The organism is Lactobacillus crispatus (assembly GCF_018987235.1).
GTDB lineage: Bacteria > Bacillota > Bacilli > Lactobacillales > Lactobacillaceae > Lactobacillus > Lactobacillus crispatus.
Map to the genome: position 1 here is coordinate 115,343 of NZ_CP072197.1, position 57,671 is coordinate 173,013.

The window sequence follows — 57,671 nt, forward strand, 5'->3', positions numbered from 1 at the left end:
AGACTAGTGATGGCTTGTATTTGCCTGCTAAAAAATCTTTGGTAACTAAGGTCATAGCCTACCAAAATCCTAAGGGTTATCATCAAGTACATTACACACAAGTTAAACCATACGGTAAGGTGGGTTATAACTTGTACCGTGGCTATGAGGGGATTAAGACTTGGAAAGTAATGCATAGAGTTGGTACTTGGGCAGGTACGAATTACTATAACCAAGCTACTTATAACGCAGTAAAGAACTTCCAACGTAGTCACCACTTGCCAGCAACTGGTAATGTTAACTTAGCAACTTGGAGAAAAATGGGCTTTTCTAAGAAGTCATGGTACAGCATTGATAGCTATGTTGCTCCACTTAAGGCTTATGCTTGGCAAGGACGCAAGGCACATATTGAAGCAATGATTAATCAAGCTTACAAATATATGGGCAAGCCATGGTTAGCAGGTTGTTCAACTAGTCCAAGCTACGGCGTTGATTGTTCTGGTTTAGTAATGCAAGGACTTTATGCAGGTGGAATTAGTCCAGTTCCAACTAGTTCAATCGGTCATGCTCATCCAGGTAACGAATGGAATTCACGCAATCTTTGGGCCGACAAGCATTTAAAGCGTGTTCCATATTCACAAAGAAAGCGTGGCGACTTAGTGTTCTATTACCAACCAGGTACACATACTATTTGGCATGTTGCGATTTACTTAGGCAATAACAGCGTAATTGAAAGCTGGCCACCACGTGTGATGGTTCAACCAATTGTTAATTCACAAAGAAATGTGATCGCTGGTATTAAGCGACCATTTATTTAAGGAAAAAGATGAAAAAATATCTAATTGTTTTATTGGCAAGCTTGGGCCTAGGCTTATTGTTGTTGACTAGCCAAACAGTCCAAGCTGTTGATAATGATGACGCTGCAGCAACTAATCAAACGGCTCCTAAGTATACTGGCCTGAAAAAAGTGGGTAAACATTATGTCTATTTTGACCAAGCAGGTAAGCAACGTTTTAAAAATACTAAGACTAAAAAGGCATACTATTGGATTAATAAAAGTGGCAAGGTTGTCGGTATTAGGAACTACGCTAAGGTAATCAGCCAACTTCCTGAAATGCCAACTGGCTGTGAAATTACTGCCGTGACCATGATGATTAATTTTGCCGGTAAAAAGGTAACTAAACAGCAGGCAGCCAAGATTATGCCGCGCAGCTCTAATTCTAACAAAGGCTTTATCGGTTCGCCCTACAAGAAATATCCGCTCGGCTATTGGGTTGCGCCTAATGGAGTGAAGCCTGTAGTGAAGCACTATATTGGTAGAGCAAAGAATATGACCAATTGTGGCTTGCCCGCAATTAAGGATAAGTTGATTAATTCGCACTTGGTGGTCGCTTGGGTAGGGATGTTTGACGGTATCTCTAATCATGCCATTACCTTGACTGGTTACCATGGCAAAACGATCTATTATAACGATCCTTGGACTGGAACCAAGCGGAAGATCAAGCAAGAAATTTTTGCGACGCACTGGGCCTTAGATGCCCATCGGGCGTTGAGCTATTAATTTTATGTAAATATATTTACTTTTTAGTCATGTTGATCAAGCCACTTCCGCAACATTTCAACATATTCATCTGTTTTTTCTACAAAAGACATGTGGCCGCAACCTTCAAATAGTTGCCACTCACTGCCAGCAAGATGGTCTTGCATCGTTTTAGCCACATAAGGCGTACATAAATCATCAGTCCCACTCGTAATTAGAGTTGGGACTTTTATTTTGCCTAGCTTTTCCGTGTATTCATAATCGTGCAAGTTGCCCTCTGGCGTATATTCATTTGGTCCCCATGCGGTTTCATAAGCAATTTTGCCGCCGCGCTTAGGGCGCATCACGCATTCAGGCCAGGTATTAGTCATGTCAATTGCATGTTGATTCATGAAGTGTTCGTTAGCTCTTGAGTAATCAGGATCAGTAAAATTGCCAGTTAATTCGGCGCGGTGAATTGCTGCTTGTTCTTCGATTGGCAGATACTTGATTAGGCGGTGTAATTCTTTACTCCATAAGGATGCCGATGACAAGGTAGAAGACAAGATCAAGCTTTGAATGCCAGTTGGATGATAATCGCACATGTAGATCAGCGCCAGCATCCCGCCCCAGCTTTGACCTAATAGGTGTATTTGATGCAAAGCCAAGTGTTCCCGCAAGGCCATAAGTTCCTTAGCCCATGTTTCTTTAGTATAAAGTTCAGGATGATCATCGGGGATGCTGCTTTTGCCGCAACCAAGCTGGTCATACATAATGATTCGGCGATCGTCAATTTCAGCTAATTTGTCCAAAACTTCAAAATAATTATGACTTGAGCCAGGACCACCGTGGAGCAAGACGAGTGGCGTTTTTTTGCTTCTTTGACCAACAATGCGGTAATAAGTTTCATAGCCCATGAAGGGCATTTTTCCTTCGATGATTTTCATTTTTTCACCTATTTAAACAAAAATAATGAGATATTAACCAAAATCAGCAGGGTAAAGAAAATGACCCAATCTTTAGCCGTTAAAGGAATGACGACAATTGTTGAGCGTTTTTGCCCTTCAACATAGCCGTGCGATTCCATCCCTTGAGCCAGATTATCAGCTGAGTTTAAGGCCACTAGAATCGCTTTGAAATAAAGGACCGGTGACCAAAAGCTGAGATAAATTCCCCGCATCATCGCGCTAGTTCGGATCTGTTTAACTGCCATCTTCATCTGCGGAATAATGTTGATCGCCGCCAGTACGCCGTAGGCAAATTTACTGAGGAAGTGCAGGTTCTGCTCTAATGATCGGGCAAAGTCTGTAGCGGTGTTATTACGTGTCACGCAGGCAATCGTCAAGGTATAAACATAGACACGCGTTGACAAATTCCAAGCATAATAAGCATTTGGTGTTGGTGAAAACCAAAAGAGCGTTGCAAAGATTGTAAAAGCAGCAATAAAGGGCAAGATAATGATCAAGATTAACTCTTTGATTTTGATTCGAGTAATAATTAAATAAACTAGCGCGAAGGTGATTACTAACAAATTAGTAACTAAGCTAGCTTTTAAAGATATTTCCAGGGAAATAATAAATGCTAAAAGAAATTTTAAACTAGGATTCATAAGCTTATCTTTCTACATATTTTAAGCGCTGATCCGCAAAAATCAGGTGGTAATCGCAAAATTCAGCTAGCTCGTCTATCTGATGGCTAATGATAAAAAACGTCTGGTGGAGCTTTTGCTGGCTTTCTCGCATTAATTCTAAAACGAGTTTGACCGAGTTATGGTCAAGTCCACTGAGCGGTTCATCAATTAATAAAACCTGATGCTTAGTCATTAGCATTAATAGAATCTGTAATTTCTTCTGTTGGCCACCTGAGAGAGAATAAACAACTTGGTCTAAGTGTTTGGCTAAACCCAATTTATCTAGCCATTCATTGACCTTTTCTTCAGTAAAAAATAAATTTCTATCCTTTTTACTTAATTCTAGTTCATCTTTGACAGTCACAGCTAAAAATTGGTCGCTTGCTTTTTGAAAAATTTGAGCTACTTGTGTTAAATATTTTCTAGCTGAGATTTGAGCGATTTCCTTATTTAAATAAGCAAAATTACCAGTATACGGAATCATTTTGGTCATTACTTTAAATAAAGACGTCTTGCCAACACCATTAGCACCAGTAATTAGGGTAGTGCCAGAATGCAAATTTAGCTCATTTTGCTTAAGCAAAAGCTTGTTTTGTCTAATTTGGACTTGTTTTAAAGTGAAAATAGGCTCACTATTAGGTAAGACAAAATGATAATGTCGCTCATGCAATTTTTTATTTTGTTCAAATAAGGCTATTTTTTTGCTAGCATTTAATTCAATAACTTCTTGATTATTTGTAAACTCAAAAAGATGGTCGCAGACAGGTTCATAATCGTCTAAAACGTGGTCACTTAAAATAATAGTTTTTCCGTTGTGAGCTAAAATCGCTAATTTTTTAATCAAAAAAGCACGTGTCTTAGGATCACAACTGGCAAACGGTTCATCTAAGAGCAATAAATCTACATCCATAGCTATTAAGACAGCTAAAGCAACTCGTTGTTGCTGACCGCCTGATAGAGTATTAATCTTTTGATCGAGAAGGTCTGCAATTTGGGTGAAAGCTGTTGCCTGATCTAGTCGTGTTTGATACTCACCTTCATCTAACTGTAAATTTTCTAAAGCAAAGACAATTTCTTCACGTGGAGTTGGCATTGTAAACTGTTCAGCCGCGTTTTGGAACATCATTGCCGCCTTTTGTCCGTGCAGGTCCACCATACCTGTTAGTCGCCCTGCATATTTGGGATACAAACCAGCGATAATTTTGAGTAAGGTAGATTTACCGCAGCCGGTCGGTCCAATTAACAGAGAAAAACCATGGGGAATTTCAATATTTAGATGATTGATAATAGGTTCTTTTTCATAAGAAAAAGTAAGATTGTTAACGGTTACTTTCATAAGCTTGATTGTACAAGATGCTTTGGGGACTGTCTACAGGTAAAGTTTGTTATAAGTAGAACAAATCATAAATAATACTTAATACTAAATAAAGTTTTGATTTATAATGTAATTATAGTGTTACCATATTTTATTTAATTTAAGGAAGGTGGACATATGGCAGCTGTTGCTTTGGACCAATATCTGGCAAGTGTATTAAAGTCAAATTCAACAGATAAGAATGAAATAAAGTTGGAAGCTGGTAATCCAGATTTTGATTACTATCTACCTTGAAAATCATAATACTGGTATTCATCGCTATCGGATGGATGTTTCAACGATTTTATATATTGCTAAGGGTACTGTGACAATTAAGAGTGGTGAAAAGATCATTCAAATGAAGTCTGGGAATGTTTTGCTACTGACTGAAGGTTGCAAGTATGAGATTTTAAGTCAAAAACCTGATACGGTACTGATAAAGTTGAAGTTTAAGCGTGGATTTCTATATCGCAAGTATTTTAAAGATTTTAGCTGTAAGGGAGAACGTGAGGTTAAAGTTATTGAGCAAATCGTTGATAGCTTAGAAAATGAACATGTTCTTTGGCTAAAAAATAATCAAATTACTCGTGCTTCTCAAGTGATGCAACATATTATTGGCGGTTATTTGAATAATGATTTGTTTACTAAAGCTTTAATTCAGGCTGAGTTGACCACTATGTTGATTATTTCAATTAGAACTCAGCGCATGGCAACACCGACTAGTTTGGATAAAACTAAGTTTGAAAAGAAGACCTTAGATAATTACATCGATCTTCATTTTGCCGATGTCTCTTTATCTGACGCTGCAAAATACTTTGGCTTCAATCCTAATTATTTCTCTAATATGGTTAAGGCTAAGACTGGCAAGAGTTTTGTGGATCACGTGGATGATCGAAGAATGCAAGAAGCGCGTGAATTGCTGGCTCAGCCTGATATTTCACTTAGAGAGATTATTGGTCGAGTCGGATATTCGAGTAAGTCTTTCTTTTATAAGAAATTTAATCAATACTACCACATAACACCAGCAGCGATGCGGGCAGAATTGTTTAGACAAGCAAATATAAATTTGAAGTAAAAAAATAATCTGGACGAAAGTTCCAGATTATTTTTTACATATTTTCTAAGCGTTTAATGCGGTCTGCTGTTGGTGGGTGAGTATCGAACAAGTGCGTCAAACCGTGATTGTGAAATGGATTTTCAATATATAAACCGGCACTACTTCTGTCAGCAACTTTCATTGGCTGACTATTTTCAATTTTGCGCAAAGCAGAAATTAGCCCTTGCGGGTTACGCGTTAATTTAACTGAAGATGCATCAGCTAGGTATTCACGGTTACGCGATAAAGCCATTTGGGCTAGGGATGCAGAAAGTGGGCCTAAGATCAACACAAAGACCAAAGCAACCACTTTAAAAATCATGGCTAAAGCATTGCTGTCACGGTCGTCATCGTCATCACTACGCACGCCGCCCCAGAACCAAATGTTGGATGCCATATTAGAGATAAAAGAAATGACGCCAACTAATACTACGGCAATCGTTGATAATAGGATATCGTAGTTTTTCACGTGTGATAATTCATGTCCTAAGACGCCTTCGAGTTCTTCTCGATCAAGTAGTTCCAAGATTCCTTGAGTAACTGCTACTGCACTATGTTCAGGGTCTCGCCCAGTCGCAAAGGCATTGGGGCTGGGGTCAGGAATAATATAGACCCGGGGCATTGGGACCTGAGCTACCATGGCCATATCTTCTACAATATGCCACAATTCGGGATTATCAGCCTCATGGATTTCTTGCGCATGATTCAAGCTCATAATCATATTGGCTGGATTCTGCCACATAATAAACAAGTAGATCAAACTACCGATCAAGGCAATGATAATTCCGCTAGTGGGATTGTTGATCCAAAGATAACCGATTCCCGCACCAACTAAACCTAAGATCACCAAAAAGATGAACATAATTAACGCTGTTTTGCGCTTATTACGGGCAATTTGTTGGTAAAGCATGGTTAAACTTCCTTAAAATTAAAACTTAACTTGAGGCACACTCTTTTCTTCACTAGGAGTTTCTAAGTAGTTAATCTTAGTAAAGTGGTGCCACTTGGCAACAATGTTGGATGGGAAAGTAAGCAATTTTTGATCATATGTTGCTACAGTTGAGTTGTAAAGCTGACGCGAGTAAGCAATCTTGTTTTCTGTGTTAGTCAATTCTTCTTGTAGTTTCAAGAAGTTTTGGTTAGCTTTCAAGTCTGGGTAGGCTTCAGCCAAGGCAAAAATTGACTTCAAAGAATCGGTAATTTGGTTAGAAAGCTTCATTGCTTCTTCATGGTTGCCTTGAGGCACGTTAACCAATTGATTACGCAAGTTGACTACTTCCTCAAAAGTTGATTTTTCATGCTTGGCATAGCCCTTGGTGGTTTCAACCAAGTTAGGAATTAAGTCATTCCGACGCTTAAGTTGAACGTCAATTTGACTCCAAGCTTCTTCGGCGTAGACTTTTGCTCTTTGCAAACCGTTATAAGTTACGATATAAATAGCCACGATTAAAACAATAATGGCGATAATGATCCAAATTAATGGTGACATAGTTTTTTCCTCCATAAATATTTATTTAATTTTATCGTTTTCGAATTTCTTGGGCAATGAAAAAGAATGCCAAAGCGACATTCTTAACAAAAAATATTAAATTCTGAAGATTAATAGTAATAATCCGACTGCAGTTAAAATAATCAAACCAGCAAACTGCATAATGGTCCATTGAATGAAAAATTTCTTCTTGCTTACGCTGCCGTGTTGATTGAAAGTCTTAAGAACTAACATATTGGCCATTGAGCCAATAGCTGAACCAAAACCACCAATGTTTGAACCCAAGAATAATGCTTGAGCATAAGTAGTAAATTTACCAACTAAAATGGTTGATGGTACGTTACTCATTACCTGACTGGAGATAATTGAAGCGAAGTAAGTTGAAATTTCGGAATAAACAGTACCATGGATTAGATTTACAATAACAGGGATTTGTTGGATATCGCTGATGAAGATGAAGAAACCAGTAAAGGTAAGAAGTAAGGCGTAGTCAATTTTAAGCATAATCCGAGGATTAATTGCGAGGGCTAATGCGATTGATGCCAACATTGGCCAAATAATATCAATGGTTCTGAAAACACCAAAGAAGAAGAAAATAAAGACAGCAGTAGTTATCAGCGTCGGGCGCCAGCTGATCTTGATTGGCTCAGCTTTTTGCACCGGAATTTCTTCTTTAGGAATAAACAGAAAGACTAATCCCATGATTAGCATTGAAACTACTAGATAAGGTACAGACCATTCGAAAAATTTTAATGGGCTGACATCAAAGCGGCTGACTAAGAAAATATTGTGGGGGTTGCCCCAAGGCGTAAACGCTGCTCCGATGTTTGCGCCCATTCCGATTAAGGTAACAGGTAAAATCTGCGGCAATTTATAACGTTTAGCAATATTTAAATACAATGGGATCAAGGTTAATGCAGTAATGTCATTACCTAAAAACATCCCTGAAATAACAGCCAACAACGAAAACAGCGTGTTCAGCTTACGTGTGTTGTCGGCAATGCTTGTAAGCTTGTATGCCAAAACGTCCAGAACGTGCAAGTAGGCATAGATCTGGATAATCGTTAACATCGCGGCAACGGACCATAATGTATGGAAATTAATATCCGCAAACCGCGGTCTGGCAAAAAAAAGACTGACTACTGTAATGATCACAGTAATCTGTAAAATTCTATCTTTAGCAATATTCTTTAAGACGGTCATAAAAGGTCCCCCTTACGTATTACAATCGTCTAAAAACCCTATGTACCATTTTGAGCCTTTTTGTGATTGCATGCAATGATAAATTAAAAAAATATCAAGATTAGCGGCATTTTCGAGCATATTTTTAGTTAGTTGGAACTAGTCGTGCTATACTTAAATAAGTAAGTTAATAAAATTTAGATTGAAACGAGGAAACAAAATGACAGAGAATGCAATTTCAATCAATATTAAACCAGATGCTGCAGAAATTATTAAAAGCAAGATGGATGCAGATCACCAAATTGTTATCTTGGCTTTAGATGATGGTTCAACCAAGTATTCTAAAAAAGGCGGCACTTGTACTATTGGCGACAGCTTCCAGTTTGTAATCCTTGCTGAAAAAGATCCTAAGTATAATATTTCAATCGAAAATAATGCTGGTCTTGACTTGTATACTGCTCAGCCGGAAACAACTTTCTTTGAACCAGGTCTAGTGGTAAATGCGCGCAACTCAACTTTGAGTTTATCTTCAGACAGCGGCATTATTGATGGTGGGATGACCGTTACCCAATATGAACCTGAAGCAATTACTGCTGATGATCTAAAAAACGGCGGTCAATGTTAAAAAATAAAATTAATCATAGGGACGAGGGAATGACCTCGTCCTTTTTTAGTATAGAATTAAGAAAGTGATTTCAATGTAAGGGGGGAAGAACAATGACTTTTGTCAAAGAAATAAAAGCAGGTAGTCGTGAATTTTGCCAAAATTGGCTGCGGTATCTGCTACTTTTTATGGGATTAAGTTTATTTAATCAATTTATTGTTATTCCACTTTTTCGCTATATTACAACCTTTGTTTTGCAGGCTAGTGCTATTCCGTTCGTATCTTATCAAAATGTAGTGACGATCATTACGACGCATACGGTTGCCTTTTTAATTTTGATAATTGAGTTGCTGCTTTTATTAGTAATCTTGTATGCGCAATTAGCTTATTTACTTCATGGCGTTTGGGATATTAAGCATCAAGTTTTTACGTGGAAAAATAGTTTTATTCAAACTTGGCAAAATATCAAAAAAATTCGTTTAGGCACGTTTTTTATTTTGATGCTCTATTTTTTATTGGTAGTACCGTTAGCCGATGTCATCTTTAGAACACCACTTTTAAGCAAAGTGCAGATTTCAGAATTTATCTTGGATTATCTGACGAGAACGCCAATCTTGTTAGCCGTTTTGATTGCGTTTTATTTAGCCGCTTTGATCCTTGGTGCAAGGCTAGTATTTGCTTTACCCATCATCGTTTTTGACCACTTAAAGTCAGCGCAAGCAGTGAAAAGAAGTTGGCGATTAACGGCGCACTACCGTTGGCGGACGATTTGCCGGAGGATTATTATTTTAGCCGTTTTATCTGCAGCAGTCATGACAATTTTCTATTTAGCAATGTATTGCCTGCAGCTATTAGTTGATTTATTACCTGGGAAATGTCCGTTAATTTTAGCCATTGTCAATCTTTCGCTTGTTCAAATTATTAGTGAAGTAGCGTTAGTCTATGTTAGTGTACTGGGCTTATCTATTATTTTGAAAGCTTTAAGGCAAGAAAAGATAAGTCAAACAGGTAAAACTAAAAAGATAATTCTAAGTACATTAGTTGTGTTTGTACTAGTAATGATTAATGCAATATCCACCAATTATTTATATTTGACTAGTGTAAATGCTAAAGCGCCAGTAATTATTTCTCATCGCGGCGTTGATGATAAAAATGGCGTACAAAACACGTTACAGTCATTAAGAAAAACGGCTAAAGAAAAGCCAGACTACGTTGAAATTGATGTTCATGAAACTAAGGATAAAAAATTTATCGTAATTCATGATGAGAATTTATTGAAGCTAACGGGAGTTAATAAAGCCCCGAATGATTTAACTTTACGGCAATTAGAAAAGTTAACTGCCAAAGAAGACGGCTATCATGCTAAGTTAGTTAGCTTTGATCAATATCTTGAGGAAGCCAAAAGACTGCATCAAAAATTGCTAATTGAAATTAAAACGACGGCTAAAGATTCGAAGAAAATGCTGCAGCGCTTTAATCAAAAATATGGCAAAACGATTCTTAAAAATGCGTATCAAGTACAATCACTCGACTATCGCGTGGTTGAAGGACTGCACTTAATTAATCCACGTTTGGTTGTCTTTTACATTCAACCTTATAATTTTACTTATCCGCAAAGTGTTGCTAGTGGATATTCAATGGAATATTCTACCTTGAATTCAGACTTTATTTGGCAAGCCCATTTGCAGGATCGTCCTGTTTATGCCTGGACAGTTAATGACGAAAAATTAATGAAGAAGATGATGTATCAACAAGTTGATGGCTTAATTACTGATCGAGTTGATTTAGCTAAAAAGGCAATTAAAAGTTTCCAAAAGGATGCTAGTTATGCTACGCGAATCTTAAATTATATTGTTGTCCTGCATCTGTCGAAAAATTTTGAGTCTGCATGAAGACTTGATCTGAAGGGCTGAACATGGTAAACTATACTAGATTTTCGAAAATCTGAAAGGAAGTATAGCATATGCGTAAAGGTGAAAATTACAACACTGGTTGTGAACCAAACCAAAGACCTAAGAACAAGAGAAACGCAAAGAAGCGTGTTGCTCACGTAGCAGCAGTTGTTGCTTTCTTGAACAAGGCCGCAAAAGACGAAAACAAGTAGTCTTTAATAATATTGAAATAAAAGCTAGGAGCTGACGCTTCTAGCTTTTTTTGTGCTTACTGAAAAAATTAATTTAGCACATGGACATAAAAAGATTTTTGAATATAATTTAACTTAGGTTTTTATAGATAATATATAGGATATAGATAGTTAGATATATGAATAAGAATAATAAATACAATATTTTGATCTATTTAGATCTCGTTGCAGCAATACTTTTTCCAGTAATTGCTGTTTTTCAAGTGGAAGAATATTCGGCAAATATAGTCAATGGCTTATTTTTAATTCTAATTTTAGCTATTATGACGGGATTATTGTTGCCTAATATAATGGTTAGCTGGCTGATAATTTTGTTAACGACGATTGCAGCGGGCTTTTTAGTGCTGGGATATGTTGTAATTCCTACAGAAGCAAAGTGGTTTTTAGTGGTAGCTTTTCCGATAGAGGCAGGGCTTTTAACGGTGTTGCGCTATTATGTCCTAGATTGGCGTTTTATTAGTAAAAATCGGCAAGATATTCGCAATTACCTTAAACGCTACAATGGCACTCTAAAAATGCATACATGTTACACTGCTAATAAAATTTATTCAAAAGTAATTAGTAATATTAAAGAACGGCCACAATTACATTTATGGATGCATGTATCAATGTTGCGTTGGGCTAACCACGAACAGTTTGCTCAACTTCATCCAGAAGAGCACGCGCAGTATTTAGAAAAATTAGCTGATATCTTAAAAAAGAGAAGATTAGCAGCTGAGGAACTCTTTTATTTAGGAGATGCCACTTTTTTTATTATTTCGCCTGAATTAAGAGATGACATTATCAAGCAGATTAATCAGGAGACAATTGCGGAATTAAAAAAAGTGCAAGATGATCTTCCCGGAGGCTTGAAATGGACGAGTCAGCGAATTGATGAAACAAACGTGGATCGTTTTACAGATCCAAATGTGATTGTAAAACATTTGGACCGCGAATTGGAAACTGACTTAATTGTTGAATATTTAAAGGCTGAAGCAAATGACTAATTGGTTTTATTTCTTAGCTTTAAGCATTTCAGGCATCTTTTTACTTGCTTTCATAGTTATGTTTATTTGTGCGTTTGTCATTTACTTTAATGTTGAAAATACGGTAATCAATAAAAAAGGAAAAAAGACGAAAAATGAGTGAAGCATTACAAATTTTAACGTTAATCTCGATTTGGCTTTCTTTGTTGATGTCTCTAGTTACCTTAAGTGGTGCAGTTTTCTTTTGGTTAAAGCACAGCAAGCTCTTAGTTAAAATCACGCCACTTAAGCGTTACCCAAAAGTTACGTTAGTTGTACCAGCTCATAATGAAGAATTAGTTATTAGTAAAACTACGCAGGCAATTTTAAATTTGAATTATCCGGCTGATAAGTTACAAATTTTAATCTATGCTGATAATTGTACTGATGATACTGCTAAAATTGCCCGGGAAATAATCAAGCAATATCCTGAACGGAAAATCAATGTTCAAGTAATTGAACGAACAGGTAGTGGTGGCAAAGCTGGTGTATTAAATGATGCTTTGAAGATTGCCCAAGGAGAATACCTTGGTGTATATGATGCAGATGCCATGCCAGAAGAAAATGCTTTGTATTTTTTAATTAAAAAGATTTTGGAAAATCCGGTGAGATATAAGGCTGCTTTTGGTCGCAATAAGACGAGAAATGCGCGGCAGAATTTTTTAACTAAGTGTATCAATCAGGAAATTGTTGTTACCCAGCGAATTCAACACTGCGGTATCTGGCAATTATTTAAGATTGGTCGTATTCCAGGGACTAACTTTATTATTAATACTGATTATGTCAGATCAATTGGCGGCTGGCGCAATGGCGCTTTGACCGAAGATACTGATATTTCTTTTAAAATTATGGGCTCAGGTAGTTTGATTGCCTTAGCCTATAATTCTGAAGCCTTCCAGCAAGAACCGGAAAGCTTAAAAGATTATTATTTCCAGCGCTTGCGTTGGGCTAAAGGTAACTATGAAGTAGTGATCAATAATTTTTGCCATCTTTTTGATAAAAGCAACTGGCGGGTTAAATTAGAGACTGTCTATTATTCCTGCACTTTTTTCTGGTTTAATTTGGCGATTGTTTTATCAGATCTGATCTTTTTTTCTAATTTGATTGCCTTAATCGTCCATCTTTGGAATCCTGCAGTAGTAATACCATTTACAATTTCGCGGAGTAATATTTTATTAGCTCAAATTCTGCTCTTTAATTGGCTATTGATGGTTTTGCTTTATATTTTGCAAATTAACCTAGCGATGACTACGCAATATGGGCAGGCAACTGACGAACAGATTTGGCTAGCCTTAGCATCATATTTTACTTATTCGCAATTGTTCATCATTGTATCAATTCATGCGGTTACTTCAGTAATGCTAGATCGCGTTTTTCATCGTGATAGTACTAAATGGGTTAAGACTAAGAGATTTGCGGATTAGGTGATGAGATGAAAAAAAGATGGATGCTACTAGGATTTTTACTCGTAACGATTGCATTTACCGGTATTATGATCTATATCAGAGCAGATAATAATTCAGCGGTGCGTAATTTTTTTCTACATTCTTGGCATAAAAATTATGTAGTTGAAGAAAAGAATCTTGCCTATATTAATACCACGCCTAAGCAGGAACAAGTGACGGTTTTATCTGAAGGCCAAGGATATGGGATGTTTATTGCGGCGCATGATCCAGCAGTTAAAGAAAGCAACTTTGCTAAGCTAGTGCAGTATTATTTAAAACACCGGGATCGTAATACGCAATTGATGGCTTGGCGGCAAACAAAGAAAAATGGAAAATGGAGCAGTGAACGCAATAGCGCTACTGATGGGGACTTATTTATTGCTAAAGCTTTGTTTTTAGCGGCTAAAAGATGGAAAAACCCAGCATATCAGCGGCAAGGGCAAAAATTAATTGCCGATATTTTGCGTTATGAATATAATCCGACAACGCACGCTTTAACGGTGGGCAATTGGGCCGATTCTAAGTCGAAGTATTATAATTTAATGCGGACTTCAGATGTATTGCCGACAATGTTTGATCAATTTTATCGTGAAAGCAATGATTCGCGGTGGCTCTTAATTAAAAAAACAATGCTCAAGCGGCTCAATCAGTTGAGTCACCAGCATAAGAGTGGCCTAGTTCCAGACTTTGCCTGGCTGACATCAAAAGATGCTAAGCCAGTTAAAGGAAGGGTTACCACTGATCGATATGATGGTGATTATTATGCCAATGCTTGCCGGGTGCCAATGGATTTAGCATTTAGTAAGGATAAATTAGCAAAGAATACTGTACATCGCTTGCTTAAATTTTTTAGCAAGCAAAATACAATTACAGCAGGCTATACTTTAAAAGGCAAGCCAGTCAATAATTATCAATCAGCTAGCTTTAGCGCGCCAATTTATATTGCGGTGAATGAAAATCGCAATCAAGGCTATGATAATTTGTTTGCTTCGCAGCAATATATTTTTGCTAAAAAATTACCTAAAAATAATTACTATGATGCAGCACTAACGACGATGGCAACGATACTGACACCGGCGCATAGATTTTAAGAGGCAAAGGCCTCTTTTTATTTGCATTGAAAATCAATCTTTGATAACATAGTAAAAATTTTAAGGAAAATGAGGAGGACAAAAAATGGGATTAAATGCATACATTCAAGGATTTAATAGTTTAGAGTCAATCGATCGTGCACCAGGTTACTTCAAGTACCACCACCACTCAGTAGCTGATCACTGTTTCAGAACAGCTGAACTCGCACAAATGATGGGTGATATCGAAGAAGTTCACGGTAATAAGAAGATCAATTGGAAGGCTTTATATGAAAAGAGCTTGAATCACGATTATACTGAACGTTTCATCGGTGATATTAAGACACCTGTTAAATACGCTACTCCTCAACTTAGAAAGATGATTGGTGACGTTGAAGAAACAATGACCACTAAGTTCATTAAGGATGAGATTCCAGAAGAATTTCAAGAAATTTATACTAAACGTCTCTCAGAAGGCAAAGATGATACTTTAGAGGGTAAAATTTTATCAATCTGTGATAAATTAGATTTGTTATATGAAGCTTATGGAGAAATCGAATTAGGTAATCCTAACCCGGTTTATATGCAAATGTTCAAGGAAAGTCTTGAAACGATCAAGAAGTTCGACGATTTAGTTTGCGTACAATACTTTATTAAGAAAATTTTGCCAGATCTTTTTAAAGGTGATTTCGCGGGAAAGGATAAGATGCAACGAATAGCTTTTAGCATTCTATTGTTAGGGGATGATTAGGTGAAATTTCAATGTAGTTCATGCGGGCTGCGCATGGACTCTTTGCATTTTAAGCAAGAGGGGTTAATGAATCCTAAGTTGACCAGTATTTGCGATATTTGTATCACGCGCAACCTGAATCCAGAAGATTACGCAAATGATGCGGTCGCAGCTTTTGCTCAAAGCTTGCTTTACACGTTTGTCGGTGCAAAGAAACAAGATCAATCAGGTTTTATTGTGAAAAATAAAAAGGACCGTAAAAAATACGAGGCCTTTTTACAAGATTATGATGGCAATGAAATCGCCCGCCAACAGATTAAAAGGTCTGATTTGAATTTGGCGGTAATTAAAAGCGAAGATGGCAAGCTTAATTATGTGCCTAACCAAGGCGTAACTTTTGAGCAAAATTTAAAGGGAATGGGTTTGGAGATCAATTTCCAGTTAAACGAAGTTGATTTTATTGATCGTGAACGCATTCGGGCCAAGTATAAATACCGCTGCCAATATTGCGGCAGACGTGGCCACAGCGTAGATCATAAGGATCCCGTTTCTCTTAGTCACAACAACAGCTTAGATAATTTAACTTTAGCTTGTGCGGAATGCAACCGAATTAAGTCGGATATGCCTTATAAGTTGTTTATTCAACTGAATGATCAAATTTCTGAGATCAATAAAAAGCTAGTTAAGTATGAAGATGCGCTGGGTACTTTGAGAGAAGAATTTGAGCATCGTCGGCGCTATTTAGCGGCTCAAGTACACCTTAAGGGTGTGGTCAATGATCCTGAGCTAAATGCGATTAGAAAGCAAAATAAGAGCTTACAGGATGCTATTGATAGTTTACAAAGTGATTATGATGATTTGCGTCAAACGCGCAAGACGTATTTTGATACGGGCTGGAAATTAGCTCGGATTAAGGCTCAGAAAGATATTGTTTAAAAATCAAAAGTCCGCTGTTCATTTCTGAATAGCGGGCTTATTTTGATAATTATCTAATTCTGTCTTCTGGATCAAACAAATACTTGTTCCACTTATTATCTGCGTCAACTGTTGGGTGGAATAATAAGAAGGCTAAAAGTAAATCTCCCACGTAAGGAACAATGCCTAACCACCACCAGCCACCGTTAAAGCCTGCATCGTGCAAGCGGCGAACAGTGTGTCCTAATTGAGCTAAAAATGACCAAATAAGGATAACCAGTAAAAGTATTAAAAAGCATAAAAAGAAAATACCGATTGCTTGCGGCATTTGATGCCAGCCAGGAATAATCGTGAAAAAAGCAGAAAAAGCATAGATGAAAAGAGTGCCGATTCCTAAAGTAACTTGATTAATTGCTGTTCCTACCCAGAATGATGTTCTAGTTGATCTAGCATTCCACTTGAAGCAATCAAAGAAGTGTTCTTTTAGAATTTGACCAATAGTTGGCACAGGAACTGTTTCTTTATGGCCGGCAGGGTAGTCTTGATTACTAAAGAAATATTTGCCCCACTTAACTTGGCGTTGAACAGATGGCTGCAATTCAAGATAAAATAAAAACATTGCGCCATAACCAGTGAAGGCAGCCCAGTACCAATAGCCGCTGTAGCCAACATCGTGCAAACGTCGGATCGTTTGTCCTAATGCAGCTAAAAATAGCCACAGATAAACAATAGCCGCAACAATACCATCGACTATTCTAATACCGGGGTTGATGTTTTGGTTAAAAGCATAGAAACCAAGAATGATGCATAAGATGCCGATAACAAGATTAATCAAAGTGCTCCACCAGAAAGATTTACGCGTAGTTCTTGCTTTCCAGTTGAAGGGATGCAAGTAGGTTTCGTTTAAAATTTGCGCAAAATTTTCTGCAGGCGGCAGTGGCAGACTTTCGTCATAAGGCTTGATAAAATAATATACTCTATCATTCATTTTACTTCCTCCAAAAATTAATTTGTTATAAATTATACGCTAAAAAAGCCGTGAAGCAATTAAACTTCGCGGCTTTTTTGATATTAGAATTCATTATTTCTAAAGTTGCTCAAGAACTTTTGCGTCTTTTCATTCTTAGGATGGTCGAATAATTCTTCAGGTGAACCTTGTTCAGTAATGATACCGTCACTGATGAACAATACACGGTCTGAAATGCTCTTGGCAAAGCCCATTTCGTGGGTAACGATCACCATCGTCAAACCGGTTGTAGCAAGCTTTTGCATAACGTCTAATACTTCGCCAACCATTTCTGGGTCAAGGGCACTAGTTGGTTCGTCGAACAATAAAACTTCTGGATTCATTGAAATCGCACGGGCAATAGCTACACGCTGTTGTTGACCACCAGATAATTGTTGTGGTTTAGCCTTGATAAATGGATCCATACCAACCTTTTCTAGGTTTTTCATGGCAATCTTGCGTGCTTCGTCTTTTGAACGCTTCAAGACTAATTCTTGACCGACCATACAGTTTTCTAAGACGTTTTTGTTTTCAAATAAGTCAAATTGCTGGAAAACCATACCGACCTTTGATCTAAAGGTGTTACGGTTGTAGCCGGGATGCAAGATATTTTCACCGTGAAAATCGATCTCGCCGCCAGTTGGTTCTTCAAGCAGGTTGATACAACGCAAAGTAGTTGATTTACCACCACCAGAAGGACCAATGATCGTTACGATTTCGCCTTTATTGATGTCAAAGGAAATATCCTTTAATACTTGGTGATTTCCATAAGACTTTTGCATGTGCTTTAAGCTTAAAATTACTTCGTTTGATTCAGTCATTAATTATTTGCCTCCGCATCTTTTGGAGTACCAACTTGGACTTGGTTAGCCATCAAGTTGTAATTCTTATTACCTTCAAGTCTCTTTTCGATAAAGTTGAAGATTCTAGTAATAGTAAAGGTTAAGATCAAGTAAATTGCAGAAATCATTAAGTAAGTTGGGAAGAACTTGAATGATTGACTAGCAATAGTTGTACCAACAAAGAACAATTCAGAAACTGAGATGATACTCAATACTGAAGTATCCTTGATGTTAACGATAAATTCGTTGGTGATTGATGGTAAACAGTTTCTAATAGCTTGAGGCAAGATGATATGCCACATTCTTTGGTTGTGGGTCATACCAAGTGCACTAGCTGCTTCGAATTGACCTTCTGGAGTTGAAATAATACCACCACGGATAACCTCAGCTAAGTAAGCACCAGTGTTAATTGACACAATAATCAAAGCAGCTACAGTTCTATTTAAATTCAAGTGCCAGAATTGGGCAATACCATAGTAGATTACGGCTGCTTGAACCATCATTGGTGTACCACGGAAGATTTCTACATAAACAGATAATAACCACTTAACTACGTTCAAAGTCCAACGCTTGCCGCGAGTAGTTGGAGTAGGAATGGTACGAATAATTCCTACAAGCAAGCCGATAAAGAAACCAACAATGGTACCAACTAAAGCTAAAAGCAAGGTCATGCCAATACCTGACATAATCATGCCACCATATTGCTTCCAAGTAGTAACTAGCCAGTTTTCTTTCTTAGTTTCGTTACCAGCCTTAGGTTGTTCCTTGATGGCTTGTGACATTAATTGATCACGCTTTTTATTAGAAATAGTTCTTAAAGTAGCGTTAACTTCATTTAAAAGCTTGGTATTACCCTTTTTAACCCCGATACTAGTTACGGAATCGTCATGGTCAACTTTGAAGCCAGCCATTTTGTTTAAGTTAACTGCAATAATGTTAGGGTTAACGTTGTGGTAACTTTCAAATTCAATATCTTCAGCAACATAACCATCAATGGTGCCAGAAGCTAAACTTTGACGCATGGCTGAAAAGTCACGCATAGCTGGTTCTCTTTTAGCACCTTTTAATTGCTTGATTAAATCGTAGTGCAAAGTTCCTTGTTGTGCGGTTAACTTGGCACCTTTGAAATCAGTCAACTTCTTAGCATTAGAATATTTACTTGCCTTATTAGTAATTACGACGAAAGTACTTTTACGATAAGGTTCTGAGAAATTAATTGCCTTGCGTCTTTCGGCAGTAGGAGACATACCAGCAATAATTAAGTCAATTTTACCTGAAGTTAAAGCTGGTAAAAGGCCATCCCATTGAGTCTTTTCTACGATTACTTTTTTGTGTAGTCGTTTACCGATGATCTTGGCAATTTGAACATCATAACCATTAGCATAGGAGTTAGAACCATCAATTGGAACAGCTCCATTAGCTTTGGTTGGCTGAGTCCAGTTGTATGGAGGATAGTTTGCCTCCATACCTATTTTTAACGTGCCAGAATCTTTCTTAGCAGCTTGAGTCTGATTGTTACTAAGAGAAAAACCGATAAATAAACTGAGTAGGACAGACATTATTACAGCCATCCATCTAAATCTTGACTTCAATTATAAAACCTCCAAAAATAGTTTTAACATAAAGCCAACACAATAAAGAGTAAACAAAAACCTCGCTCTTCCAAAGAATTGCGAGGGTCATAATCATCAGTGTTTAAACCAAATCTTATAGCGCTCCCTGGGGACTAACCAGGACAGTCTATAGAATATTCTTCTATAGCCCAACAGATTAACACGCGAATATTAAATCTATTTCGGCGGCAACCCTAAGTTAACTATCATTGTTTTCGCGAACTCAAACTTAACTTGTGATTGTCGCAACCTCTATTGCATTGGAAAAATATTTAACTAATGAAGAATACTAGAAGAAAAAGTTAAATTTGTCAAGCCCAACCATTATTAGTTTCATAATTTCTCTTTTTCCCGGATTTAAAATTGAAGTGCAACACCAAGTGTTAAACAAAAAGGCCATGAAGACCTAAACTTGAAGTGACGAAAAATCAAGAAAGGAAGATCTTCATGACCAATTCAAATTCTAGCATTTCTAAGCACTATCATCAATTAACCAGCGTACAACGTGGACAAATTCAAGCAATGCTGGATTCCGGCATAACTTCCCGTACTGTTATCGCTCAAGAAGTCGGCTGCCATAAGTCGACAATCAGTCGCGAAATCAAACGCGGAAGCGTCCTGCAAAGAGACAGCAGCTATTTATTGTATGAGCACTATTACGCTGATACTGCACAGCTTTATTATGAGAAGCGTCGCAAAAACTGCTATCAGCGCAATCCATTGAAGCATTATGCTGTCTTTTTGAGAATGCTCTCCAGACGCTTCAAAGCTAAATTTGATGCCACCAGCATCGATGAATTCGTTGGTGAATTCAAAAGGACTATGCCAGGCTACCCTTGTCCCAGCACACCAACTGTCTATCGCTATATTGATCAGGGCTTGCTGGACATAAGCAATATTGATCTGCCTATGAAGCTCAAAAGACGCAGGAACAAGCGTCATCACGGCCAGAGCGGTCATGCTTTGCACAAGAAGAATCTTGGCAATTCCATTGAACAGCGTCCTAAAGAGATTGAAGACAGAAAAACGCCGCTGCACTGGGAAGGAGATCTGGTTAAAGGCGTCAGACGCAAGAATCAGCCTGCTTTAATGACTTTGACCGAAAGAACCACACGCTTTGAAGTAGTTATCAAGATTCCTGACTATCGGGCAAGCACATGCCAAAGGCTGCTTCAAAATGAGATTGACAGACATCCTGCCTGGTTTAAATCGATCACGTTTGACAATGGCTCTGAGTTTGCGGATATGACCAAGATCAAAGGCTGCCAGATCTACTTCGCCCACCCATATTCTCCATGGGAAAGAGGCACCAATGAGAACTGCAATGGACTTCTGCGTCAATTCTTCCCTAAAGGCAAAAGCATGAAAGATAAGTCAGCTGCTTATGTTCAACAGGCAACTGATGCCATTAACCGCAAACATCGTCGAATCCTTCAATATCACACAGCAGAAGAACTCTTCAAGCAATATATTTCCTCATAGCCTAACTGTTGCACTTAATTTGACAATTCAGGAATTTCTCTTTTTCATATCAGAAACATAAGGATTTCCTGCTACATAAAAACGTAATTTTTTGTTAGCCCAAACGGGATCAGATTGATTGATACCAACACGCGCTGCAGCAATTATTTCCTGGGGAATTTTTTTATGACGATCATCAAGATCAATGGCGAAAGGGGAGTCTGATAAAAAGTGCAAATTCCAATTTTTATCATGAATACCAAAAGCTTGCATCATTTTTGCGGGACCATTAGTCAAAAGAACGCCATCTTTACCATGACGGTTCTTGATCATGGTCTCAATTCCTAAAGTGGGATCGATTGCACGGATTAAAACCCCCTGTGGTTCATTCTGAACCCTAGTGGCAACATCAAAGAAGAAATATTGACGTTGCGCGTAGATATAGATCGTTCCGCCTTTGCCGTAAAGTCCTTCATTCGCTGGGCTACGACGACCGCCATAAGAATGTGCAGCGCGATCCTTTTTACCCATATATGCTTCTGCTTCCACGATATAGCCGCCTAATTTTTCTTGACCATTATCAAAAGTAAGCATTCGCCCAATTAGGTCTTTTGCAATATAATCGGTAGTGTTAGTAGAAAAATAAGTTGAATAATTCATTTTTGACCTTTCTAGAAAAGAGATAAAAAATAATGACAGAAATTAAATTAGTTCGAATTTATGACCATGAGCAACCTGCTGGTTATCGGATTTTAGTTGACCGTTTATGGCCACGGGGAATGAGCAAAGTTAAGGCCGATTTAGCTGAATGGGATAAACAAATTGGCCCTAGTAAGGAATTGCGTCAGTGGTTTAATCATGAAGATGAAAAATTCCCTGAGTTTAAGCAAAAGTATATTGAAGAACTTAATCATAATGATTATACAGCGGAATTTTTGCAAGATGTAAAGAAGCATTTGACTAAAGAAGATGTTCTTTTCTTATTTGGTGCCAAAAATAAAGAGCACAACCAAGCAGTTGTACTCAAAGAATATGTATTAAATACGCTAAACAGTTAAATATGTTTGTGACCGTGTTTTTTAACTTTCCAAAAGTGGAAGAGAATTGTCAAAATTAAGATCGCAAAGACAATAATTGCAAAAACGGTGTTTGGCAACTCAAATCTCAATGGTGGCAGAGCTAGCAGCAATTTTAAAGCGATGATTCCTATCAATAAGTAAGCCATTGGCTGCAATTCTGGAATAATATCCATTAATTTAATGATAATTTCGGCAACTCCTCTCATACAGAGAATACCGATCATGCCACCGATTAAAACAACAACGGGGTTATCAGACACGGCTAAAGCAGCTAAAACAGAATCAATTGAAAAGACGATATCCATTGATTCAATTGAAATAACCGTACGCCAGAAAAGAGATAGTACATGTCTCTTTTTCTTTTTGCCTTTGTGGTGAGCTGCTTCGCGCTCTTCTTTTTCTTTCTCATGTTCGGCAGCTTGTTTAGGGTGGCGTTGATCATAGAAGAATTTAAAGGCTAGGTAAAAAAGATAAATACTACCAGCTAATTTAATCTCCCAAAAGTTGATCAGATAAGTCCCGATTCCGATAACAATAAAGCGGAATAAATAAGCACCCCACAAGCCATAAACCAAGGACTTGCGTTGTTCAGCTTTATTAGGTAGCACCTGTGTCTGTGCGGCCAAAACGACAGCATTGTCGACTGATAACAAGCATTCCATCAAGATTAAAGTCAGAATGATCATCCAGTCTTTGCCACTGGTTAGGACATGTAACCAGTTATTGCCGTCAAAAAAGGGTGCATATAGTTTAAGAATTGACATGTAACTGCTTCTTTTCTAATTTAATTAATCTGATTTTTTCTTTTTGTCCCAGACGATAAGTCCCAACTTTATTGTTGGATAAAATAACTCTTTGGTCAGGAATAAAAATCAAAACAGGGTTTAATGCTACGGCGTGTGCAACTGAGCGAGAAGATGTGGCTTCGGCTAGTGAATTGGCGACGTCACCATAAGTTAACGTCACACCATAAGGAATATGCTGGACAACGGCTAATACCTTTCGTTGAAATTCAGTGCCGAATTCCGAAATATCAATAGGAACATCAAAATTCTTTCTGATACCAGCAAAATATTCCTTTAATTGTTTGATATAAGGTGCCATCTTTTTAGGGTCCCGCACCAACATGCGGTGAGGGTAGAAGCTAAAAATAGGTGAAACAGTTTTAAGTCCGACGTAAGTTAGGCCGGCTTCTGAAGCTGTTAAAAAGTAGGTCCATGGCTCAATTGTAACGTAATCATAGTAAAAAAACTCTGTCATGTGTAACACCTTTATTAAAAATAATTAGTCTAAGAATAACAAACTAGGAAAGTTAATTCAAATTCTGGAATGCTGTTAATGCATCCCCAATTATTTGCGTGACACCAGGGGTAGGAATTTCTGTCTTGTTGATAGAGTAAATTTTGGCGTCTTCTTTGCGATAAGCCAAGAGCTGGGCAAAAGGATAAACTACAAAACTCGTTCCACAAATGATGATCAAGTCTGATTTTTGCATTATTTCAACGGACTGGTTTAATACTTTCGGATCAATGCTTTCGCCGTATAACACAATACCGGGGCGAATAATTCCGCCACAATCTTTGTGTAAATAGCTTTTAGCATATTCTTCATAAGAAACACGTTGATGACATTTAGTACAATAAATATTATATAAATTGCCATGAAATTCTGTTACATGTTGATTGCCAGCCTTAGTATCCAAAGTATCGATATTTTGGGTAATTAAATTACCTTTTTCATTACAAAAATGGGCGATTTTTTCATGGATTAAGTTTGGTTTAGCAGTAGGAAAGTACATGTTGTTCATGACAAATTCATGGAAAAATTCAGGTCGATTGAATAGCGTACTATCGCTCAGAATAGTTTCAGGACTTTCTTGCACGCCATCATAGATTCCGTTTTTAGAGCGGTAGTCAGGGATACCTGAGTGGGTAGAAACACCAGCTCCAGTTAAGAATACAATATGTTGGGCATTATTAATATCTGTTTGTAATTCTGCTAAATCCATCATATAATGTCACCCTCCGTGAAAGTCACTACTTTAATTATAAATCATTGTTTTGTTATAATGAGTAAAATAACTAAATTGAGGGGATTTTTATGAAATATATGACGTATTTTTATGTAGCAATTGATATTTTATTAGTAGTTTATGCTTGTTATAGTTGGTATTGGCAAGCTAAAGTTGATTTTCGTGGTCGCTATCGTATCTCCTCAGTTGTTTGGGCGCTAATTTTTATCTGGCTGGGCTTTACATGGAATTACATTGAAAAAGGTGATCCAGGCCTGAGCGTCTTCTTGGCTCTTTTTATCTTAATTAGTATTGTCGATGGTTTTTCAGGATTTAGTAAAAAGCGGATGGTCGTTTCAGGCTACTTCAAGCGTACAGTTAAGTATGATGATTTAGCCAGCGTTACTTTAATCCAGATCCCCAACCAAGAGAAGCCATTAGTGATGGCGATTTTTCGAACTAGCGATGGTAAGGCTTATATGATGCGCTTTAATAATGAAGTTAATAGCGTAATTAAGCAATTACAAGAATATGCTGGTCGAGAAATTCCTGTCGAAGTTCAATCAATGATGTAATTACAAAATTGGAGAAAGCATTCGCGAGAATGCCTGCAAAGTCCGCAATGCGCGACTTTGCTTTTTTATTTCTTCCTTAGTTAGTAAATGCGAGTGTTTCATATCTTCTTCAAAAGCTGCCACCATTTTCTGGTTGAACTTTTTATCATAAAAAACGGCATTATCTTCAAAGTTTAAGTTGTAAGAACGGAAATCTTGATTCATTGAACCAACTGAAGAAAAATGGTCGTCGACAATCGTCGTTTTGGCATGTAAAAAGCCATCTTCGTAGATATAAATTTTGACACCCAAGCGAGTTAATTCGTTGGCATACCACTGTGTGGCGCGATAAATAAAGGGGTGGTCTGGCTTACATGGGATCATAATTCGTACGTCAACACCCGATGAGGCAATTGTTTGCCACGTAGCAAAAACGGCATCATCAGGGATTAAGTATGGTGTTTGAATCCATAACCGTTTGCGTGCCAAAAGCATTAGCCGCATCATACCGTTACGCATATATGGTGCATAACGATCAGGCCCATCTGAAATGATTTGCGTTGCAACGTCGCCTTCGTGGATGTTTTTTTCATCAAGATCAGGAAATAGAGTGGAATTGAAACGGATGAGCTGTTGATTATTAGTGATAGAGGCGTTCCAGTCCATGACGAAACGCTCTTGCAAAAGCAGAGAGGCAGAACCAACAATTCTTACCTGACTATCACGCCAATGACCAAACTTCTTTTTTTTGCCTAAATATTGATCACCAATATTAAAACCGCCAGTCCAAGAAATTCGCCCGTCGATGACAACAATCTTGCGGTGCAAGTGGTAGTTAATGCGGTAACGGGTGATCATGTTGCGTGAAGTGACAAAAGGCAAAACTTCCCCGCCAGCTGCCCGCAATTGATCGAACCATGCTTTAGTAGCTCCCATTGAACCCCAGGCATCATAAATTACGCGTACTTTAACTCCTTGTTTTGCTTTTTTAATCAATAGTTGCAAAACACGATTGCCGATATTGTCGCTATAAAAAGTGTAGAACTCAACATTGATTGTTTCCTTAGCTCGTACCATGTCCTTGAGCATGTCATGAAAGAAGGTTTCACCTTCGGTATAGAGCTTGACCTGATTATTTTTAGTTAGGGGAGCTTCTTGTTGGTGGTTAAAAAAGTTAATTGCTATATTACCAGCCTTTGAAGTGTCAGAAGGACTAGTATTTTTAGGTGCTTTAGCAATCGATTTTTGAACATTTCTCAAGCCAATGTGTTTTTGCTTATTGATGGCAAAAATATTTTCCTGGGAAATACCCCGACCAAAGAAGGCATAAAGAGTGATCCCGACTACTGGTAATACTAACAGGATGATTAACCAAGCCCAAGTGGTTGAAACGGATCTTCTACGGTGGAAGACAACGTAGAAGGCTAAGATTGTGTTGGTAATGATAATGATTCTAACAAAGTCATGCCACCAGATCATAAACTCCTCCAAAATTAAACTACTTTTTTAATTTAAGAAACTTGTCAATAATATCGATTACAAACGGATTGTCATGCATCCAACTATGTTCGGCGTCATCTTTACCGCGTACTTCTACTTCTTGATAAAAATGTGCTTTTGGGGCAACGATATAGCGAATGCTTTTTGCGGAAACAACAGAGATGAATTTATCAGTATTTGTGTTATCTAAAACGTTGCCATAAATATTCAAGACCGAGATATCAGGATTGAATTTGCGCCGATTAAAAAACAAATAAAGGTAGTGCGGGTTCATGACACTAGGCCGACCACTTTCGGTCAAATAGTTGACGTTTGGGATATCGCCCAAGTAAGTGACCCCGTCAAAAGGACCAGCGATAAAGGCACATTTTTTTAAATGTGGGAACGTTTTGCTGCGGTAGTGCTTCATTTCCGTGCGAATAATACATGGACAGGCTAATGAATGAGCGACTGCAATATAGTTTTTAAAACCATATCTTTTAGCTAAAAAGGGCAGGACGAAGTTGAGATAATAGTCGATGCCATAGATACCGACTATTCGCTGGCGAAAAGCAACCTGCACGATAGGATGCTTGTCACTAGTCCAAGTTCCTTCTAATTTGAAATTTCCTAATAAATCAACGGTTACCTTTAAAAACTTGGGATTGCCCTTGTCATGAGTAGCGTGTTTCACCATCACGCGAGTGGTATAATCACCGCCGCGAAAGCCATGGAAATAAATAATGGGTACTTGTTTTAGATCGCTTTTTTCAATGTTTGCCTTATTTTCAATATGGCGCTTGTGTAATTTGAGGAAAATTCGCGTGGGAGCGAAGGTGGCCATCAGCCCCAAAGAAATCATGTTAAACATGCTAGGTTCTTCTTGGAGGTCATGTTTATGATCTTTTTCAACTTCTTCAGCATATTTTTTTGTGTTGAAAAACATTTTTACCACCTTCTCTTTCTTTTTTCCTATAATAAAAGTTATGCAATAAGTATATTTTACCATTGGGTAAAGATTTTGGAATTTTAGAGGTAGAAATGAAGTTTTATGCAGTCAAAAAAGGACGTACTCCGGGAATATATCGGACTTGGGATGCAGCCAAAGAACAAATTGATGGCTTCTCTGGCGCTGAATATAAATCATTTGAACAAATTACCGATGCCACAGATTACTTAGATTGGAATGCCCAAACTCAGAGCGATATCTTGCAAAAAGGTGAAGATAATTTACAAAACGCCGTAAAAAGGGTGCAACAAAAGAGCCAGGAAATAAAAAAAGCACCGCGAAAAAAGGCGAAGCAGTATAACCGTGTTAATAGCAGTCCTGCTGACTTCTTTGCGGTGACTTATACTGATGGTGGCACGCGCAATACTGGTGTTTATAAGGGCGGTCACGTTAAAAAGACCGATAAAGCAGCCTGGGCTTATTTAATTGAATGGGATGACCAGAAAGTTCATGGCTCCGGTGGTGAATATGGTGCTACTAACAATAAGATGGAGCAGACAGCATTGATTAATGCACTAAAAAAGCTGCTTGAGCTTGGTTTTAACGATAAACATCTATTATTTGTTCTTGATTCGCAGTATGTGTTGAATGCGATTAATAAGCATTGGCTACAAGGCTGGAAAAAACGTGGTTGGAGACGTTCTTCTGGACCATTGGCTAATGTGGCGGAATGGCAGGAATTAGATCGGTTATTAAAGGAATTTCCTGATAGTACGTTTGAATGGACGAAAGGTCACGCTAATAATCGCGGTAATGAATTTGTCGATCATGAATTGAACCGTTATATGGATCAAAAAATGTAAGAAAAAAAGGCTACACTGTAGCCTTTTTTAATTTAAAATAACGCCGCCGAACAAACCACTAAAGAACTTAACGATTTGATCCCACAAATTTTGTAACCAGTTGCGGTTTTCTTGGGTATTAAATTTATTGAAGATATTTTTAGCTCCATTTTGAATCTGACTGGATAATTTCGAAGCTTGTTGCTTGAAGTTACCGTCCTTCAATGCCCCTGAATCACGAATTTCAATTAGAAGATTGACAATTTGATTTTTTTGATTGTTGTTGATGGTGTCACCTAAGTGGTTAATATTAATTTGATTGTTGACAATGTCGCGAATTTGACTGTCGGTAATGTTTTGCCCTTGTTTAGCCATCTCATTCTTGGCACCGGCAACCGCATTGTTCAATTGAGCATCTGAATAACCTTTTTTGTTTTTATTATCTTGGGTAATCCCAGACAAGGTATTCATTTCATCTTGAGCGGCATTAACTTGCTTTTGATTTAATGCATTGCCATTTTTAGCATAGGCAGCATAAACTCCAGCTAATGCCCCTGAACCATCAATTGGAATAGCGCTAGTAACATAAATGTTGGCATCGCTGATGCCGGCGGTCAGGGCTGCGTTTTTGTACTGGTTGGCAGTAATAGTCGTGATATTATTTTTACCATCGTAGTCTAAAATTTTAACGTTGATTCCGCTGCCTGAGCTGGTCTTTTGGATCATCGCACTGGACCAAACACCGGATGAAGTGGTGAAATTATCACCAGAGGGATTTAAATATTTAACCAGATCTGAGCCGGTAACAGTAATTGTTTGATAATTACCACCGTTTAGTGGGGCAGTTAAGGTCTTTAATGTGCCTTGCTTTTGCGCATCAGTTAATGATGTACCTAAGGTAACTACAGGTGTATCATCATCTGCTAATACTGGCTTAGTAAATGAGATCATCGCGACCACGCTTAATAACATTGCTGTGAGTAGTGTGATAAATTTCTTCATTTTTTCTTCTTTTCTTCTTTTCTTCCTTTTTGATCGAATATTTATTCTTGTAATACGGAACATTATACTAAATATTTTTCAAAAGTGAATTAAACAACACGTAAAACTTTCTTAATTTCGACCTTATTATTGAAGATGGTATAATAAAGAGCAACAAAGGGGGACAATATGTTACAAGTGCCTAAGTTAACCATCATCATGCCTGTTTATAACACGGCGCAATACTTGCCACGTGCTTTTGATGCTCTGCTTAATCAAGTTGACAAGAGCTTCAAATTGCTTGTAGTAGATGATGGCTCAACAGATAATTCGGTTGAGGTAGCCGAAAGCTATGCCAATCGTTTTCCATATTTTAAAATAATTAAAAAGAAAAATGGCGGCCCATCCGATGCACGTAATGTTGGGATGCAGTATCTCGACACACCATATGTTACCTTTCATGATGGTGATGATTGGGTGGATCCAGGCTACACGTCCTTTTTTATTCATGCTTTTGAAAGGCATCCAGATGTCAGCTTAGTATCGTGTGGCTATTGGATGGATTATCCTGACAAAAAGCAACGCGTTGTTGGTCGACCAGAAGGTGGCTATTTAACGCGCGGTGAAACTTATTTGAAGTTGACTAATGTCTTTAGCTCACCAATGAAAGGATATAGCTGGAACAAGGCCTATAAAACTGCCATTATTAAGAAATATCATTTGAAGTTTGATAAGGATATTTCACTACTGGAAGATCAGATCTTTAACGTTAAATATATTTCTGTGGCTAAAGGCGTCTATTACACGCAAAAGCCGTATTACCACTACTGGCAGAGAAAGGGCAGCATTATTCACCAGCCTAATATTAAAAAAGTTGCGGATAATTTCCGGGGAAATTACCGGGTTTGGAGCAAAATTATCAGTACAATGATGAAAGACCGCGAGGAAGAAAAGATGCGTAAGAAGTTAGAGCGACAGCAGGCCTTGCGTGATAGTGAATAGGGGAAAACATGAAAGAAAAAGTTAATGGAGTCGAAATTTATTATCATAAGTTAGGTAAAGGTGAGCCTTTGCTTTTACTACATGGACATCACTTAGATGGCGGTATGTTTGATAAAATTGTGGCTCCGCTTTCCCTTTATTACACTGTCTATGTGCTTGATATGCGAGGCCATGGTTTAAGTGAAGGCGACATCGCTGAACACTACAAGACTGAAGTAGAAGACGTTTATACCTTTATTAAACAGATTGGCATTGAAGGCTGCTATTGCTTCGGTTTTGATGCAGGTGGTCTGGTGGCAATGATGCTAGCTAGAAAACATCCAACGATCTTTAAGAAGATGATTGTAGCTGGCGTTTTCGTTAATGGTGCAGGCATTAGACCATATCACTACTTAACGGAAGGCTTTCATCGCTTTTTGAGACTTGATCGTGACAGCCGCGTAGAGTTGACTGAGTCCTTTATTTCAGTAGATGACTTGAAGAAGATTACTACGCCAACTCTTTGTGTAGTAGGTGAAAAAGACTGGGTTAAGGTTGAGCATGTACGTTGGTATAGCCAATTTATGCCTAATGCGCGGTTGGTGATTATGCCACGGCAGACGCATGATAGTTATGCAGTGCGCAGTTTAAAACTGCTGGATTTGATTAAAGGATTTTGTAGGTAGAATACGCGTGGTGCTAGTTAAATCTTTCTAGACAATAAGCCAAATTATAAGCTAAAATTGCAATTTCCAACCGGCTTTGAAAGCCTATCAGACTACGTGCTCGATTGTTCTCGGCATTGTAATAGGTCAGAAGCGAAAAGTCGCTTTCAATTGTTCTGCGAATAGCCATCAATTGATGATCATTGTGCTTTTTAGCTCCTGTCATATTTTTACGATATGGTGTCCAAAGTTCATAACCCATTTGTTTTAGCTGTTGATGCAGTTCTTTGCCTAAATAGCCTTCGTCGCCAAGAAGATAGTAATTAGATGGATGTGCATTTTCCATCAGTTCAACTGTCTCCTTGGCATCATGAACTGATGCTTTTGTTACGACATAATCAAGAATGTAACCGTCATCGCTAACAATGGCATGAACTTTGAAACCATAGAAGTAAATTTTCTTGGTGGCCTTATAACCAATGTTGGCATAACCGCGAAAAATTTTAGCACGATAGTTGCGAATTGGTTGGCAAACAGGTACCGGAAAGCTGTCAATGATCAAGAAATGTCCATTCAGGTCAACCTTTTTATTCATTTCTTGCCGTATCTGATAAATCAATTGCAATAGCTGACGTGAACGCCGATTAAAACGTGAGTGTGATAAACAATTGAAACATTCACAGAATCTTCTTTGTGATTCAATTCCTGTCTTAGCTTGCCAGATAAGTAAAGCCAAAATCAGACTGTCCGTAGTTTTAATTTGATCAATATTTCGCCGATGAGTAAACTCAGCCGGTGCATACAAACGATACCAGTGCCGACAAATTATCACTAAATCTTTAAAACTAACTTGTAAATGGTGGCTAAAACGCTTAAGCTTAAGGCAGTTCAATCAGATCAGACTCTTTTCTATTATTACTATTTACAAGTCGAGTCTAACAAGATTGGACTTTTTTATTAACTAAAACGATTTAACTAGCACCACGCGTAGGTAGAATATATGAGGCATCTGGAAAAGATGTCTTTTTTTATAAATTTGATAAGGGGTGTAATTAAGATGACAATCGGTGAAGCGTTAAAAGAAGAACAAAAACGATTGGGATTAACATCTGAGGCAATGGCTGCGGGTGTGATTACTAAAGGAACATATTCTAAAGTCGTAAATGGAAAGCAGCGCTTGAGCAGTGACTTATTGGTTGAAATTCTTTTTAAGCATGATATTGATGTTAGTGATTTTTTTGAAATGATAAAGAGTACATATATGTCGAAAGAAAAGTTTGAAGAGGAAATATTAACTAAAAAATTCAAATTGGCTTTAGATAATCATGAAATTCAAAAAGCAAAAAAGATTGCATTAAAGTTAAGAAACACAAGTAATAATCCATATTTGCTTTGGCAATTTCAAATAGCACTTGCGTATTTGGAACATACTGAAAATGAATTGACAATTGAATTTAAAAATAAAATTGTTAATGAAATTAATCAAACTGATAATTGGACTGAAAACATAGATGTGCTCAGATTATTTACTAATTCTATGCAAATTTTATCGGTTGAACGAGTTGATGTAGAGATGAGAGTGTTTTTTCACAGAGTATCACGATCTAATAATATTTCAGAAAGTATGCAAGAAAGATATGCAATAGTTTGTGATAACTATCTTCATTTTTTGTTTGATAGATGTATTCGATGCGGTGAAAATTATAATAATTCTCATGAAAATGTGAAGTCAGCAATAAATTATTTGTGTGATTTAGATTCTACTGCTCACTTAATGATCTATAAAGTTACTGGAACGTATTATAAATATGTTTTTGATAAAAAGTTTGATGATGCAAAAAAATAAGGCAAGAATTATTATCGTTAGGCTGTACTGCTGGCGTAAAAAACTGGCCTATATAAAATAATAGCCAATTAATATGTTTCTTATATGAAACATATTAATTGGCTATTTACGTATCATGATAAAGTTGTGATACAAATATGAAATATATGAGGAGATGATGAGATGGACTGGTTTCAGTTTCCATTTATCGGATGATTTAATCTGATAATGATATCAAATACAACGATTGTGTTGTATGGCTACATAACTTAAATGAGACGTTCTGATATTATTAAGCTCTATAATATGGGTTTGATTACTGTTAAAGGAGTAATTTTTATGGGTGGAATCAATTGTGGACAATCAAATAATAGATCTCCTCATAATGGGAGAGCTGGATTTTCAATGCATTATGCTTTTGTTATGAAAGATGTATTTACATTAAACAAGATTTATTCAGAAGTTAATATTTTTCTAGAAGATCTCGTAGTAAATGAATTACATAACTCTCAGAAAGCACTGGAAAATCGTAACTCTGTAATCAAAGCTCTAAAAACTTTAAATCAGGAATTGAATACAACAAAAACTGATATTAAAAAGGCAGAATTAACATTAGAGCCGTATTTTGCTCAGAGAGAATTAAAAGAAGGTTTTATTAGACCATTTCGTGAAAACAACACAATTAATGAATCACACAAAATGTTCAGTCTCTTGGTTATGAGTTTGCTTCAGATGTAGCAGAGGAAGAGATCAGAAAGGGAATGTTTCAGCTGGCTATTAGGGATGCAAAAAATAATGTTACTGCATTAATGACTAATTTAACAGCCAAGCTTAGTGCACTATTTAGTTTAGTGAGTTCTTATTGTTTATTAGAATATACTTCACATACTAGTTTAACAGGCGCTAACTTGACTTTTAAAGATCTAGGAATTGATTCAGAGAAGGATATGAAAAAGGAAGCATAGTTTTGCAAATAAAAGTACCGGATTATGGGCTACCTAATTTTCTTACCGTTAGGGATGTTATAAATGGAAGCTTTAGACCTGTAGCTACAAAATATATAGGCGAAAATAAAAATGTTTCTGAAGATGCACATTCAGAATATTTGGAAGTTCAAGATGCTGATTTGTCGTGTAAGCATGTTGTAACCTTGATGAATAGAAATACGTCTTATTATGTTCATAGACCTATAGATATGCATCCTTGCTGGTGGAATTTAAATAAAGTCTCGTCAGATGTAGATTGGTATAATAGCGACGATAATCGATATGTGAAATTTGTTGATTGGAATAATGAAGTCCATTTTTTTCCAGCTGCGATATCAATTGTTATGCCTAAAGAAAAAGGTCTTAGTTGGGTTACATATTCTGGCTATTCACACGATAAAAAACTAGAAAAAGCATATCTAAAAGCAATATATGAGCTTATTGAAAGAGACGACTTTGCAGCTTGGTGGCATAAATCATTAAATATATACCTTGTTGATGATTGGGACTCTCCTTTGATTTCAGAAATGATGGCTTATATTCAAGAGGGTAAAAAAAGACGATGTCAGCTGTTTCAAATCCCTAATGAATGGGGGCTATATACAATTATGTGTATTATTGAGTCATCCATTTTCCCGCAAATCTCTATTGGATTAGGAACTAATTCTATAAAAGAGAGTGCAATTATTCATGCTATTGATGAATGTGTGGGATCGTATAAGGGATTGCTGTTTGAAGCGTTTCATGGACGAATTAACTATTCTGAACTAAATAGTAGAGCTGTTGCAAAACATATTATAAAAACAAAAGTAAGTACTACTTTTTCTAATTCAATTTCAAATTTAAATCTAGAAGAATTAATGAAAAATACAGAAACATTTTTTGCAATAATTAATTCGCAATGTGGGTACACAGTTAAGGCATTTAGTACAAAATTACAGCCAGAAACTTTGGTGGATACTACTCCGTTAACTTCTAGATTACTATTGCGTACAAACAGACCATTAATTAAAGGATGCATGCCATTTTGGTAATAAAAAGGCAGGTGGGGAGTATATGAAAAGATTAAAGACAGCAGTATTAAGTGATTTCTTAAATGATCTACCATTAGGGGCATTTATCACTTATGCGTATTGGTATATTTATCATCAAACTCATAATCAAGGAATAGTCTCAATGTTGGGAACTATTGCAATGATTGCACTACTATTTGCAATTTTGGGTGGCTACATTTCAGATAAGTATAGCAAAATTAAATTAATGCGCTTTTTGATTTTGATAAGGTTCATTTTCATTGCTTTAGGAACAATCTTTCTGGTGTTTAAGCCTAAGATGGGAGTTGCTGTAGTTTGTTTTGTAGTAATAGCTAGCTCAGTAATTAATATTATTTACAATCCTTTGACCGAGGCTTTTGCGCCTGCTTTGATTGATAATGACAAAGAATTAATTGAGGCAAATTCTTGGGTTTCATTGGCAAATAATATTGCTACAATCATCTCTTCAGGGCTTGCAACAATCTTTGTAACAATCAATAGACCATTAATTTCGCTGGTCATTCTTTTAGTAGCAGTAATAATATCTTATATTCTTTTGGGATTTATTAAGCCAGATACTGCACCAGTTCATGCTGATAAAATCAAAGTTAAAGAAATATTTGATAATTTTATAGGTGGAATGAAATTAGTGGAGCATAACAAACTAATTATGTTGATGATTCCAATTGCACTTGTAGTTAACTTCTGTTTCTACGTGATTTGGCTATTGACGCCTAAGTTTGCAATTACGGTTTTTAGTCAGTATTGGTTTGTCTATAATGGGATTGATATTGCTTATACAGTTGGTGGAATTATCGGTGCCCTGATCTTTTCAAAAATTAGAGATAATATTAATTCTGCAATTATTTGCCCAGCTTGCCTTTCGTTACAAGCCCTTTGTTTGGCAGTAGTTGGTATCAGTTCTTTATTAACACGTTCGTTAGTATCTGCGACTATTTGTATTGTGTGCTGGTTGGCATATGGAATTTTTAATAGCATTTTTTCAATAATATATTTTTCTGTTGTTCAAATGTCGTCTTCTAAGGACAATACAGGATTAATGATCGGTGCAGTTATGACTATTTTTTCTGTCATTAATCCAATTGCAACAGCTATGAGTGATCCATTAGGAAATATGATACAATTACCACTTTTAATTTTTATTCTGGGAGTGGTCATGGTATTAGTATCTGTTATGACTTTTATGCCAATTTATCAAAGAATTTTTAAGAAATATGACAAATTATATTCAAAATGAAGTTGTAGACTTACTTAATCTAGATAAGAAAAAATTATCAAAGTATGATAAATTATGGGGCCAACTTTGTTCACAAAATCAAGATAATAATGAATTACTTAGTATCATTGAAAGAACTAGTCCGATTTTAAATTTAAACAATGAATTTGACTTACATTTACCATATTCGGCTACTAATTTAAAAAGCTGCAGGAAATTTAGCAATAAAAAAATTAATATTTCTGACTTTACGTGGCTATTAAGTAATTCTTTTTTAAGCAATGAAGGTGGACATAGAATATATGGATCGGCTGGTGCATTATATCCTGTTGAGCCTCTCATAATTTGTATAAAAGACAACATGGTAGTGGGATTGCCTCAAGGAGTATACGGCATAGATTACTTGAATAAAGCTTTGAAGAAGGTAAATACTAAAGTAGATTTTAAAAAGTTGAGTCATAGTATTTCACCATATACTGGTCAATTGATCAGTTCAATATTTATTTGCTATATATTTTCTATGACTAGAACTGTTGTTAAGTATAATTATCGTGGTCTTAGACACATGCTTATTGAGGTTGGTTCGATGGCTCAAGCTTTTAGATTAAATGGGCTAGCAAGAATAAATAATTTTGGCGATGTATCATGGTCAGGTTTTGATGATAAAGCATTAAAAGACAGTTTGGGCTTGAGAATCATGAAACCAGTATTGTTGCAATTTTTTGGAATTCAGGACTATAAATAATTTCTTCACTAAAAAAGACATCTCTTCAATAGAGGTGCCTTTTTGTATATAATGGTGGTGTATACGATTTTTATTCAGAAGAGGTAAATAATGAACAAGGAAGAACTTCATCAATTATTGCACCCAATGAAAGTTATTGGCTTAGGTGGTAACCCTGCATTAAATGAAAAAATTGCGGCAATTTTACACCAACCATTGATCGAAACTGCGGTTCACCACTTTAGCGATGGTGAAATCCAAGTTAACATTGGTGAATCTGTCAGAGGTTGTGATGTTTTCGTAATTCAATCTATCCAAGATCCAGTTAACGAAAACTTTATGGAACTTGAAATTGTTTTGGACGCACTTCAACGTGCATCAGCTCATGTAATTAACGTGGTTGTACCATACTTGGCATATTCACGTTCAGATACCAAGACTCGTTCACGTGAACCAATTACCGCTAAGTTAGTGGCTAACTTGCTTCAATTGACTGGCATGGATCGTTTAATTACTGTTGATCTACATGCCTCACAAATTCAAGGTTTCTACAATATCCCTGTTGATCACTTACATGCTATTCCACTTCTTGGTCAATACTTCTTAGATAACGGAATTGCTACCAAGGAAGATGATGATATCGTTGTAGTCTCACCTGATCACTCAGGCGCCAAGCTTGCTCGTAACTTTGGTCAATACTTCAATGCACCGATTGCAATTGTTGATCAAAGAGGTGCTCGCTATGATACTGAGGTTCACGACATGATTGGTGATGTTAAGGACAAAAAGTGTATCATCATTGATGATTTGATTGATACAGGTTCACGTATTTCTTCATCAACTAAGTCAGTTTTGGCGGCTGGTGCTAAGAAAGTTTACGTTGCCGCAACCCACGCACTTCTTTCTAAGAATGCTACTGGAGTACTTAATGAATTACCAATTGAGCAAATCGTAGTTACTGATACCATTAAGCACAAGCGCTACCCAGACAGAATGGTCAGAATTTCCGTAGACCAATTGCTTGCTCGTGGTATCGATTATGTATACAATGATCGTTCAATCCACCAAATCTTTGACGAACAAAACCGTTTAAAGTAAAATTCTTATTGATAATTTGAATAAAAAATGATCCTCACTATGAGGATTATTTTTTATTCAAAAAATCGGGTAGGTAAGTCATAAAACTATGTCTAAATAGTAATGATTGATACGCGTGGTGCTAGTTAAATCGTTTTAGTTAATAAAAAAGTCCAATCTTGTTAGACTCGACTTGTAAATAGTAATAATAGAAAAGAGTCTGATCTGATTGAACTGCCTTAAGCTTAAGCGTTTTAGCCACCATTTACAAGTTAGTTTTAAAGATTTAGTGATAATTTGTCGGCACTGGTATCGTTTGTATGCACCGGCTGAGTTTACTCATCGGCGAAATATTGATCAAATTAAAACTACGGACAGTCTGATTTTGGCTTTACTTATCTGGCAAGCTAAGACAGGAATTGAATCACAAAGAAGATTCTGTGAATGTTTCAATTGTTTATCACACTCACGTTTTAATCGGCGTTCACGTCAGCTATTGCAATTGATTTATCAGATACGGCAAGAAATGAATAAAAAGGTTGACCTGAATGGACATTTCTTGATCATTGACAGCTTTCCGGTACCTGTTTGCCAACCAATTCGCAACTATCGTGCTAAAATTTTTCGCGGTTATGCCAACATTGGTTATAAGGCCACCAAGAAAATTTACTTCTATGGTTTCAAAGTTCATGCCATTGTTAGCGATGACGGTTACATTCTTGATTATGTCGTAACAAAAGCATCAGTTCATGATGCCAAGGAGACAGTTGAACTGATGGAAAATGCACATCCATCTAATTACTATCTTCTTGGCGACGAAGGCTATTTAGGCAAAGAACTGCATCAACAGCTAAAACAAATGGGTTATGAACTTTGGACACCATATCGTAAAAATATGACAGGAGCTAAAAAGCACAATGATCATCAATTGATGGCTATTCGCAGAACAATTGAAAGCGACTTTTCGCTTCTGACCTATTACAATGCCGAGAACAATCGAGCACGTAGTCTGATAGGCTTTCAAAGCCGGTTGGAAATTGCAATTTTAGCTTATAATTTGGCTTATTGTCTAGAAAGATTTAACTAGCACCACGCGTATGATTGATATAATTGATGTGTGTTGTATAGAAAGAAAAAGAGAAAGTTAGAGGAATAGACTATGGCACGACGGAAAAACATGAAGAGACGGAGAGTTATTCTAGGTAATACTTTCCATCTGATCAGAGAAAATGGAATGGATAATGTTTCTTTGCAAATGATTGCAGAAAAATCAGGCATTTCAAAATCCTTACTGCAGTCATACTATCCTCATAAGGCTAAGTTAACTAACGACATTATTCGTAATCTTTTTAATACTCTAGGTCAACAAGTTAATAATTATGACATGGCTAATAGCAATCTTCCTTATGCTAGAACTAAGGCATTTATTTATACGATTGCTATCTTGGGGATGCACGATGAGGGCTTGGACCGTATTATTTCTGAAGCTTTTGTTAGCAATGCTACCCTAGATAATTGGGGAATCATGCTTAATGAATGGATTAAGGAAAATCATTTATTTGATGACATTAACGTTGACGAAAGCGAACTTGAGACAGGAATTGCTTTTGTAACTAGTGGTATTGGCCGTCTATATCATGATCGCAAAAAGCACCATTTAACGGCCGAAACTCTTGCTAACTATGCAACGAGTGCATTGATGTTCAGTTTCTTGCATTGTTCTTCTGAAGAAATTGATCAAGCCTTAAAAGAAGGACATGAAATTATTGAAACTGCTGATATGGAAGTTGTTCACCGAGCAATTGATACAATGTTCGATGAAGGCAAGGAAATTTTCAGCTAAAGGGGAGTCGCCATGGTTGAAGGCAAAAGAGCTGATTTGCGACGAATGGGTTATGAGCAAAATAACCAATATAAACGTTTGTTGGCTTTCGTCATCTTTTTGATTGCTGCATTATCATTGATTACAGCTACTTTTTTAAATCCAATCTTTATGAAAAAACAGATTAGGACTAGCTATAATAGGGCAGTAGTTGTTCGCCAAGTGAATAAAAATTATGATAGCCTAGCTGATTTGATTAATGCAGATAGTGAAGATAATTCAAACTTACTATCGGATACGCAAACTCAACCAATTGCCGACCATATTATTGATTATTCTTTGGGTATTCATTGGTTTAAGGTTACTAGTTTGCCACTGGCTAATCAGATTTTAAGCGATATCGATCAAGGAATTGCTAAAGGCTCGTCAAGTGGGGCACAGGAAGTTAACCGTAAACTGAAAAAGCAGGGAACTAATGCACCTTACGCGATTATTAAAGCCTTCAATTTAAGTGTGATCACTTTAGGAGCAAATATTGCTGGTTTATTGTTTATCGTTAATTTGATAATAATTATTGTTACCATTATTACAATGGTTTCGCTACTCAACGATATGAAGTCGCGGGCTACAATTCGAATGGTGATTCATGATACGATGGCTGCTGGCATGTGGGCAGGTTTTTGGCTAATTTTGATTTCAGGCTTGTTAGCACTTGTGCCAGTAATCTTTAATGTCGATAATATCGAATTTGGCTTTTTGCTTGAGATTGGCAGTAGCGTCTTTTTGGAATATGTAATTGCTGGGGTAATTATTTACATCATTTGTGCGATACCATGGCAAATTACAGCTGCTAAATAAGAATGAGAAAACGTAATCTGTAGAATGATTACGTTTTTTGTTTGCACAAAGAATCATCTTTCTTTATAATTAAAAAATAATTAACAAATTTCATATGTTTATATTTTACCCGGATTTAAAATTGAAGTGCAACACCAAGTGTTAAACAAAAAGGCCATGAAGACCTAAACTTGAAGTGACGAAAAATCAAGAAAGGAAGATCTTCATGACCAATTCAAATTCTAGCATTTCTAAGCACTATCATCAATTAACCAGCGTACAACGTGGACAAATTCAAGCAATGCTGGATTCCGGCATAACTTCCCGTACTGTTATCGCTCAAGAAGTCGGCTGCCATAAGTCGACAATCAGTCGCGAAATCAAACGCGGAAGCGTCCTGCAAAGAGACAGCAGCTATTTATTGTATGAGCACTATTACGCTGATACTGCACAGCTTTATTATGAGAAGCGTCGCAAAAACTGCTATCAGCGCAATCCATTGAAGCATTATGCTGTCTTTTTGAGAATGCTCTCCAGACGCTTCAAAGCTAAATTTGATGCCACCAGCATCGATGAATTCGTTGGTGAATTCAAAAGGACTATGCCAGGCTACCCTTGTCCCAGCACACCAACTGTCTATCGCTATATTGATCAGGGCTTGCTGGACATAAGCAATATTGATCTGCCTATGAAGCTCAAAAGACGCAGGAACAAGCGTCATCACGGCCAGAGCGGTCATGCTTTGCACAAGAAGAATCTTGGCAATTCCATTGAACAGCGTCCTAAAGAGATTGAAGACAGAAAAACGCCGCTGCACTGGGAAGGAGATCTGGTTAAAGGCGTCAGACGCAAGAATCAGCCTGCTTTAATGACTTTGACCGAAAGAACCACACGCTTTGAAGTAGTTATCAAGATTCCTGACTATCGGGCAAGCACATGCCAAAGGCTGCTTCAAAATGAGATTGACAGACATCCTGCCTGGTTTAAATCGATCACGTTTGACAATGGCTCTGAGTTTGCGGATATGACCAAGATCAAAGGCTGCCAGATCTACTTCGCCCACCCATATTCTCCATGGGAAAGAGGCACCAATGAGAACTGCAATGGACTTCTGCGTCAATTCTTCCCTAAAGGCAAAAGCATGAAAGATAAGTCAGCTGCTTATGTTCAACAGGCAACTGATGCCATTAACCGCAAACATCGTCGAATCCTTCAATATCACACAGCAGAAGAACTCTTCAAGCAATATATTTCCTCATAGCCTAACTGTTGCACTTAATTTGACAATTCAGGTGTTTATATTTTAAAAGAATTGGGCGAGTTTATGAAAAAAGCTAAAATTATAAAGACTTTTCTTGCTTTCATTACTATGCTTTCGACTCTTTTTTTGTTTAATCAGCCTGTTAATGCAGCCAATAAGGAGGTTGAGACTGGCTCAGTGATGAAAAAAATTAAGCAGTCGAAAGAATTAGTAGTGGGCACCTCAGCGGATTATCCGCCACTGGAGTTTACTACCAGTGAAAATGGCAATACCAAATATGTGGGGGTTGATATCGAGTTGGCAAAAGATATTGCCAAGGATTTACATGCAAAGCTAGTTATTAAAAACATGAGCTTTGATTCACTTTTGGTAGCGCTAGAGACAGGCAAGGTAGACATGGTTATTTCGGCTATGACACCTAATCCCGAGAGAAAGAAGAGCGTTGATTTTTCTAAGATTTATTACAAGCCAAGTGGCGAATATTTCTTAATTAACAAACGCGATCAGGCCAAATACAAAAAAATTAAAGATTTTGCTGGTAAAACTGTCGGTGCGCAAACTGGTAGTATTCAGTATTCTTTGATTCAAAAGCAAATGAAACAGTCAAAGGTTAAAGGCTTAGGTAAAATCAACAACTTAGTTCTGGCATTAAAATCTAATAAGATCTCTGGCATTGTCATGGAAGAAATGACTGCTAAGGCCTACCAACAAAACGACAATAGCTTGATGGCTGTGAGAAGTGACTTGCGTGAACAACAAGCTGGTAACGCAGTAGCAATTGCTAAAGGACAAAATGACTTAGTAGCTGCTGTGAACAAGACTATTAATCGCGTTGAACAAAAAGATTTGATTAATAAGAAATACTTGCCTGAAGCAGCTAAGTATATGAAGACAGCGCAGAAGACGAACACGATGACTAAATATATTCCTTACTTTATTAAGGGAGTTGGCTATACCATCGTGATCACGATTTTCTCAGTGTTAATCGGGATCATCTTAGGGATGCTCTTAGCCTTAATGCGTTTGTCCAAGAATAAATTGCTGCACTGGATTGCAGTTTGCTATATCGAATTCATTCGTGGTACGCCACAAATGGTGCAAATTTTATTTGTTTACTTTGGTGTTGGAGCATTAATTTCTAACCTGTCAGCTGTTGTAGCGGGGATTATCGCAATTGGGTTGAACTCTGGTGCTTACGTTGCAGAAGACATTCGTTCTGGTATTGCTTCAGTAGCTAAAGGACAGACTGAGGCGGCTAGATCATTAGGTCTTTCTCAAGCTAAGGCTTACCGCTATGTAATTATTCCTCAAGCTTTGAAAAATATTTGGCCGGCACTAGGAAACGAATTTATTACCCTGCTGAAGGACAGTTCATTGGTTTCAGTTATTGGGGTAACTGAATTAATGTACCAAACGGAATTGATTCAGACTTCGACTTACCGTGGTGTTTTACCTTTATTCATTGCCATGATTATTTACTTTATCATGACCTTTACTTTAACTAGATTGCTTAATTATTTCGAAAGACGGATGAAACACAATGACTAAAATGATCGATATCCAACATTTGAAGAAAACTTTCGGCAAAAATGAGGTTCTGAAAGATATTTCTGCGGAAGTAGATAAGGGCCAGGTTATCTGTATTATCGGGCCATCTGGTTCAGGTAAGAGTACTTTCTTGCGTTGCCTGAATGTATTAGAGCGTCCTACGGCTGGTAAAATTGTTTTTGATGGAACAGACTTGGCTAGTCTAAAGGATGGTAAGGAACTTGATCAATTGCGGGAAAAGATGGGAATGGTTTTTCAGAACTTTAACCTTTTTCCTAATATGAATGTAATTGAAAATATTAAGTTGGCACCGATGAAAGTCAAGGGTGTTAGTGAAGCTCAAGCTGAGAAGACTGGACTAGCCTTACTTGAAAAGGTGGGCTTGGCCGATCGTGCAAAACAATTTCCAGCTAGTTTATCAGGTGGTCAACAGCAGCGGGTGGCGATCGCTAGAGCCCTAGCAATGGATCCGGAAGTAATGCTATTTGATGAGCCTACAAGTGCTCTTGATCCTGAAATGGTTGGCGAAGTTTTGAAAACAATGCAAGATTTAGCTAATTCGGGAATGACAATGGTGATTGTAACTCACGAAATGGGATTTGCTAGAGAAGTAGCCGATGAGGTCTGGTTTATGGCTGATGGCTATTTACAAGAAAAAGGCACGCCACAGGAAGTGTTTGAACACCCTACTAGTGAACGTGCAAAAGATTTCTTATCTAAAGTTTTATAATCAAAAAGGCTCAAGCATTGCTTGGGCCTTTTAATTTACTCATCTGTAATGATGGGGTTTGATAATACGTACTGTCTTACGAAAAAATTTTGATGCCATCCTTTTTGAATTAATGCATTAAAAAAGGTGTTTTGATTATTAGGCAAAGCAGTGGCTTTTGGAATGATGACAGCACGTAAAATCTTGTTTTGAAGTAAAATTGGTGATTGCACATCTGTTTCGCTATTTAAATTAGTGGTTGCTTGATTGGTCGGCGTATTGGTTGTATCCTGCTGAACTTGATAATTTGTAGTGTCATTAGTACTATCTTGCTTAAATAGCTTGAATCTGTACTTCTGCACGCCTTTAACGTCAACTTCATATTCATGTCCTGCAACTAGGTTAGTATTTGCGGGTGAATAAGTTAGGATCGTTCTAAAATTGCCGTAGCCACAGGAGCTGTAATTCTTAACATGAGCTGCAGTAGTAACAACTTTAGTATCTAAATCAGTGATAGTAATTGTTGGCTTATTTTTAATGGTTCTATCTGATAAATAGAGCGACCACATGATATTTTTCCCTTGAAGCAATTCAATAGGGAAAAGACGCATGCTAGGATAAGCAACTACCGGCTGACTAGCAGGACGAAAAGTATCATTAATGTTTAGTACTTTTTGAACGGAATAGCGGTAGCCATTTGTACCATAAGCTGCCCCAATGCCTGTAGTGGTTAAACGACTTGAAAGTAGCCAAGCTCGGTGACCGGTATCTGAACCAGTTAAATTATAATGGTCAGTAATTAAGTCAGTGATCACATCCCCAGCGGTTTGCTGTGAAACATTAAAGTTTAAATTTGAAGTTTCAGAAGTGTCTTTAGCTAGCTTCCAAACAAATTTGGAGATATTGCTTGGCTTAGTTTCACTAGGTAAACCATGTTGGTTAATGAATGGGTTAGCATTAATTGCGGCCATTACAGCAGCCGTAATCTGCGCGTTTTTATTAAGTGTATCAGTAGTCGAGATAGCGGGCAGACTGAACAATGATCGATAGTAATTGATATAATCTGTTTGCGTTTTAATGTATTTTGGATCTAAGCGACCTACCTTAAATTTTTTGCTTAGATTTGGCTTTTTAGCATAAATATTTGCGGCACTATAACTAGTTTTATCAAGGTTCGCATATTCCTTTTGAAAATTATGAACTTCGTTAACTTCTTGTGTTGTGAATGTCGCTGCGTGTGTAACTTGTCCGGCGAGAGGGATAAATAAAGTTGCGGCAGCGGCAATAGAAAATTTCCGTAGAAGCATTTTAGACTCCCTTCTATGGTTGTCAGTATACCTTTCATTATAAACTATAACCAATGAAAAGGCTTTAGTGAAAAATATTCCACTATTTTGCGCTTTTCTGGTATTCTTTGCGTATAATTAAAGATTGGAACATTTAAAAGAGGTATAAAATAATGACTAAAAAATTACAAGTTGGTTTGATTTTTGGTGGTAATTCATCAGAATATGAAGTATCAATTGTTTCAGGCCACAACATCTATAAGGCAATCGACAAAGATAAGTTTGATGTGCACCCAATTTGGATCACTAATGAAGGCTACTTTGCTAATGAAGAAGAAAGCTTCAAGGTTTTAGATGATCCTTCATACCAAGTTAAGAACCCACATAAGGTTAACAACATTTCTAACTTAATTGAATTAGAAAACTTGCCAGAAATCGATGTTTTCTTCCCAATTGTTCACGGTAACTTAGGCGAAGACGGTGTTTTACAAGGTTTGTTCCGCTTGATGGATAAGCCATTCGTCGGTGATGACGTCTTAGGAGCCGCTGTAACAATGGATAAGGAATTCACTAAGATCTTGGCTCAAAGAGTTGGTGTTCCAGTCGCTGATTGGATTTCAATTAAGCGTTTTGAATACGACGACAAGAAGAATGCTAAACTTAACTATGAAAAGGTAGCAGAAAAATTGGGCCGCGACATGTTCGTTAAGCCATCTAACCAAGGCTCATCAGTTGGGGTTAGTCACGTAACTAATGCTGACGAATATACTGCAGCCTTAAAAGAAGCCTTCAAGTATGACGATAAGGTCTTAGTTGAAGAAACTGTTCCTGGCACCGAGGTTGAAACAGCTGTCTTAGGTAACGACAAGCCAATTGTAGCAGGTGTTGGTCAAATCACCAATGCAAAAGGTTCATTCTACACTTATGAAAATAAGTATGATGATAATTCAACTTCTAAGTTACAAATCCCAGCAGATTTACCACAAGAAATTATCGATACTGTTAGAGAAAATGCACGTAAAGTTTATGCAGCAACTGAATGTAGCGGCATGGCTAGAATTGACTCCATGCTCACCCCAGGTGGCAAGGTAGTCTTGACTGAAGTTAACGCTTTACCAGGCTTTACTAATATCAGTATGTATCCTAAGTTGTTTGAAGAAGCAGGTGTTCCTTACAGCGAATTGATTACACGCTTAATTGAAGCAGGTATGGACCGTTTTGATCATAAGAAAACTTTGCTTCACAAGCATGACTAAACGCCAAAAATATAGAGGTAGATTTCAATGACGACTAACAAGCATGATTTTGAAGAATTGGCTGCACCAAAAGCAGCTGCACAAGAATTAGGAATTAGTGTTGCCACGTTAAGAAAGTATTCTTTAATCGTGGAGAAGGTGACCGGCAAGAGCGACTATTTTGCTCGGACTAAGCAAAAGGCTCGTCTGTATCATCAAAAAGATATTGATGACTTAAAGGCTTTTCACCGTTTATCTAAAAATAGTGGCTTAACTTTGCAAGAAGCCGCTCGTCAAATCTATGCTGTTAGTGAAAAGAAACCTGAACCTGAAACTAAAGAACCAGCTCCTAAGCCCGCTTATAACAGTACCGATGTAATGGATACTGAGCAGGTGGTTAAGTTGCTTAACACTTTGCAAAAGACAATTTCTAATCAAAATGAGGCAATTAATTCTTTGCAGAAGCAATTGAATGTCATTCAAAAGCAAAATCAAGATTTAATTGAAGCACAAAAGCAATTAGCTGCACCACAAGATGATTTAGATAAGTTTGCGGCTTTGCCAGATATTTCTGGAATTGTGAGTGCGGATGAACCTAAACCGAAGAGTGAAGAAGAAAAGCGCGCTGAAGTTAAAAAAGACATGAATAAGAGTCAAGAACAAATGCATGACGAGATTATGTCTAAGGCAAAGGAAAATGCCAAGAAGCGAGCCACTTCTAATGTTCACCGTACACTAGAAGATATGCAATTAACGGACCAAAAGGAACACTGGTGGCAAAAAATCTTTAAGTTTTAAACAAATTGATTAAGAATCAAGAGCTGACCTAACAAAAGGCCAGCTTTTGTTTTACAGTAGGCGTATAACAATTAATAGGAAGTAGAAGTAATGAAATTTAAATGGAAAAAGCGCTATACGATAGCAGTTATCGTGGCAATTGTAGGAGCATTATTGACGGTCTTGTCCTATTTTGCCACTGATATTTACCACAAGGACGACGTTGCCGTGATTACCGATAGCAAGATCAAGGATACTTTGATTGAAAAAAGTGAAGATGTGTATAAAAATGCGGATGAAACTCGCCAACAAATTTTGCACTTAAAAGTTTTATCGGGTAAGCACAAGGGCGAAACTTACACGACTAAAAACGTGTATTATCCTTCGCAATTGACGACGCAAAAGTATCGTGCAGGTCAGAGAATTTTTGTCAATATCAAGAAGGGTGATCCAGCGATCGTTAATCCTAAGCGTGATTGGGTGTTAGTTTTGGTAGTGACAATCACTTTAGCATTGATGGTGGCTGCAGTAGGGAAGCACTCACTCTCGCTGGTTGTGTCAATGGTAATTTCGTGGCTGATCTTTTATTTGATTATCATTTGGGATGTGCATTTGAATGGCGCCCACATTATTTTGCTGTTTGGCTTAGCTGATATCGTCTTTTCATTCTTTAGCTTGCTCATTGTGCAGGGCTTGAATAAAAAAATGTTGGCGACTTGGTTGGCAACGCTGCTAGGAGTATTTGTTTCTTTTGCCTTGTGCTACGTGATCATGAGGTTAACGGGTGAATCGGAAATGAAATATGAGACCGGTGACTATGCAACGCAAGATCCACGAGGCTTGTTTTTAGCTCAGACTTTGATTGGAATTCTAGGTGCAGTAATGGATGAGGCGACCGATATTATTTCTAGTTTGTATGAATTAATTCAAACTAAAAATAATATTACGATAAGACAGTTGATTCATAGTGGTCGAACGATGGGGCAAGAAATTATGGGACCGTTGATTAATGTCTTGGTCTTAATTTTTATTGCCGGTGCGCTGCCAGAAACTATTTTGTACTTGCGTGATAATAATACTTTAGCTTCAACTTTTGGCTTTACTCTGTCGCTGGGGGCAACGCAAAGTGTGATTTCGGCAATCGGAATTGTTCTGACGGTTATTTTTGCGACAGGATGCAGTTTGTTCTTCTTGAAAAAACGCGATTGGAAGAGTTTGTTTAAAAAAGAAGGTGAGAATAAATGAGTACATTATTTGCATTGATCGTTGTCTTAGCGATTTTAATGACAATCGTCGGTGGTGAAACTGGAATTCGTAGTTTTTTTAGTGTGCTAATTAATACGATTCTATTGATCTTAGTGGCGATGCTAATATCATGGGGAATTAACATTGCAATTTTGACGCTGATTTTTATTCCTTTAAAGCTAGTTACGATTATCTTTTTAGGCACTCATGACTATACGGTAGCAAAGAATTCATTTTATTCTTCCTTCTTAGTGTGTTTGATTATTAGCCTCTTTATTTTGGGTTGTCAATACCTGGCTCAAGCTGCAGGACTAGGACCAGAGGCAGGAGAGTTATTGGTTGGCTTGTCGCAGATGCCGGGCTTGAGTTATCCGATGATTGCCGTGACAGTGGCGATTTTCTCAACTTTGGGAGCGATTGCCGAAGCTGCTGTAGCGATGAGTTCAGGTTTGCTAGAAATCAAAAAGCATAATCCTGCTATCGGTGAAGAAGAGTTGATGGCTTCTGGTACGGCTATTGGTAATGATGTTTTGGGTACAGCAATGAACACGATTTTATTTGGGATGTTCGGTAGTTTTTTATCATTATTCTTATGGTATTTCCGCTTGCATTACACGATTGGCGAGGTCTTAAACGAAAAACTTTTTGTAAATGAAGCGTTAATTATCATGTATTCTTTGATTGGGGTTATATTAACAGTGCCACTATCATCATTTATGCTATCAAGAGGAATGAGCAAGAAAGGACCAAAACATGAGAGTAGAAAATCTGACGCTGGCTAACTTTAATAATCGTGAATATCAAGTTCATACGTATGTACTAGAGCCTAATCCTGAATTGGTTGAGCAAAAGCGCCCGCTAGCTATTGTAGTACCAGGTGGCAGCTTTAATCACTTATCAAAAAGAGAGGGCGAACCAGTAGCATTAGCATTCAATAATCAGGGCTTTAATAGTGTTGTGATGGAATATAACTTAGTGCAAGATCCAGACAAAATTTATCCTGACGCTGGGTTAGATGTTTTAAGTACTGTGAAATATTTTAGAGATTACGCTGATGAGTACCAGTTGGATAAAGATAAGATTTTAACGGTTGTTTTTTCTGCTGGTGGTCATGTGGTCAGTGTAGCCAATAATATGGCTTTAAATAAAAATTATCAGACAAAGTATGATTTTGATAAGACTGATGTTTTACCTAATAAGACAATCTTGGGCTATCCACTAATTGATATTAAAAAGATTGGTTTTCCGATTCCAGAGGATCAAAAAGCAAAAATGCCTGTAGAGGAAGATATTTTGGATAGTGCATTAGGTGTTACACGTGAAACGCCCGATACATTTATTTTCCAGGCATGGGATGATCCGGTGGTTTTGATCGGAAATTCAATTGAATATATTGATGCTTTGAATAAGAATAAAGTTTCAACAGAAGCTCATTTGTTTAACCACGGTTACCACGGCTTTTCATTGGCTCGTCACAATGTGGAAACTAAGGGTCAAGATTGGCAGGATAATCCGCACGCGGCGCACTGGTTCAACTTGGCAATGGAATGGCTAAAGAGTGAGTGGGGCGAATTATGTGAAGCATAAAAAATCTTCTAACCCTAATGACAATATCTATCACACTATCGTCAAGAATAGAAAAATTGACCGAATGATTATGCCTTTTGAAGCGGTGTACTGCGTGTGGCTAATCATTACGCTGGTTCTTAACTTTAAGCTATTCGCATACTCGATTGACGCACAATTCGTGCTAATTTCTCTATTTTTCATTAGCGGATGGGTTTCGTCATTAGTTAAGAAGCATCGCATGAAGAAAAGTAGAAAATAAGATAAGTAAAAAGAGTTCTCGCACGAGAACTCTTTTTTTATTAGAATCATTTACTTTTTATCTCTAAAGAAAATAACTTCCTTAGCAGCCACAAATGGGCCAGATGACTTATAAACCTTTAATCTAATAGCCTTGGCATCGACATTTCTTAAGCCAACAACCTTATTCTTACTGTCAGATTTCCAAGTTAAGTGATCACCATATGGCTTAAAGTTAACACCATCATTTGAAAGCTCAACGCTAACTTCAACGGGATCTCCTTGATGATCGATCTTTCTAGGTACCCAAACCATCCGACTTAAGTGTTCCAAATGATTAAACGTAAAGGTTAATTCAAGTGGCTTGTCTTCGCTGACCCCATCAATAGTTTCCCATCCACTGGCTAATTTTAGATCAGTCAAATAATCAATTGGGTGATCCTTAGGACTAGCTAAACTACTAGTAGTGCGAATATCGCTGATTGCATAATTCATTGGATCGGGCTTGGTAATTGCGCCAAACGGATCTGACCATTCTGAAACTTTGTTGCCAGCTACATAACGCAAACGCAGGGTGTAGCGGGTATTTGGCACTAGTTCATGGAAAGTAAATGAATTACCATCAATGCCATCATGTAAAATGCCGTTAACTTCGATTTGAACTTGGTCGGTTAATTGCGGCCAAACTACTGTTAATGAATGAGAGCTAATCTTGTCTGGATCAACCATTGGTTGTTTTGGTGAACGCAACAATGAATCCGTAATAGCGTGAACCAAAGTTTCATTGCCATATCTGAAGTTTCTGATCGTAATCTCAATCTTAGAATCGGTAATGTCGCGTTTAGCCAGCTTAATTTGTAAAGCAGTTTGTTTCTTTTCTTGGTATTGATCAAATTCAGGCATCCAGCTGTAATTTGTGTTAAAGAAGAAGCCCTCCTTAGCATGGGCAAATGTATCAACGGTACCGTACTCTTGCATTGGGATTTCCTTGTCGTTGATTTTAACAGTCAAACCATCAGGATAACCGTCACACATGATGTTCAAGTTGGTGGTGTTTTCCGTTTGGAAAGTATTGAAATCGCCTTGAGTTGGGTCGATGGTGATCGTCAATTTGCTTGCTTCTAAATCACTCGTGATTTGTGTAGCTACATGGTTTCTTGAATAGTCGTTATAGCCGTTATCATCGTAAGTAACCATTTTACTCTTGCCTTGAGGGTAGAGGACATAGTTGCGTTCGCCGAGGTCAAAAATAGCGCCGCCTCGTACAAATACTGGTAAATGCCAGGATGGGTAAGACTGCTTATTATAAACGCGTCCGCCCAAGTACTTTTTGCCATCAAATAAGTCAACCCACATTGTTCTGTGGTTAGGCAAGTAAAGGTTGTCTTTTCTTGAATTGCCATTACCATCTTCGCGACCGTTAACAATTGGCGAAATCAACAAGTTAGGCCCTAACATAAATTCATGGCCCACCTGTGGGGTGTAGTTGACTTGTTCATGTGGAAATTCCAAGAATAATGGCCGCAAGATTGGCTCACCGACTTGAGCGCGGTAGATTAGGGTATATAAGTAAGTCTGCAATTGCTCACGTAGTTTTAAATAGGCTCGATTAATTTGCGTCATCTTACTATTGTAAGCAAATGGGGTCTTACTAAATTTACCTTGATCGTCTAAGTTGAACAGGATTGGGGTAAATGCCTTCCATTCAAAATCACGAATGGCAATTTGAGCATTACCACCGCCAGCGGTACCGTCAACGGCGCTACCAACTAAAGGCTGACCAGAAAGGCTAGCTCCCAAAAAGCCAGCTACTTGCGTTGGAATGTTTTCCCAGTTGCCGCCAATGTCACCAAAGGCTAGCATTGTTCTATTTTGACTACCAGCAATACCAGTATTAGAGAAAATCAACGGCCGCTTACGCTTCAAATTGTTGCGTAAAATTAGCGCATCATTTTTCAATACTTTTGGATCGGTTGTGTCCGTTTGAATAAAGGTGGTATCAGGTGAAGCCTTCGGTGTGTTGTTTTGACTCCAAAGACCAGCGCTAACGTCATGTATAGCGGCGTATTCACTGAAGCTAGCCATGGCTTCTTCGTTGATTTCTTGCACATCATAGTTAGGCACGATCCAACTTAATTTAAAATGCTGCTTCTGGTAGCGATCAACCATTGCCCGTGCTGAGAATTGATATTCTTCTTCGCCGTTCAAAGAACCTTTGCCACTAGCATCTTCTGGCTTGTTAGTTCTGGTGTAATAATTACCGTCTTCAAACATGACAGCATTACGTTCCTTAGCTTCACCAGGTTGCCATAAGGTAGTTAAAAAGTTGCCAACATGACCTAATCCTAGTGCATATTTAGGTGGCATCAGCGGCTTACCCGTTAACATGTAATACTTTGCCAAAATATTTTTGGGTGAATTACCTAATAGATAAAAAGTATCAAACATGTTGGTGTCGTGCTTCAAGATAGTGGCATCCGGATTGCTTTTACCAAAGTCATAATTGCCAGCACTCTCAGTATTGCGCAATTCACCAAAGCCGGAGTTAGCCCAGAAGAATGGCACTTGGGTCAAAACGCCGCCTTTACCGGTAATCTTGTCGCGCTTGATTGAAATGATTTCACCTTTATGACTGAAGTAGCCGTTCTGCATCCCGCCACCAAAGTAAAATTCATTCTTGTGTTGCTTCAAAATTTCGGTAGTTTGATCATTGCCTAATTCAAGTGGACTCAGCTGAACCAAACGATTGCGGTGCAGCGTCTCGTCAAAGATGCTCATTACGGCTGGCTTTTGTTGGAAAATAAGTTGATAATTGCCAGACTTAATGATTAAGGAATCGCTGGTTGCCTTAGGCTGTGATTTTTCAAAATAGTCATTGTTGAATTGAGACAGGTCAACAAAAGATGAGTGATTCTCGTCAAACTTCTTAGCTGGATCGAGAAAATATCTGAAGATCCCGTCAGCTAAAATATAAAGACGAGCAATATCGCCGGTGGAGTAGTGAAGTTCATAATAATGATCACGTTTGTTGGCACCGATAAGTTGGCCTAGTTGATGTCTTTCTATTTGGTTTTGTGTCATATTTATTCTTCCTATTTAAACTTGCTACCTTATATTATAACTAAAAATCAAAAAACTTCTTAAGCAATTGTACTAAAACTGGTATTTACCAATTTTGTTAGATATAATTAAATTAACAATTACGATTTAGACATATAAAGAAAGAAGATATTTATGACTTATTACATTCATGCAGATAAATTTTTCTTAGAAAACAGAACAGAAAACGGCGGCTATCTTGAAGTTCAAGATAATGGCAAGTTTGGCTTTTTCTATCCAGAAAGCAAAAAGCCAGAAGGTGAGATTGTCGATTATGCTGGCAAATGGGTTGCACCAGGATTAGTTGACACCCACATTCACGGCTCATTGCGAGAAGATGTAATGAAGAGTGACTGGGAAGGCATCAATAAGATCTCTAAGGGCTTGCTTAGTGCGGGGGTTACTTCATGGATGCCAACAACGATCACTGCTGCAAGCGATACCTTAACTAGAATTTGTAAGATGTTTGCGGACCATCAAGGACAAGAAGAAGGGGCAAAGATTCAAGGGATTCACTTTGAAGGACCATTCTTCACGGAAGAACATGCTGGAGCTGAAAATCCTAAGTACATGATGGATCCCGATATTAATGAATTTAACAAGTGGCTGGACGCTTCTAACGGGATGCTGAAGAAGATCTCAATGGCTCCTGAAAGAAAAGGTTCCAAAGAATTTATTCGTGAAGCTGTTAAAGAAGGCATAGTAGTTGTTTTGGGTCACTCAAGCGCTAGTTTTGAAGAAGCGGTCGCAGGCATTGAAGCAGGTGCAACCATGTTTACTCATACCTTTAACGGGATGCCTGATCCAAGCCACCATACGCCATCAATTTCTAATGCGGCAATGGCACTTAATAATGTGACCGATGAATTAATCTGTGATGGCCACCATGTGCAACCATGTATGGCTAAGACTTTGATTAATGCCGTTGGTACAGAACACATTGCCTTGATCACTGATTGTATGGAAGCTGGCATGATGCCAGATGGCGACTACATGTTGGGTGAATTGCCAGTCTATGTAAAAGATGGCATGGCTCGTCTTAAGGACGGCGACAATTTGGCTGGATCTATCTTGCAATTGAAGCAAGCCGTTAAGAATGTAGTTGACTGGAATATCGTTACTCCAGAAAAGGCAGTGATGATGGCTAGTTATGTTCCTGCTAAGAGTGCCCATATCTTGGACAATTGCGGTACAATCGCACCAGATAAGGATGCCGACTTCTTGATTTTGAATCCAGATTTGACCTTAAGTGAAACTTACTTGAATGGTGAATCACGTTATAAGGCTTAATTTGTTAGTCTAGTTTTAAATAGTCCTCATTAGATTGAGGGCTATTTTTTGACCCTAAATTTTGGCAAATAGTATACAATTAATAATAGTAAAGTAGGTATTATACATTAGGAGAAATTTATTATGCCAGATGGAATCAGTCAATTACTAGTACTTTTTATGTAATAACTTTCAATTAATTGAATAATTTGTACTCTTATTGATTAAAGAAAAGTATCACATATGTTTCATGAATCTCGTCTAGCCAAGTAGGTGAGATTTTTTATTATGTTTCTATGTAATCGCTTTCAATTTAGAAAGAAATATGCTATATTATGAGTGTAAAGAAATTAAGAAATAAAAATATTAAATAAGTTTAAGTAAAAGGAGACAGGTGAGTTCCGATGGGCACTTGAGAGTAGAAAGTCAGATATATAGAAAGGTTTGTGATACCAATGGGCATCGTAAATTGAAAACACAATGTAGTTCAATAATCGTCAAGTGATATTAATGTACATAAGAGGCCGTGAAATTATTAGTAGGCATAGAATAATAACTATTTGATGAATCACTTGGATTAGGATTAAGAAAGACTTTCATACATGATAAATATTAATAAGAAATGACCTTTCGCTGAAATGAAGTATGCGAAGGGTCATTTAATTTTGGCTTAAATTTTTTATCCGATGTAATCACATCTGTTTACTACATTACGATGTACTATATTGCAATGTAGTAAATTATACTTTAGTAAATTACGATTTAGTAAGTTATAATTTAGTAAAGTATAATTTAGAAGATGGTGACCAAATGTTTATTGGACGAAAGAAAGAACTTACAAAATTAGAGAAAATGTATCAAGCTGATAAATTTCAATTTGCAGCGATCTATGGTCGTAGACAAATTGGAAAAACAGCATTAATTAACGAATTTGTTAGAAATAAGCCAACTATTTACTTTACCGGGCTAGAAGAAAATGAATTCTATAATCTTGAACGCTTTTCTTCTGCAATCGAACATTTTAAAGATCCAGATAGTCTGAGCAGTGTAAACTATGGTAATTTTGAAAATTGTTTTCGAGAAATTGCTCGATTGGCTCAAAAAGAAAGAATAGTATTAGTTATTGATGAATATCCATACTTAGCTAATGCAGTCCATGCAATTAGTTCAATGCTACAGTCTTATATTGATCATGAATTTAAACAAACAAATTTATTTCTGATTCTATGTGGTTCTTCAATGTCATTTATGGAAGAGCAGGTTTTGTCTTATAAGAGTCCTTTGTACGGCAGAAGAACTGCTCAGTTTAAATTACAGCCATTTACGTTACATGAGACACAAGAATATTTCCCACACATGGATAAAGAAGAGGCCTTTATTCTAAATACGATTACTGGTGGCGTTCCATTATATTTGTCATATATGTCAGAAGATAAAGATGTTTGGGAAAATATTGAAGAAAACTTTATGGACGTAAACGCGCCACTTTTTCAAGAACCTAATAATTTATTGAAGCAAGAATTGCGTGATCCAGCCAATTATAATTCAATTATTAATGCAATTGCAGGCGGGGCATCTAGGATTAATGATATTGCAACTAAGGCTCATTTATCGACGCCGTTGGTTACTAGCAACGTTACTAATTTAATTGAGTTAGGCATTATTGAGCGCAAAGTGCCGGTAACTGATCAGGCTAAGCCTAAATCACGTAAAACAATCTATCAAATTGCAGATGGCTTGTTTAGATTCTGGTATACATATTTGGGTAAATATATGAGTTCCATTGATCGAGGACAAACTTCATTGGTAATGAAAGTAATCAAACAAGATTTACACAATTTCATGGGACCGGAATTCGAAAAATTGGCTCAAAATTACATGTGGGATCATGATGAGGATGATGAAGTTATCCCTATGCCGTTTATTTATCTAGGTAATTGGTGGGGCAATGATCCGCAAGAGAAAAAGCAAGTCGAATTAGATGTAGTGGGGCTGACTGCAGATAATCTAGTTGGATATTTCGGTGAATGTAAGTGGAAAAACGAGCCTATACCTAGAAGTGTCTTGGAAAAATTAATTAATTTGAGTAATTTGATTAGCGTGGCTAAAAGGCATTACTATTTGTTTTCAAAGTCAGGCTTTACGGATTCATGTACGGAGCTGGCAGAACAAGTGAGGTGCAAGTTGGTTAGCTTTGATGAAATGTAATATCATTTTTCCTATTATCTGTTATGATCGGAGTGAGTACTTGTACTTATATAACTACAAGTATATACTAGTAGTTACACAGAATGATAGGAGTGAATCATATGAAAGATCAAATTTTAGGAACCTATACAGTAAGAAAGACAGGAAACGCTAATTCAGTTACTATTCCAGCAAGTACTGGTTTTAAAAAGGGCGATAATGTGGTGTTAATTCTAAAGCCTAATGGCAATCTTGAAATGAAAAAAGAAAAAACTAATTTTTGGGACGAAGTACCAAAAATGTCTGCTCAAGAAAAAAGATTGCAGATTGAAGATTTGGGATATGATCCATTAGAACAAAGACCAAAAGGTAGAGAAAGAGTTGAGGAATAAAAGTTATGGAATATCCTAAGCAAGGTGATTTCGTATTTATGGATGCTGGACCACATGCTGGTCATGAAATTGGAGGACATGATCCAGAGAATCAAAATGATAGAAGACCATATCTCGTGTTAAGCAAAGCAGCTTTTAATTACAAAACTGGATTAGTACATGCGATGGCCATATCTTCCAAGGTCAGAGAAAGTCCATTTAGAGAGCGTATTGTAGATTTTGCGGCTGGGATAAATGGGGATTTGCTTCTGACACAGGTTCCAGAGTATGATTTTGAAGCTAGAAGAGGAGAAATAGTAGGTCATATTACTGATCAAGGAAAGTTAGAAAAGGTTCTTGGAATCTTTTTTGATGAATTTAGGTAATCTGAAAAAAGAAACGGCACCGCTAGATAATTAGCGATGTCGTTTTAGTTATGCTTAGCTATATTAGTATGTCTGCTTAATTTTTTTAATAAACTGCGCCGTCGTAGAAGTTGTAACGAGGGCGGTTGAAGTCGAAGTCTTTTAATTCACTGATCTTAATTGCGTTATCGCAAACGCCCCAGCTCATTAAGTTGATTGGCTTACCGTAATCTTCATCAGGAATTACCAACAAGATGTACTTGCCTTTTGAAAGGGCATAGCCAAGTTCCATTCCCAGACCAACATCTTCTTCTTCAGGCAAGTAAACGCCAAGCATGATGTCGCTGG

General features: G+C 37.4%; 58 protein-coding genes, 1 pseudogene and 1 riboswitch (2 of these 60 running past the window's edge). Of the genes and pseudogenes, 39 read left to right on the top strand and 20 right to left on the bottom strand.

The window, feature by feature from the left end; translation table 11 throughout:
- Positions 1-797, top strand: the 3' portion of a protein-coding gene (locus tag J6L97_RS00560) for a DUF5776 domain-containing protein (RefSeq protein WP_054832776.1). 346 nt of this gene lie to the left of the window's left edge; only the last 797 of its 1,143 coding nucleotides appear in the window; its start codon lies beyond the left edge, outside the window; the stop codon is at positions 795-797.
- A gap of 8 nt (positions 798-805) precedes the next feature.
- The gene (locus J6L97_RS00565) at positions 806-1,540 is read left to right on the top strand and encodes a C39 family peptidase (RefSeq protein WP_057726595.1); all 735 of its coding nucleotides are present in this window, start codon (positions 806-808) and stop codon (positions 1,538-1,540) included.
- 23 nt (positions 1,541-1,563) lie between these two features.
- Here J6L97_RS00565 and pepI read toward each other — a convergent pair whose 3' ends face one another.
- The 3 genes from pepI to J6L97_RS00580 are packed head-to-tail and all read right to left on the bottom strand — an operon-like array spanning position 1,564 to position 4,464.
- Positions 1,564-2,445, bottom strand: coding sequence for a proline iminopeptidase (gene pepI, locus J6L97_RS00570; protein WP_057726596.1), 882 nt, complete (start codon positions 2,443-2,445; stop codon positions 1,564-1,566).
- Between the two features lie 8 nt (positions 2,446-2,453).
- A complete protein-coding gene (locus J6L97_RS00575) occupies positions 2,454-3,107 on the bottom strand; it encodes an energy-coupling factor transporter transmembrane component T family protein (protein WP_054832778.1) in 654 nt (217 codons plus the stop codon).
- A gap of 4 nt (positions 3,108-3,111) precedes the next feature.
- On the bottom strand, positions 3,112-4,464 hold the full coding sequence (locus J6L97_RS00580; RefSeq protein ID WP_005720473.1) for an ATP-binding cassette domain-containing protein: 1,353 nt from the start codon (positions 4,462-4,464) through the stop codon (positions 3,112-3,114).
- 156 nt (positions 4,465-4,620) lie between these two features.
- Here J6L97_RS00580 and J6L97_RS00585 point away from each other — a divergent pair.
- Positions 4,621-5,557, top strand: a pseudogene (locus J6L97_RS00585) (helix-turn-helix domain-containing protein).
- Positions 5,558-5,591: 34 nt separating this feature from the next.
- Here the strand turns inward: J6L97_RS00585 and htpX are convergent.
- From htpX to J6L97_RS00600, 3 genes are all read right to left on the bottom strand, one after another.
- On the bottom strand, positions 5,592-6,488 hold the full coding sequence (gene htpX, locus J6L97_RS00590; protein WP_057726597.1) for a zinc metalloprotease HtpX: 897 nt from the start codon (positions 6,486-6,488) through the stop codon (positions 5,592-5,594).
- 18 nt (positions 6,489-6,506) lie between these two features.
- Positions 6,507-7,067 carry a LemA family protein gene (locus J6L97_RS00595; RefSeq protein ID WP_057726598.1) on the bottom strand — a complete coding sequence of 187 codons (561 nt, stop codon included), beginning with the start codon at positions 7,065-7,067 and terminating at the stop codon, positions 6,507-6,509.
- Between the two features lie 96 nt (positions 7,068-7,163).
- Positions 7,164-8,270 (bottom strand): SLC13 family permease, encoded by a 1,107-nt coding sequence (locus tag J6L97_RS00600; protein ID WP_054832779.1) that lies wholly within the window; start codon positions 8,268-8,270, stop codon positions 7,164-7,166.
- Positions 8,271-8,469: 199 nt separating this feature from the next.
- On the opposite strand from J6L97_RS00600, the gene J6L97_RS00605 reads away from it, so the two are divergent.
- The 8 genes from J6L97_RS00605 (at position 8,470) to J6L97_RS00640 (ending at position 16,181) form a co-directional block, all read left to right on the top strand.
- Positions 8,470-8,874, top strand: a complete 405-nt coding sequence (locus tag J6L97_RS00605) for an iron-sulfur cluster biosynthesis family protein (protein ID WP_013085651.1) — start codon at positions 8,470-8,472, stop codon at positions 8,872-8,874.
- Positions 8,875-8,966: 92 nt separating this feature from the next.
- On the top strand, positions 8,967-10,745 hold the full coding sequence (locus J6L97_RS00610) for a glycerophosphoryl diester phosphodiesterase membrane domain-containing protein (protein WP_057726599.1): 1,779 nt from the start codon (positions 8,967-8,969) through the stop codon (positions 10,743-10,745).
- A 71-nt stretch (positions 10,746-10,816) separates the two neighbouring features.
- Positions 10,817-10,957, top strand: a complete 141-nt coding sequence (locus J6L97_RS00615; RefSeq protein WP_003548644.1) for a hypothetical protein — start codon at positions 10,817-10,819, stop codon at positions 10,955-10,957.
- A gap of 158 nt (positions 10,958-11,115) precedes the next feature.
- Positions 11,116-11,982: a hypothetical protein gene (locus J6L97_RS00620; protein ID WP_057726600.1), complete on the top strand. Its 867-nt coding sequence runs from the start codon at positions 11,116-11,118 to the stop codon at positions 11,980-11,982.
- 134 nt (positions 11,983-12,116) lie between these two features.
- Positions 12,117-13,424, top strand: a complete 1,308-nt coding sequence (locus tag J6L97_RS00625) for a glycosyltransferase family 2 protein (RefSeq protein WP_057726601.1) — start codon at positions 12,117-12,119, stop codon at positions 13,422-13,424.
- An 8-nt stretch (positions 13,425-13,432) separates the two neighbouring features.
- Positions 13,433-14,536: a family 8 glycosyl hydrolase gene (locus J6L97_RS00630; protein ID WP_035443002.1), complete on the top strand. Its 1,104-nt coding sequence runs from the start codon at positions 13,433-13,435 to the stop codon at positions 14,534-14,536.
- Positions 14,537-14,621: 85 nt separating this feature from the next.
- The gene (locus J6L97_RS00635) at positions 14,622-15,266 is read left to right on the top strand and encodes a YfbR-like 5'-deoxynucleotidase (protein WP_013436958.1); all 645 of its coding nucleotides are present in this window, start codon (positions 14,622-14,624) and stop codon (positions 15,264-15,266) included.
- Positions 15,267-16,181: an HNH endonuclease gene (locus J6L97_RS00640; protein WP_057726602.1), complete on the top strand. Its 915-nt coding sequence runs from the start codon at positions 15,267-15,269 to the stop codon at positions 16,179-16,181.
- A gap of 49 nt (positions 16,182-16,230) precedes the next feature.
- Here J6L97_RS00640 and J6L97_RS00645 read toward each other — a convergent pair whose 3' ends face one another.
- From J6L97_RS00645 to J6L97_RS00655, 3 genes are all read right to left on the bottom strand, one after another.
- Positions 16,231-17,148 (bottom strand): DUF805 domain-containing protein, encoded by a 918-nt coding sequence (locus tag J6L97_RS00645; protein WP_057726603.1) that lies wholly within the window; start codon positions 17,146-17,148, stop codon positions 16,231-16,233.
- A gap of 83 nt (positions 17,149-17,231) precedes the next feature.
- Positions 17,232-17,987, bottom strand: a complete 756-nt coding sequence (locus tag J6L97_RS00650) for an amino acid ABC transporter ATP-binding protein (protein WP_054832782.1) — start codon at positions 17,985-17,987, stop codon at positions 17,232-17,234.
- Complete coding sequence (locus tag J6L97_RS00655; RefSeq protein ID WP_057726604.1) at positions 17,987-19,600, bottom strand: ABC transporter substrate-binding protein/permease; 1,614 nt, start codon at positions 19,598-19,600, stop codon at positions 17,987-17,989. The genes J6L97_RS00650 and J6L97_RS00655 overlap by 1 nt, the downstream gene beginning before the upstream one ends.
- 110 nt (positions 19,601-19,710) lie before the next feature.
- Positions 19,711-19,884: riboswitch (Lysine riboswitch) on the bottom strand.
- A 184-nt stretch (positions 19,885-20,068) separates the two neighbouring features.
- Here J6L97_RS00655 and J6L97_RS00660 point away from each other — a divergent pair.
- Positions 20,069-21,103, top strand: coding sequence for an IS30 family transposase (locus tag J6L97_RS00660; RefSeq protein ID WP_123811765.1), 1,035 nt, complete (start codon positions 20,069-20,071; stop codon positions 21,101-21,103).
- Positions 21,104-21,130: 27 nt separating this feature from the next.
- Here the strand turns inward: J6L97_RS00660 and J6L97_RS00665 are convergent, their stop codons facing one another.
- Positions 21,131-21,742 (bottom strand): DNA-3-methyladenine glycosylase, encoded by a 612-nt coding sequence (locus J6L97_RS00665; RefSeq protein WP_057726975.1) that lies wholly within the window; start codon positions 21,740-21,742, stop codon positions 21,131-21,133.
- A 32-nt stretch (positions 21,743-21,774) separates the two neighbouring features.
- On the opposite strand from J6L97_RS00665, the gene J6L97_RS00670 reads away from it, so the two are divergent.
- The gene (locus J6L97_RS00670) at positions 21,775-22,140 is read left to right on the top strand and encodes a DUF488 domain-containing protein (protein WP_054833002.1); all 366 of its coding nucleotides are present in this window, start codon (positions 21,775-21,777) and stop codon (positions 22,138-22,140) included.
- Here the strand turns inward: J6L97_RS00670 and J6L97_RS00675 are convergent.
- Genes J6L97_RS00675 through J6L97_RS00685 form a run of 3 tightly spaced genes read right to left on the bottom strand, consistent with a single transcriptional unit; the run spans position 22,137 to position 24,172 of the window.
- Positions 22,137-22,925, bottom strand: a complete 789-nt coding sequence (locus J6L97_RS00675; protein ID WP_013085663.1) for a TerC family protein — start codon at positions 22,923-22,925, stop codon at positions 22,137-22,139. The two genes, J6L97_RS00670 and J6L97_RS00675, sit on opposite strands and share 4 nt — an antisense overlap.
- On the bottom strand, positions 22,912-23,421 hold the full coding sequence (locus tag J6L97_RS00680; protein ID WP_057726976.1) for a methylated-DNA--[protein]-cysteine S-methyltransferase: 510 nt from the start codon (positions 23,419-23,421) through the stop codon (positions 22,912-22,914). Before J6L97_RS00680 ends, J6L97_RS00675 begins: the two co-directional genes overlap by 14 nt.
- 52 nt (positions 23,422-23,473) lie before the next feature.
- The gene (locus tag J6L97_RS00685) at positions 23,474-24,172 is read right to left on the bottom strand and encodes an NAD-dependent protein deacylase (protein ID WP_013085665.1); all 699 of its coding nucleotides are present in this window, start codon (positions 24,170-24,172) and stop codon (positions 23,474-23,476) included.
- A gap of 89 nt (positions 24,173-24,261) precedes the next feature.
- Between J6L97_RS00685 and J6L97_RS00690 the strand changes: the two genes are divergently transcribed.
- Positions 24,262-24,747, top strand: coding sequence for a hypothetical protein (locus J6L97_RS00690; protein ID WP_005726566.1), 486 nt, complete (start codon positions 24,262-24,264; stop codon positions 24,745-24,747).
- Here the strand turns inward: J6L97_RS00690 and cls are convergent, their stop codons facing one another.
- Together cls and J6L97_RS00700 are read right to left on the bottom strand one after the other, a co-directional pair.
- Complete coding sequence (cls, locus tag J6L97_RS00695; RefSeq protein WP_057726977.1) at positions 24,748-26,205, bottom strand: cardiolipin synthase; 1,458 nt, start codon at positions 26,203-26,205, stop codon at positions 24,748-24,750.
- Positions 26,206-26,224: 19 nt separating this feature from the next.
- A complete protein-coding gene (locus J6L97_RS00700) occupies positions 26,225-27,151 on the bottom strand; it encodes an alpha/beta hydrolase (RefSeq protein WP_005724024.1) in 927 nt (308 codons plus the stop codon).
- Positions 27,152-27,246: 95 nt separating this feature from the next.
- Here J6L97_RS00700 and J6L97_RS00705 point away from each other — a divergent pair, with 95 nt between their 5' ends.
- Complete coding sequence (locus tag J6L97_RS00705) at positions 27,247-28,017, top strand: ribonuclease H family protein (protein ID WP_023487946.1); 771 nt, start codon at positions 27,247-27,249, stop codon at positions 28,015-28,017.
- 27 nt (positions 28,018-28,044) lie between these two features.
- Here the strand turns inward: J6L97_RS00705 and J6L97_RS00710 are convergent, their stop codons facing one another.
- The gene (locus J6L97_RS00710) at positions 28,045-28,998 is read right to left on the bottom strand and encodes a DUF1002 domain-containing protein (protein ID WP_005718327.1); all 954 of its coding nucleotides are present in this window, start codon (positions 28,996-28,998) and stop codon (positions 28,045-28,047) included.
- A gap of 168 nt (positions 28,999-29,166) precedes the next feature.
- Between J6L97_RS00710 and J6L97_RS00715 the strand changes: the two genes are divergently transcribed.
- Together J6L97_RS00715 and J6L97_RS00720 are read left to right on the top strand one after the other, a co-directional pair.
- A complete protein-coding gene (locus J6L97_RS00715; RefSeq protein WP_057726978.1) occupies positions 29,167-29,979 on the top strand; it encodes a glycosyltransferase family 2 protein in 813 nt (270 codons plus the stop codon).
- An 8-nt stretch (positions 29,980-29,987) separates the two neighbouring features.
- Positions 29,988-30,644, top strand: coding sequence for an alpha/beta fold hydrolase (locus J6L97_RS00720; RefSeq protein ID WP_054833001.1), 657 nt, complete (start codon positions 29,988-29,990; stop codon positions 30,642-30,644).
- Positions 30,645-30,657: 13 nt separating this feature from the next.
- Here the strand turns inward: J6L97_RS00720 and J6L97_RS00725 are convergent, their stop codons facing one another.
- On the bottom strand, positions 30,658-31,515 hold the full coding sequence (locus J6L97_RS00725; RefSeq protein ID WP_118992340.1) for an IS982 family transposase: 858 nt from the start codon (positions 31,513-31,515) through the stop codon (positions 30,658-30,660).
- 165 nt (positions 31,516-31,680) lie between these two features.
- Here J6L97_RS00725 and J6L97_RS00730 point away from each other — a divergent pair, with 165 nt between their 5' ends.
- From J6L97_RS00730 to J6L97_RS00790, 13 genes are all read left to right on the top strand, one after another.
- Positions 31,681-32,469 (top strand): helix-turn-helix domain-containing protein, encoded by a 789-nt coding sequence (locus J6L97_RS00730; protein ID WP_223876394.1) that lies wholly within the window; start codon positions 31,681-31,683, stop codon positions 32,467-32,469.
- 318 nt (positions 32,470-32,787) lie between these two features.
- On the top strand, positions 32,788-33,186 hold the full coding sequence (locus J6L97_RS00735; RefSeq protein WP_057727043.1) for a hypothetical protein: 399 nt from the start codon (positions 32,788-32,790) through the stop codon (positions 33,184-33,186).
- 23 nt (positions 33,187-33,209) lie between these two features.
- Positions 33,210-33,413, top strand: a complete 204-nt coding sequence (locus J6L97_RS00740) for a hypothetical protein (protein WP_054833044.1) — start codon at positions 33,210-33,212, stop codon at positions 33,411-33,413.
- Positions 33,414-33,415: 2 nt separating this feature from the next.
- Complete coding sequence (locus tag J6L97_RS00745) at positions 33,416-34,468, top strand: YcaO-like family protein (protein WP_005725885.1); 1,053 nt, start codon at positions 33,416-33,418, stop codon at positions 34,466-34,468.
- 22 nt (positions 34,469-34,490) lie between these two features.
- Positions 34,491-35,726, top strand: coding sequence for an MFS transporter (locus tag J6L97_RS00750; RefSeq protein ID WP_057727042.1), 1,236 nt, complete (start codon positions 34,491-34,493; stop codon positions 35,724-35,726).
- On the top strand, positions 35,704-36,450 hold the full coding sequence (locus J6L97_RS00755) for a nitroreductase family protein (RefSeq protein ID WP_057727041.1): 747 nt from the start codon (positions 35,704-35,706) through the stop codon (positions 36,448-36,450). Before J6L97_RS00750 ends, J6L97_RS00755 begins: the two co-directional genes overlap by 23 nt.
- A 90-nt stretch (positions 36,451-36,540) precedes the next feature.
- Positions 36,541-37,527 carry a ribose-phosphate diphosphokinase gene (locus J6L97_RS00760; protein WP_013085679.1) on the top strand — a complete coding sequence of 329 codons (987 nt, stop codon included), beginning with the start codon at positions 36,541-36,543 and terminating at the stop codon, positions 37,525-37,527.
- 208 nt (positions 37,528-37,735) lie between these two features.
- Positions 37,736-38,593, top strand: a complete 858-nt coding sequence (locus J6L97_RS00765) for an IS982 family transposase (RefSeq protein WP_118992340.1) — start codon at positions 37,736-37,738, stop codon at positions 38,591-38,593.
- A 72-nt stretch (positions 38,594-38,665) separates the two neighbouring features.
- Positions 38,666-39,349 (top strand): TetR/AcrR family transcriptional regulator, encoded by a 684-nt coding sequence (locus tag J6L97_RS00770; protein ID WP_057727076.1) that lies wholly within the window; start codon positions 38,666-38,668, stop codon positions 39,347-39,349.
- A gap of 12 nt (positions 39,350-39,361) precedes the next feature.
- Positions 39,362-40,186: a hypothetical protein gene (locus J6L97_RS00775; protein ID WP_005718333.1), complete on the top strand. Its 825-nt coding sequence runs from the start codon at positions 39,362-39,364 to the stop codon at positions 40,184-40,186.
- 205 nt (positions 40,187-40,391) lie between these two features.
- Positions 40,392-41,426 carry an IS30 family transposase gene (locus J6L97_RS00780; protein WP_123811765.1) on the top strand — a complete coding sequence of 345 codons (1,035 nt, stop codon included), beginning with the start codon at positions 40,392-40,394 and terminating at the stop codon, positions 41,424-41,426.
- Between the two features lie 63 nt (positions 41,427-41,489).
- The gene (locus J6L97_RS00785) at positions 41,490-42,974 is read left to right on the top strand and encodes an ABC transporter substrate-binding protein/permease (protein WP_005718334.1); all 1,485 of its coding nucleotides are present in this window, start codon (positions 41,490-41,492) and stop codon (positions 42,972-42,974) included.
- Positions 42,967-43,704, top strand: a complete 738-nt coding sequence (locus tag J6L97_RS00790) for an amino acid ABC transporter ATP-binding protein (protein ID WP_013085681.1) — start codon at positions 42,967-42,969, stop codon at positions 43,702-43,704. The genes J6L97_RS00785 and J6L97_RS00790 overlap by 8 nt, the downstream gene beginning before the upstream one ends.
- A 35-nt stretch (positions 43,705-43,739) precedes the next feature.
- Here the strand turns inward: J6L97_RS00790 and J6L97_RS00795 are convergent, their stop codons facing one another.
- A complete protein-coding gene (locus J6L97_RS00795) occupies positions 43,740-44,990 on the bottom strand; it encodes a CAP domain-containing protein (protein WP_023487950.1) in 1,251 nt (416 codons plus the stop codon).
- 152 nt (positions 44,991-45,142) lie between these two features.
- Between J6L97_RS00795 and J6L97_RS00800 the strand changes: the two genes are divergently transcribed.
- The 5 genes from J6L97_RS00800 (at position 45,143) to J6L97_RS00820 (ending at position 49,813) form a co-directional block, all read left to right on the top strand.
- Positions 45,143-46,225: a D-alanine--D-alanine ligase family protein gene (locus tag J6L97_RS00800; protein ID WP_057726931.1), complete on the top strand. Its 1,083-nt coding sequence runs from the start codon at positions 45,143-45,145 to the stop codon at positions 46,223-46,225.
- Between the two features lie 27 nt (positions 46,226-46,252).
- Positions 46,253-47,002 (top strand): MerR family transcriptional regulator, encoded by a 750-nt coding sequence (locus J6L97_RS00805; RefSeq protein ID WP_013085684.1) that lies wholly within the window; start codon positions 46,253-46,255, stop codon positions 47,000-47,002.
- Positions 47,003-47,092: 90 nt separating this feature from the next.
- Positions 47,093-48,226, top strand: a complete 1,134-nt coding sequence (locus tag J6L97_RS00810; RefSeq protein WP_023487953.1) for a YibE/F family protein — start codon at positions 47,093-47,095, stop codon at positions 48,224-48,226.
- Entirely contained in the window at positions 48,223-49,008 is a 786-nt protein-coding gene (locus J6L97_RS00815; protein WP_057726930.1) for a YibE/F family protein, read from the top strand. Before J6L97_RS00810 ends, J6L97_RS00815 begins: the two co-directional genes overlap by 4 nt.
- Positions 48,980-49,813 carry an alpha/beta hydrolase gene (locus J6L97_RS00820; RefSeq protein ID WP_057726929.1) on the top strand — a complete coding sequence of 278 codons (834 nt, stop codon included), beginning with the start codon at positions 48,980-48,982 and terminating at the stop codon, positions 49,811-49,813. The genes J6L97_RS00815 and J6L97_RS00820 overlap by 29 nt, the downstream gene beginning before the upstream one ends.
- 291 nt (positions 49,814-50,104) lie before the next feature.
- Here the strand turns inward: J6L97_RS00820 and J6L97_RS00825 are convergent, their stop codons facing one another.
- Entirely contained in the window at positions 50,105-53,113 is a 3,009-nt protein-coding gene (locus J6L97_RS00825; RefSeq protein ID WP_054832790.1) for a TIM-barrel domain-containing protein, read from the bottom strand.
- Between the two features lie 153 nt (positions 53,114-53,266).
- Here J6L97_RS00825 and nagA point away from each other — a divergent pair, with 153 nt between their 5' ends.
- The 4 genes from nagA (at position 53,267) to J6L97_RS00845 (ending at position 57,344) form a co-directional block, all read left to right on the top strand.
- The gene (gene nagA / locus J6L97_RS00830; protein WP_054832789.1) at positions 53,267-54,421 is read left to right on the top strand and encodes an N-acetylglucosamine-6-phosphate deacetylase; all 1,155 of its coding nucleotides are present in this window, start codon (positions 53,267-53,269) and stop codon (positions 54,419-54,421) included.
- 789 nt (positions 54,422-55,210) lie between these two features.
- Complete coding sequence (locus tag J6L97_RS00835) at positions 55,211-56,608, top strand: ATP-binding protein (RefSeq protein ID WP_054832788.1); 1,398 nt, start codon at positions 55,211-55,213, stop codon at positions 56,606-56,608.
- Between the two features lie 101 nt (positions 56,609-56,709).
- The gene (locus tag J6L97_RS00840) at positions 56,710-56,979 is read left to right on the top strand and encodes a hypothetical protein (RefSeq protein WP_057726813.1); all 270 of its coding nucleotides are present in this window, start codon (positions 56,710-56,712) and stop codon (positions 56,977-56,979) included.
- A 5-nt stretch (positions 56,980-56,984) separates the two neighbouring features.
- Positions 56,985-57,344, top strand: a complete 360-nt coding sequence (locus J6L97_RS00845; protein ID WP_054832787.1) for a type II toxin-antitoxin system PemK/MazF family toxin — start codon at positions 56,985-56,987, stop codon at positions 57,342-57,344.
- 85 nt (positions 57,345-57,429) lie between these two features.
- On the opposite strand, the gene J6L97_RS00850 is transcribed toward J6L97_RS00845, so the two are convergent.
- Positions 57,430-57,671, bottom strand: partial view of a nucleoside 2-deoxyribosyltransferase gene (locus tag J6L97_RS00850; protein WP_005721703.1) — the 3' portion only. The gene runs 235 nt beyond the window's last position; 242 of the gene's 477 nt are visible here — the last part of the coding sequence; its start codon lies beyond the right edge, outside the window; its stop codon occupies positions 57,430-57,432.

Excerpts from the sequence above, each read along its gene's own strand:
- J6L97_RS00565 (WP_057726595.1), top strand. The coding sequence starts at position 806 with ATGAAAAAATATCTAATTGTTTTATTGGCAAGCTTGGGCCTAGGCTTA.
- pepI (WP_057726596.1), bottom strand. The coding sequence starts at position 2,445 with ATGAAAATCATCGAAGGAAAAATGCCCTTCATGGGCTATGAAACTTAT.
- J6L97_RS00575 (WP_054832778.1), bottom strand. The coding sequence starts at position 3,107 with ATGAATCCTAGTTTAAAATTTCTTTTAGCATTTATTATTTCCCTGGAA.
- J6L97_RS00580 (WP_005720473.1), bottom strand. The coding sequence starts at position 4,464 with ATGAAAGTAACCGTTAACAATCTTACTTTTTCTTATGAAAAAGAACCT.
- htpX (WP_057726597.1), bottom strand. The coding sequence starts at position 6,488 with ATGCTTTACCAACAAATTGCCCGTAATAAGCGCAAAACAGCGTTAATT.
- J6L97_RS00595 (WP_057726598.1), bottom strand. The coding sequence starts at position 7,067 with ATGTCACCATTAATTTGGATCATTATCGCCATTATTGTTTTAATCGTG.
- J6L97_RS00600 (WP_054832779.1), bottom strand. The coding sequence starts at position 8,270 with ATGACCGTCTTAAAGAATATTGCTAAAGATAGAATTTTACAGATTACT.
- J6L97_RS00605 (WP_013085651.1), top strand. The coding sequence starts at position 8,470 with ATGACAGAGAATGCAATTTCAATCAATATTAAACCAGATGCTGCAGAA.
- J6L97_RS00610 (WP_057726599.1), top strand. The coding sequence starts at position 8,967 with ATGACTTTTGTCAAAGAAATAAAAGCAGGTAGTCGTGAATTTTGCCAA.
- J6L97_RS00615 (WP_003548644.1), top strand. The coding sequence starts at position 10,817 with ATGCGTAAAGGTGAAAATTACAACACTGGTTGTGAACCAAACCAAAGA.
- J6L97_RS00620 (WP_057726600.1), top strand. The coding sequence starts at position 11,116 with ATGAATAAGAATAATAAATACAATATTTTGATCTATTTAGATCTCGTT.
- J6L97_RS00625 (WP_057726601.1), top strand. The coding sequence starts at position 12,117 with ATGAGTGAAGCATTACAAATTTTAACGTTAATCTCGATTTGGCTTTCT.
- J6L97_RS00630 (WP_035443002.1), top strand. The coding sequence starts at position 13,433 with ATGAAAAAAAGATGGATGCTACTAGGATTTTTACTCGTAACGATTGCA.
- J6L97_RS00635 (WP_013436958.1), top strand. The coding sequence starts at position 14,622 with ATGGGATTAAATGCATACATTCAAGGATTTAATAGTTTAGAGTCAATC.
- J6L97_RS00645 (WP_057726603.1), bottom strand. The coding sequence starts at position 17,148 with ATGAATGATAGAGTATATTATTTTATCAAGCCTTATGACGAAAGTCTG.
- J6L97_RS00650 (WP_054832782.1), bottom strand. The coding sequence starts at position 17,987 with ATGACTGAATCAAACGAAGTAATTTTAAGCTTAAAGCACATGCAAAAG.
- J6L97_RS00660 (WP_123811765.1), top strand. The coding sequence starts at position 20,069 with ATGACCAATTCAAATTCTAGCATTTCTAAGCACTATCATCAATTAACC.
- J6L97_RS00665 (WP_057726975.1), bottom strand. The coding sequence starts at position 21,742 with ATGAATTATTCAACTTATTTTTCTACTAACACTACCGATTATATTGCA.
- J6L97_RS00670 (WP_054833002.1), top strand. The coding sequence starts at position 21,775 with ATGACAGAAATTAAATTAGTTCGAATTTATGACCATGAGCAACCTGCT.
- J6L97_RS00675 (WP_013085663.1), bottom strand. The coding sequence starts at position 22,925 with ATGTCAATTCTTAAACTATATGCACCCTTTTTTGACGGCAATAACTGG.
- J6L97_RS00680 (WP_057726976.1), bottom strand. The coding sequence starts at position 23,421 with ATGACAGAGTTTTTTTACTATGATTACGTTACAATTGAGCCATGGACC.
- J6L97_RS00685 (WP_013085665.1), bottom strand. The coding sequence starts at position 24,172 with ATGATGGATTTAGCAGAATTACAAACAGATATTAATAATGCCCAACAT.
- J6L97_RS00690 (WP_005726566.1), top strand. The coding sequence starts at position 24,262 with ATGAAATATATGACGTATTTTTATGTAGCAATTGATATTTTATTAGTA.
- cls (WP_057726977.1), bottom strand. The coding sequence starts at position 26,205 with ATGATCTGGTGGCATGACTTTGTTAGAATCATTATCATTACCAACACA.
- J6L97_RS00700 (WP_005724024.1), bottom strand. The coding sequence starts at position 27,151 with ATGTTTTTCAACACAAAAAAATATGCTGAAGAAGTTGAAAAAGATCAT.
- J6L97_RS00705 (WP_023487946.1), top strand. The coding sequence starts at position 27,247 with ATGAAGTTTTATGCAGTCAAAAAAGGACGTACTCCGGGAATATATCGG.
- J6L97_RS00710 (WP_005718327.1), bottom strand. The coding sequence starts at position 28,998 with ATGAAGAAATTTATCACACTACTCACAGCAATGTTATTAAGCGTGGTC.
- J6L97_RS00715 (WP_057726978.1), top strand. The coding sequence starts at position 29,167 with ATGTTACAAGTGCCTAAGTTAACCATCATCATGCCTGTTTATAACACG.
- J6L97_RS00720 (WP_054833001.1), top strand. The coding sequence starts at position 29,988 with ATGAAAGAAAAAGTTAATGGAGTCGAAATTTATTATCATAAGTTAGGT.
- J6L97_RS00730 (WP_223876394.1), top strand. The coding sequence starts at position 31,681 with ATGACAATCGGTGAAGCGTTAAAAGAAGAACAAAAACGATTGGGATTA.
- J6L97_RS00735 (WP_057727043.1), top strand. The coding sequence starts at position 32,788 with ATGGGTGGAATCAATTGTGGACAATCAAATAATAGATCTCCTCATAAT.
- J6L97_RS00740 (WP_054833044.1), top strand. The coding sequence starts at position 33,210 with ATGTTTCAGCTGGCTATTAGGGATGCAAAAAATAATGTTACTGCATTA.
- J6L97_RS00750 (WP_057727042.1), top strand. The coding sequence starts at position 34,491 with ATGAAAAGATTAAAGACAGCAGTATTAAGTGATTTCTTAAATGATCTA.
- J6L97_RS00755 (WP_057727041.1), top strand. The coding sequence starts at position 35,704 with ATGACAAATTATATTCAAAATGAAGTTGTAGACTTACTTAATCTAGAT.
- J6L97_RS00760 (WP_013085679.1), top strand. The coding sequence starts at position 36,541 with ATGAACAAGGAAGAACTTCATCAATTATTGCACCCAATGAAAGTTATT.
- J6L97_RS00770 (WP_057727076.1), top strand. The coding sequence starts at position 38,666 with ATGGCACGACGGAAAAACATGAAGAGACGGAGAGTTATTCTAGGTAAT.
- J6L97_RS00775 (WP_005718333.1), top strand. The coding sequence starts at position 39,362 with ATGGTTGAAGGCAAAAGAGCTGATTTGCGACGAATGGGTTATGAGCAA.
- J6L97_RS00780 (WP_123811765.1), top strand. The coding sequence starts at position 40,392 with ATGACCAATTCAAATTCTAGCATTTCTAAGCACTATCATCAATTAACC.
- J6L97_RS00785 (WP_005718334.1), top strand. The coding sequence starts at position 41,490 with ATGAAAAAAGCTAAAATTATAAAGACTTTTCTTGCTTTCATTACTATG.
- J6L97_RS00790 (WP_013085681.1), top strand. The coding sequence starts at position 42,967 with ATGACTAAAATGATCGATATCCAACATTTGAAGAAAACTTTCGGCAAA.
- J6L97_RS00795 (WP_023487950.1), bottom strand. The coding sequence starts at position 44,990 with ATGCTTCTACGGAAATTTTCTATTGCCGCTGCCGCAACTTTATTTATC.
- J6L97_RS00800 (WP_057726931.1), top strand. The coding sequence starts at position 45,143 with ATGACTAAAAAATTACAAGTTGGTTTGATTTTTGGTGGTAATTCATCA.
- J6L97_RS00805 (WP_013085684.1), top strand. The coding sequence starts at position 46,253 with ATGACGACTAACAAGCATGATTTTGAAGAATTGGCTGCACCAAAAGCA.
- J6L97_RS00810 (WP_023487953.1), top strand. The coding sequence starts at position 47,093 with ATGAAATTTAAATGGAAAAAGCGCTATACGATAGCAGTTATCGTGGCA.
- J6L97_RS00815 (WP_057726930.1), top strand. The coding sequence starts at position 48,223 with ATGAGTACATTATTTGCATTGATCGTTGTCTTAGCGATTTTAATGACA.
- J6L97_RS00820 (WP_057726929.1), top strand. The coding sequence starts at position 48,980 with ATGAGAGTAGAAAATCTGACGCTGGCTAACTTTAATAATCGTGAATAT.
- J6L97_RS00825 (WP_054832790.1), bottom strand. The coding sequence starts at position 53,113 with ATGACACAAAACCAAATAGAAAGACATCAACTAGGCCAACTTATCGGT.
- nagA (WP_054832789.1), top strand. The coding sequence starts at position 53,267 with ATGACTTATTACATTCATGCAGATAAATTTTTCTTAGAAAACAGAACA.
- J6L97_RS00835 (WP_054832788.1), top strand. The coding sequence starts at position 55,211 with ATGTTTATTGGACGAAAGAAAGAACTTACAAAATTAGAGAAAATGTAT.
- J6L97_RS00840 (WP_057726813.1), top strand. The coding sequence starts at position 56,710 with ATGAAAGATCAAATTTTAGGAACCTATACAGTAAGAAAGACAGGAAAC.
- J6L97_RS00845 (WP_054832787.1), top strand. The coding sequence starts at position 56,985 with ATGGAATATCCTAAGCAAGGTGATTTCGTATTTATGGATGCTGGACCA.